The organism is Jeotgalicoccus sp. S0W5 (assembly GCF_011634875.1).
GTDB classification, from domain to species: Bacteria; Bacillota; Bacilli; order Staphylococcales; family Salinicoccaceae; genus Jeotgalicoccus; species Jeotgalicoccus marinus.
Genome location: NZ_SIRQ01000003.1, coordinates 1 through 57,671, shown reverse-complemented (window position 1 = coordinate 57,671; position 57,671 = coordinate 1). Strand labels below are relative to the sequence as shown.

The window sequence follows — 57,671 nt, the reverse complement described above, 5'->3', positions numbered from 1 at the left end:
TTTAGCTGTTGAATCTCGTGTGATAATGTTTCTATTTCCTTATCTTTTTCATCATTAGAGCGACTCATCATGTTAATTGAAGTTTCAATATCAGCCATTTTAGACGTTAAGTTTTCAATTTGCTGATCGAGGTTTTCTTCGTTAGTACTTGCTGATAAACCATCGACTTCCTTTTGAATCTCTTTAACATTTTCATTTTTTGACTGAAGCGCATATTCAAGTTTAGCAATTTCTCTTCCTGCTTCATCGTACACTTCTGCGAGCTGTAGGCCACTGTTTTCTTGTGTTTTTAATTCTGCAGTCGCTTGTAAGATTTGCTCTCTATAGCGATTGACCTTATTTTCAAGCTCCGCTGTCTGTGATTTATAAGCATTTATTTTTTCAGTGATATCAGCGATTTCTTTTTTAGTTTCCATGATGGATCCCTTACGGTTTTTAGAACCACCACTCATTGCCCCACCAGGCATGATAATGTCGCCGTCTAAGGTAATAATTCTAACTCTTTGATTACTCGCTCGAGATATACGAGAAGCATCTTCTAAGTTTTTCACGACAATCGTCGTATTTAATAAATGTAGAATCACTTTCCTATAGGCACGGTCAATATCTGTCACTTCTGATAATATTTGATATTCCACACCTGAAGACTGTAGTGCATTTTCTATATCCACCGATAGGTGGCGCTCCTTAATGGTATCAAGTGGTAAGAAAGTTGCGAAACCGAGTTTCTTTTGTTTTAAAAATTGAATCGCAGTTCTTGCATTATACTCTACATCCATAACAATATTCTGGCTCGCTTGACCAAGTGCAGTATCTAAAGCAGTCATATACTCTGGATTAGCACTAATCAATTCACCCACTGGACCGACAACACCAGGAATACTCTTTTTATTTTTCAAGATTGCCCGAACACCAGGGTAATACCCCTGGTAATTCTCTTCCATATTTCTAAGCATATCCAGCTTTGATTGCTGGTTTTGGATGAAGTTTTCGGCTCGGTTATAATCACTTTTTGCCTGGTCGTAATTTTCATTTAAGGAATCAAGCTTTGATTTAGTATCCTTATATGCTTGTCTCGCTTTATTTAGATTCTGCCCTGTCGTTTCAGCTCCTGCTTTTAAATCTTTAAGTTTCGACTCAGCTTCACTCACTTCATTTAAAAGCGTTTCTAAACGTTCGGATTTATAGCGGATATTATTTTCGATTTTAGACTGCTCATCATGATTGCGTCGTTTATCATTTTCTAAGGTTGTCTTTTCTACCATGAGCTGGTAATACTGATCTTTTAACTCTTCTATATCAGTATCATTACCTTCTCTTATGACACTGATTTCTCTTTCCTTATTTTTAATCTTTGTAGCAAGTTCAGTGCAAGCATTTGCTAATTCATCTTTTTTAGTTGTTTCTTTTTGCAACTGCTCTTTTAGTGTAGTAATTTCAGACTTATTTTTTTCAAGACGACTGTTTAAATCTTCTCTTAAGGTTTCCTTATTTGTCTCTCTTTCAGCATACAAGGCGATGCGGCCCTCAATTTGCTCAAGGGTACGTGCATCTTCTAATAATTGGTTGTTTAATGACTTTGATTTTGCCTCTAATTCATCACGTTCATTATTTAACTCTGTTTGTTCATTTAAAACTGACTCTAATTTTTCACGAGAAGTCTTTAACGTCGTTTCTTCTTTGTTTATAGCTGTCTTTAAGTCTTTGAGTTCACTAGCGAGTAATTTCGCATCATAGACTGTTACTTCAATATCGCTTTCAGTCATTTCTTCTTTTAATGCCAAGTACTCTTCAGCGACAGCACTTTCTCTTTCTAAACGTTCGACACGTGAAGAAATTTCTTCGATAATATCATGAACGCGAAGTAAGTTTTGCTTGGTCTCTTCGAGACGTTTCTCAGACTCGATTTTACGACTTTTATACTTCATGACACCTGCAGCTTCTTCGATAATCTTACGACGTTCTAATGGTTTTGCATTAAGTATTTCATCGACCTGACCCTGGCTGATAATATTATAAGCATTTTTGCCAAGTCCTGAATCCATAAAGAGTTCGGTAATATTTTTTAACTTAACCTTTTCCTTATTAATGAAGTACTCACTGTCACCATTTCTATATAATTTCCTAGATATAACGACTTCCGCTTCATCACCAAGTACTTTTTTATTGTTGTCTAATATTAAACTAACAGAAGCACTATTCATAGGGTTACGGTTTTCAGTTCCATCAAAGATGACATCTTCCATCTTGGCACCGCGCATGACACGTGCAGACTGCTCTCCAAGCACCCAGCGTATAGCATCAGTGATGTTACTTTTACCACTACCGTTAGGCCCGACAACTGCTGTGACTCCACTATCGAATTTAATATTTACTTTATCTGCAAAAGATTTAAAACCTTGAGCTTCGATTCGCTTTAAAAATACCATTCATTTACACCTCTTGGCCAAGTGCCAGCAATGCACTTTTAGCTGCTTGTTGTTCTGATTCTTTTTTAGTTAGACCTTGACCATGGCCGAGGACTTTATTACCTAGGTTTGCAGTGGTCTCAAATTGTCTATGGTGGCTCGGTCCAGATGCACTAACCAGTGTATAAGTTACACTATCTTTATAAGCACTATGTGCATATTCTTGTAACTTTGTCTTGTAATCCACCACTGCATTATAATCACTCGTCTGTATTTCTGGAAAGACAACCTGGCTTAAAAATTGAAAGACACCCTTGGTCCCCTGATCTAAGTATAAGGCGCCTAAGAAGGCTTCAAAGGCATCACTAACAATAGACGGTCTATGTCTACCCCCTGTTTTCTCCTCACCTCTACCCAGTAAGATGAGTTGTTCCATGTTAATTTTTGAGGCAAATACTACAAGTGAAGGTTCACATACGATATTGGCACGAAGTTTTGTTAATCTGCCCTCAGGTAAAGCTTCGTATTTATTAAAAATATGATCTGAAACCATCAATTCTAGTACCGCATCTCCTAGAAATTCTAAACGCTCATTATTATAGCGTTTATCTAAGCCTAAATCATTGATATATGAACTATGCATAAAGGCTTGTTGGTAGAGCATTAAATTTTCTACTGTTATATTCAACTGACTTGTAAATGCTTTAAATAGTTGGTTAAAGTCTCTTAGCTTTTCCCTAGCACTGTCTTCAGTATTCACCTTGTTTAAGACAACGTTAAAGTTCATTTAATCACCTCTTATATTTTACTTTCTTAGTTTTTAATTACAAAGAAAAATCCACTCTCCGGAGTGGATTTTTCGAAGCTTATTATTGCTCTTTTTCGATTTTATCAATGAAATCTAATGCGTCGCCTACTGTGTTAATCTTTTCAGCTTCCTCATCAGGAATTTCCATATCAAACTCGTCTTCAAGTTCCATTACTAATTCAGCAATGTCAAGTGAGTCAGCACCTAGATCATCTTTAAAAGAAGCTTCTCTAGTTACTTTTTCTTCATCGATTCCAAGTTTGTCAACGATGATATCTTTAATTTTGTCAATGTTAGCCATTATTCAATTCACCTCCCTTAAATAATATCATAAGCTCTACCCCATGTACATACCGCCGTTGACGTGTAATACTTGGCCTGTAATGTACGATGCACGGTCACTTGCTAAGAAACTCACTGCATCTGCGATATCTTTCGTGTCACCGAAATGTTTTAAAGGAATTTGTTGTAACATACCATCTTTGATGTCATCACTTAAAACATCTGTCATATCACTTTTAATAAATCCAGGTGCCACAGCATTCACTGTAATGTTTTTAGCTGCAAGTTCTCTCGCAGTTGACTTCGTCATGCCATCGATCGCTGCCTTCGTTGCAACATAGTTTGTTTGCCCTGCATTCCCAAGTGATCCAACGATACTTGAAATATTAATAATACGCCCTGATTTTTGGCGGATCATCGGTCTTGATACACTCTTAATGACATTGAATGCACCTTTTAAGTTAACATCCACAACTGCGTCAAACTCTTCCTCTTTCATGCGCATCAATAGATTATCTTTCGTAATACCTGCGTTGTTTACAACAACATCGATAGAACTATAAGTATCCGTGATATATTTAACCATTTCTTTCACTTCATCAGCATTTTGGACTTGGCACTGATAGGCTGTCGCTTTCCCACCCTTGTCTTCAATCTCTTTAACAACTTCTTCTGCTTTGTCTTTTGAACCAGAGTAATTGACGACTACAGTGTGCCCTTCTTCAGCTAATGTCAATGCAATCGTACGACCAATTCCTCGAGATGCGCCAGTGACTAATGCAACTTTACTCATTTAAAAACACCTCCACGTGTTCGATCGTATCAATATTTGATGTTGAGATTTCCTTAGTGATCTTACGTACTAAGCCAGACTGAACTTTCTTCGGTCCAACCTCTACAGATTCTGTTACACCATGTGCCGCTGCAGTTTCCACACATTCTACAAAACGGACTGGATGCGTGATTTGTTCAACAAAATTTGCCTTAATTGTTTCACTATCCGTTTCAGCTTTAGCAGACACATTTTGAATGACAGGTGTTTTTGCATCGTTGAAAGTAATATCTTTAACAAAAGCTTTGAACTGATCTTTCGCAGGTGCCATTAAGTGCGAGTGAAAAGCGCCTGATACCTTTAATGGTATGATGCGTCTCGCACCAGCATCCTTCGCGAGTGCTCTAAAACATTCCACAGCAGCCTTGTCACCTGAAACGACAACTTGGTCTGGCGCATTAATATTTGCAGGTGCAACGCTTTCCTCATCCGTTGAGGCTGCCTCACAAGTTTCTTTAAGCGCATCATAGTCCATACCAATGATGGCAGCCATTGCGCCATCTTCAGTTTGACTCATTAGTTCCCCACGTTTTTCTACAAGACGAACACCATCTGCCAATGAAACAACACCAGCATGTACCAATGCTGGAAGCTCACCTAGTGAGTGCCCAAGTAAGTAATCGCCTGTTATACCTGTTGCTTCAACGACTGCTAGACTATGAGCAAAAAGAGCTGGCTGTGTATACTTAGTGTCGTTCAATCTGTCATCATCTTCACTAAACATAATTTCTTTTAAGTCGTAGTTTGATAAGTCGAAAATTTTATCGAGAATGGCTTTTGCCTTGTCGTTATTTTCGTATAGATCCTTAGCCATACCGCCGTACTGTGCGCCTTGGCCAGGAAAGATTAGTAATCTACTCATTTGATTCACCTATCAATTCTTGAATTTTTTCAATCGTACCAGAATCCGCCATAATTTTTGCTTGTTTTATAGCATTAACGATCGCTGTCGAGTCAGAAGAGCCATGTGCCTTAAGCACGTTTCCACGTAAGCCCATTAATGGCGCACCACCAAACTGTCGGTAGTCCAACATATCTTTAAGGTCGCCTAAATCGTTTTTCAAGACTAGGGCTGCACCTTTATTTAACGTGCTTTTATACATAATTTTCTTTAGCTCACTCATGAGCGCACTGGCAGTACCCTCAATGGTTTTTAAGACGATATTACCTGTAAAACCATCTGTTACTGCAATATCAACTTTCCCAGATAAAATATCTCTCGTCTCAAAAAAACCTGCAAAGTTTAAGCCGCTATTTTTGAGCAGCTGATAGGTTTCTTTAGTCAGCTCAGTACCTTTAATTTCTTCTGAACCGTTGTTAATGAGCCCGATTGAAGGATTCTCTCTGCCCTCTATATTTTCCATATAGACACTTGCCATCTGTGCAAATTGCAGTAAATGGTTCGGCTTATTCTCAGAATTCGCACCCATATCAAGTAACATCATACCTTCACCTGAAGTGGTCGGAATCATCGAAGTAATCGCCGGACGTTCGATACCCTTTATGCGCTTGACTCCAAAGAGTCCTGCACTCATCAAGGCACCTGTATTTCCTGCAGATACAATCGCATCCGCCTCACCATCACTGACCGCTTTAATTGCACGAACCAGTGAACTATCTTTTTTCTTTCTGACCGCTTTGACTGGATCATCATCTGATTCAATCACTTCTGTTACTTCAATAAACGTCACTTTTGGATGGGACTGTGTGTAGCTACCTTTTGTTCCAAATGCTAGGATTTCTACATCTGGGTATGTCTCTACCGCTTCGAGTACACCTTCTTCTATCGCTCTAGGGGCATTGTCTCCACCCATTAAATCAATCGCAATTTTAGCCATGTTCTACTCAGCTCCATCTTCATCTTTATAATACATTTCAAATTTTCCAGTAAAAATCACTTTACCATTCACTTTTGATTCCACTTCAATTTGTGCCCTATTCTTATCCATCGAGATCACCTTTGCTTTGGCGATAACCTTATCATTTAACATAACAGGTCGTTTAAAATCTACTTCTGCTTTTGAAGTTAATGCTAGTGGCTCATCGATTAAAGCGACACAAAGAGAATTTGCTTGTGCAAACAAAAAATGCCCTCGGGCAATTTCGTTTTTTTCAAAGACATGCCCGCTTTCAATGATAAACAGAGAAATTGCATTGTCATTGAGTTCGATATCGATTATTTCCCCGACTACATCTTGAACAGATAACGCACGAATCTTATCTGCCCCTTCACGAGCAACGTGTTGAACTCTCGTTCTTAATTCAGGTATATTCAATTCGAGACGGTCCAAACGAATCGTTTGGATAGACACGTCAAAAATCTTTGCTAACTGGTCATCAGTTAAAAATGGATCTTCTTCTAGATGTGCTTCTAGATTTGATTGTCGTTCCACTTTCTTTAATTTCCCCATGTCGATTCCTCTAATCTTCTATACTTTAGTAGTTGGTATTAATATCTAAACATAACACTAAACTTAGTATATTAAACCCTTACCATTTTTTCAATTAGTTTCAATGATAAAAAAGTGCATTTATTACGGGTGACGACGGCACGTAAATCAAAATACTCGCCTTCGTTATAAGGTCGACGGCACATAAAAACACTTCCTCCATGGGAGGAAGTGCGCTATTATTGAACTATTTCAGCTTTAACGATTAACCGCTTCTCAAAGAGTAACGTGTCTGGATTGTAATCCTCACATGTAATCAATGTCAGTTCTTGTGGCTCGCCCTCTTTTTGGTCGAGGACATTGACTTCTGTAGGTTCAACTTCAAACATTTCAGTAATCTTATACACTTTCGTATCATCATGGGTAATGATTTTGACTTCATCCCCAACTTCTGCACGGTCGATGTAGTTAAATCTGATGCCTGCACCTTCAACTCTATGACCAGCAATCGGGATATTCTGCATCTCTAGATTATCCGTTTCTTCAAGTAAACTGACACCATTACGAAGTTTCTCTTCAGTCAGCGCGCCTTTATATAATGGTTCAAAGATTTCAGCACTTTCAATTTCCAGCACACCAGCCATATTATCTGAAATATTAAGTGATGTATCTTCAGTTGCTTCAACACCAGAAACAAAGGACTCTAAAGGATTTATCTTTACATCATCATCACAGTCTTGGTAGGCAGTAATGACTTTATCATTGACTTGATCTGTAAAGTATTCTCTAATATCCTGCCAGAAAAATAAGACTAGTGCGGCAACAATCATCAACACCCCGAGTGTTCTCAATAAAATTCTCATGGTTTCCTCCGATTAAAACTGATCATGAAGATAGGCTTTTGCTGCTTCCTCTCTCGCTACTTCTAGTATACGATAATCTTCTGTAATGTCAGCAACTTTAAATTGTGGTAAACCACTTTGTCTGACACCAAAGTAATCACCTGGTCCACGCATTTCTAAATCGCGTTCACTCAAAATAAAGCCATCTGTCGTAGAGGTCATGATTTCCATTCGTAATTTGGCATTATCTGTCGCCGCATCACTGACTAAAATACATGCACTTTGTTTATTATTCCGACCGACTCTTCCTCTAAGCTGATGTAAAGTAGATAACCCGAATCGTTCTGCATTAAAGATCACTATGGATGTCGCATTAGGCACATTAATACCTACTTCAATCACTGTTGTCGATACTAAAAGTTTTTTATTCAGAGATTCAAAAGCCTTCATTGCATCATTTTTCTCTTCAGGCTTCATTCGCCCGTGTACAAGTACGACGTCTTCATGTCCAAAGTAATCTTCAAAAATACTATAAATCTCGTAGACATTTTTTAAGTCTAAGGTTTCCGACTCTTCAATTAACGGTGCGACAATATAGGCACTATGGCCTTTATCTATTTCATTTTTTACTGAGCTTAACACTTGATCTAACTCATTAAAGCGTCGCCATTCTGTTGTAATTGGCAAACGTCCTGCTGGCATTTCTCTTATTAGAGAGACATCCATATCACCATAAGCAGTAATCGATAAAGTTCTTGGAATCGGAGTCGCTGTCATGTACAACACATTTTTTCTATAAGCCTTATCGTTTAAGCGTTGCCTTTGTCTTACACCAAAGCGGTGTTGCTCATCTATAATTGTAAAACTTAAACGGTCAAAAACCACGTCGTCTTCAAAGATCGCATGCGTTCCTACTAAGAGATCAATTTCACCACTACTCAGTCGATCCAAAATTTCTCTTTTTTCTCTAGGTTTGGTCGTCCCTGTGAGTTTTTCAATAACTAGCTTATCACCAAAAGTATCTTTAAAACTCTGATAATGCTGGTTAGCAAGAACTTCTGTTGGGACCATTACTGCACTTTGTTCACCGATGGTCTTCACGGCGTAAACAGCAATTCCAGCAACAATCGTCTTCCCACTACCCACATCACCTTGTAGTAGCCTGTGCATGGAAATATTCTGCTTAAAATCACGGCAAATATCATTGACGCTACGCTTTTGATCTCCTGTTAATTCAAAGGGTAAGGTTTCTATAAACTGCTTTAATTCATCTATATTATAATCGACTATAAAACGCTCGCTTCTCACGCGTTCTTTTTGTCGTTTATCCATTATCTTAAGTTGGAAATTATACAACTCAAAGAATTTAATTGTACGTCTCGCTTGATCTGTCATAACCTGACTCGTTGGAAAATGAAGTTCGAACAAGGCGTCACGTATAGCCATCAACTTATATTTTGCTTTTAAGTGTTGTGGTAAATCTAAGTTAAAAATAGCAGTGTCAAAGGCACTTCTCACTATTTTTTGAAAGGTTTTCGACTGTATCACGCCACCGAGTGGATATTTTACCGACATGCCTCCACTAGCTTCAAAGATTAATTTACTACCGTTAATCTCAAGCTTATTACGGTTAAATTTCCCGAAGAGCCTAACAAATTCACCATTAATAATTTTACTTTTAAGATAGGGTTGATTAAAGAAAGTTACCTTAACATAAATACCATCTGCATCCATAAAAAAAGTAAGACGGCTCTTACCTTTTCTAAAGAAAGCTAATTGAGGTTCAGTTTTCACTGTACCTTCTACGGTAATATTTGCGCCGTCTATAGCTTCATTTAAATTAACCACACTTTGATCTGTATAGGATGAAGGAAGGTGAAATAATACATCATTCACACCTTCTATTCCAATACTAAAAAGTTTTTCTTTGACCTTATCCCCGACACCTTTTAAACCCGTTATACTTTGATCTGGTGTCTGTACCTGATGAATGCGCGTCATTATTTTGCACCGAATAGTTCTGCTTTAAGACGTTCTCCTGTTGGTGTAGCCGCTAAACCACCACGACCAGTTTCACGGAGCGCTGATGGCATTGTTAACCCTATCTTGTACATCGCTTCAATGACCTCATCTGCTGGAATTCTTGATTCAATTCCTGCTAATGCCATATCTGCTGCTGTTAAAGCATTAGATGCACCTGCTGCATTACGTTTGACACATGGTACCTCTACTAAACCAGCAACTGGGTCACATACAAGCCCGAGCATATTTTTCATAGCGATGGCGAAGGCGTTCGCACTCATTTCTGGTGTACCACCTGCTAATTCTACAAGTGCGGCTGCAGCCATCGCACTGGCACTACCCACTTCTGCTTGGCAGCCGCCTGCTGCACCTGAGATACTCGCATTATTCGCAACGACAAAACCAAAGGCACCTGAAGTGAACAAGAAGCGAATCTTTTGTTCCTCAGTAATCGTCGGATCTTTTTTTACCATAGCAAATAAAACACCAGGGACAACACCTGCAGAACCAGCTGTCGGTGTCGCACAAATTTTACCCATAGCCGCATTAACTTCATTTGTTGAAATTGCATTGGCAATTGCAAGGAGATTAAGTTCACCGCTCAGTCCCTTACCTGAATCTATATATTTCTGCATCTTCACAGCGTCCATACCGGTTAATCCTGTTGTAGAATTCACACCAGCAATACCTTCTTGAACCGCATTTTCCATCGTTTCATAATTAATTTTCATCAAATTATAAACATCTAAATACGATTGACCTGTCTGTTCCATCTCTTGTTGAATCATCACTTCTGAAAGAGAAATACCTTCAGATAAGGCACGTTCTACTAATTGATTTATACTATTAAACATTTCTTATCCTCCAATCATTTCTATGACTCTGTCGACACCTTTTACAGCACGAATTTCATCTATTGCGGTTTGTGAAATTGTGTCATCAAGTTCAACAGTCATTAGGGCTACTTGGCCTTTTTCCTTACGTGAAACGCTCATCTGAGAAATATTGAGTTTTTCTTCACCCAGCTTAGTTGTCACACGTGCAATCGTACCGAACTCATCCTTGTGAAAGACAAGTAAAGCATGATAGTTACCTGATATATTAATGTTGTAACCATTTATGCTAACGAGTTCAATCTTACCGCCACCGATGGAGACGCCCTCGATCACAAGCTCTTCCTCACCTTTAAATAAGTGTAAGACTGCAGTATTCGGGTGTGAACGTTCTTCGTTCATTTCTATAAAATTATAAGTCATATTGTGTGATTCTGCGTCTTTTTTTGCATTGATAATACGTTCATCATCCGTGTCGTAACCAAGGAGACCACCAAGTAAAGCAACATCTGTCGCATGGCCTTGATATGTATCCCTAAAGGAACCATATAAATAAATGTCTGCCTTATCTGGCTGTCCGCCGAAGAGACTTCTTGCAAGTAAGCCAATTCTCGCCGCACCTGCTGTATGTGATGATGATGGGCCGACCATGACCGGGCCGATTATGTCAAAGACACTTTTAAATTTCATACAATCCCTCCTTGTTCAAAAAGCCGCATCGGGTTAACCGATGCGGCCAGTCTTCTTTATTCAACAGAAATTAAGTAGCTGTATACGGGCTGTGCACCGTTATGAACTTCAAATTCTACATCTTCATTTTCTGCTTCTATTGATTCAATCACTGATTCAACTTCTTCTTCAGTACCTTCTTCACCGATAAGTACAGTGATGATTTCAGTATCCTCATCAATCATATTGTTAATTAGATCTTTTAGCGTCGTATGTTTTGAGTCACTAGCAGTAATGATTTTACCATTTGCGATACCCATATGCTGGTCTTTTTTAATCTCTATGCCATCTATTTTAGTATCTCTGACTGAATATGTCACTTGTCCTGTTTGGACAAATTCAAATGCTTTAGTCATCTGCGCTTTATTCTCTGATAATTCTGCTTCTGGGTTAAAGCTAAGCATTGCAGCTAAACCTTCAGGGATTGATGTTGTCGAAACCACTGCTGAAGGAATATCGAGCATGTACGTGGCTTGTTCTGCTGCCATCACAATATTCTTATTATTAGGTAGTATCAAGACTTCTTTTACATCTTCATCTTTAATGACATTGACAATGTCCTCAGTAGAAGGATTCATTGTTTGGCCACCGTTGATGACATGAGTCACTCCGATACTCTTAAACAACTCGTTTATGCCTTCTCCACTTGATACTGTGATTATGGCAGTATCGTATGATTGTTTCTCAGCTACTTTATCATTTTTATTGCCGTGAACTGTTCTGAACTGCTCACGCATGTTTTCAACTTTAAGTTTAATTAATTCACCGTATGTTTGACCATATGTGAACGCCTCACCAGGTGTTTCAGTGTGGACGTGAACTTTTACAATTTCATCATCAGAAATGACGAGTAAAGAATCACCAAAGTCACTCATCTCTTGACGGAATTCATCTTCATCAAAGGCACGTTTACCATCTTCGAAACGCACCATGAATTCAGTACAATAACCAAACTCGATATCATCGACACTCATAAAGTCATCGAAATCATTGTCGTGGTCATGAGAATCCACTAATAACTCATTGTTTAATTGATCTTCGTCCTCTTCGATTTCTTGACCTGTTAAAGCACTTAAGAAACCTTCATAAACATAGACTAAACCTTGTCCACCAGAATCGACCACACCAACCTCTTTTAAGACTGGTAACAATTCAGGCGTACGCTTCAATGAAGCTTTTGCCTCTTCTAAAGTCGCTTGCATCACTTCGATAATTGACTTATCTTGGCCTTCAAATTCAGCAGCTTTTTTAGATGCGTCCTTTGCGACAGTTAATATTGTACCTTCAACTGGTTTCATCACTGCTTTATATGCAGTTTTAACACCCTGTTTAAACGCTGCAATAAACTGATCTGTATCGACCGTATCCTTATCTTCAATCGCCTTAGAGAAGCCTCTAAATAATTGAGATAGTATGACACCTGAGTTTCCACGTGCGCCCATAAGTAAGCCTTTTGAAAAGTGCTTACCTACTGTACCAATATGCTTATCGTCTACCGGTTCGACTTCACTCGCACCTGAAGACATCGAAAGATTCATGTTCGTACCTGTGTCGCCGTCTGGGACCGGAAATACGTTTAATGAATCAACATAATCTGCATTCTTTTTTAGGTTTTGTGCTCCGTTTTTAATCATTTGTCGGAACATTACGCCATCTATTTTGTTCATTATCTTGTAAATCCTCCCTGGTTACTCATCTGTTGAGATAATACGCACGCCTTGAACGTGTATATTCACAGCTTCTATATTTAAGCCCAATGTTTTTTCTAATTTATATTTTACTGAAGTTTGTACATTTGAAGCAACTTCTGATATTTTCACACCGTAACCGGCAATTATATATAACTCGATTGTCAACTTACCTTCATTATTTTCAACGATTACTCCACGTGAATAGTTTTCTTTACCTAGGAGTTCAGCAAAACCATCGCGGACTTGGTTCTTAGATGCCATCCCAACAACACCGTAAGATTCTACGACAGTACCACCAGCGATATTCGCAATTACATCCGTTGAAATTTCAATTTTACCTAAATCATTTACAATTTCTAGCGCCATTTAATTCGCCTCCAATACATCATATAATTATAAGCAAAACCACTAGTCAAATACAAGTGTTATTACAGTTTTTCTAAACATTTTCTAAAAATTTCTATTGTCTTATCATTTGTCTTAGTGTACCATATTAGAGTATGCATAAAGTATAAAAGAACATGATTATGTAATTTTAAGTAGAGGAGTGGGACACATGGTCAAAGAATGTTATGTAACTGGACGTAGATCTAGAAGTGGTAACAACCGTTCTCACGCGCTAAACGCTAATAAGAGAACTTTTGGAGCTAACCTACAAAAAGTAAGAATTTTAGTTGACGGTAAGCCTAAAAAAGTTTGGGTTTCAGCTCGTGCACTAAAATCTGGTAAAGTAGAACGCGTTTAATATTAAAAAAGCCGTCAGATCAATTGATCTGACGGCTTTTTTATTTAGAAGAATGAAATCATCCAAACTAAAATCATACCAATAAAGATTGCTGGAATCATATTCCCTACTCGCATTGTGGTCACATTTAACATATTTAAACCGATAGCAAGTAGAATTACCCCTCCAGTTGCACTCACTTGATCTATCATCAAATTGAGTGTCCCTTCAGGTATAAAAGCAGCAATTAGACGTGCACTAATAATGATCAGTGCTGTATAAATAAATGTAGGAATACCTGAAAAAATAACGCCACGACCGTAGGCCGCTGTCATAACTAAGGCAATGAAGAAGTCCATCGCTGATTTTGTATACAGGACATCATTGTTCCCGCGTAGACCTGCATCCAAACCACCGACAATGCCCATCGCACCGACTATAAAGATTAACATCCCTGAAATTAAACCTTGAGAGATATTACCCCCATGCTTGTCACCAAGTTTATACTCTAGTAGGTGACCCATGCGGTTTAATTGTTTTTCCAATTGAATCACTTCACCAACAACTACACCAATAATGAGTGATATAAGCGTTGTCAAAATGTCGGTCGCACCGACAACCATTTGTATACCCATGGCAATAATAAAAACACCCTGTATTTTCATTATTGCATCTTTAATGTGCTCAGGTATAAAGGTTAATACCATACCGAGTAACCCACCAACGATGATCGCTAATGCGTTGACAATTGCACCTGCAAATATCATTCATCCACCTCTAATCTGAAGAATTTATCATTAATAAATCATGACTCGTTTCAACAAAGGCTTCATCGTTTTGAAACTCATTTGAGACGGTCAATGTTTCACCAATACTAATATATTTATCCGTTAAGTTATATTTAAAACCTGACAAGGTTAAACAAGTCTCATCGTAAAACGGAACAAATGAGACATATGTCAACGACGTCTTTGACAGATTGTGCCTACCTGATGGTAACAGACTTATGATGTTTTTGTCATCGATAAGTCTAATATTTAATTCTCTAAGTTGCGGGTTTTTTAACAGTTGAATGTTAATTAACTCATGATCGATTCGTCCACCGAGTGCACCGTAAACATCAATACTCGTATAACCCGCTTCAGCAAGTGCCTTTAAAGCAATTTCAGAATCTGTAAAATCTTTTTCCGCTGGTGAAATTTCAAAGTCTAGCTTTTCTTGTAACTTTTCAAGTTCAAGCTCTGAAACACTATCAAAGTCACCATAGAGATGCATGATGTCAAAATTATTATTATGTAGACCCAAAACACCAGCATCGACTCCAGACCATGGGCCTTCTAATAAGGGTTTAACCTTTATATCCCGTAAGAGCACATTGATGTGAGGCATATGATCATTCCTTTAGGTTCCTAATCGTTTGTTGTTTGTCTTCTGCTTTAAATAAATATGACCCACTCACTAGTAGGTTTGCACCGTGCGCTTTACAAAGTGCGCCAGTCTTATCATTAATACCACCGTCTACTTCAATATCAAAGTCTAAGTTAGAATTATGCTTTATGGTTGTAAGTTCGTCCAACTTATCTAAGCACATGTCAATAAAGGCCTGTCCACCAAAGCCTGGATTCACTGTCATGATTAAAACGAAATCAAGATCCTTTAGTAAATGTTTTACAGCTTCAACTGGTGTTTGTGGATTTAGTGCAATCCCTGCCTTCATTCCTGAAGACTTAATCAACTGTATTGCTCTATGCGCATGTGGTGTCGCCTCTATATGAAACGACAACATGTCTACACCCATGTTTTTAAATTCTTCTACAAACTGAGTGGGATCATAGGTCATCAAATGGACATCCAATGGTATACTAGCATGCTGTGCGATTGCTTGGCACACAGGAATACCATAAGAAATATTAGGAACAAACTGACCATCCATTATATCTAAATGAAAAATATCAGCGCCTGCATCTTCCATTTCTTTTATCTCTGTAGCTAACTTTGAAAAATCACTTGCTAAAAGTGACGGTAATACCTTTGCCATATTTAGTACCTCTCTTTTCTATTGTCAATTTCATTATAAATTTTGACATAACTGTCGTAGCGACTCTGTTTAAGTTCACCATCTTCAACCGCTTGTTTGACACCACATTTAGGTTCATTAATGTGGAGACATTCTCGGAATTTACAGCTATATTGATTAAAATCTATAAAGCAAAATTTGATATTATATTTGTCGATGTTCATAAATTCAATCGTTGAGAATCCCGGTGTATCCGCAATATATCCACCATCATGATCAATTAGTTCTACATGACGGGTCGTATGCTTACCACGGTTTAAAGCATTGGAAATCTCATCTGTCTTGAGTTCAAGTTCAGGGAGTAGTGTGTTAAGTAAGGTTGATTTTCCCGCACCAGATTGCCCAGCGAGCACACTTGTTTTCCCTGAGAAAAGGTCCTGTAAATCATCTCTGATATGTGTTTTATCCGTAAAGTGAACTTCATAAATATGACCGTAAGTTTCCTCAATTTCATGAATCAATTCCTTGTCATCGTTAAGGTCGTTCTTTGTCACAATGATGACAGGATCAATGTCATTCGCTTCACTATAGGCAATGAAACGATCGAGTAAATAGTAGCTAAAATCCGGAGACTTCAAGCTTGCCGTCACCAAGAGCTGATCGATGTTTGCAACCGGTGGACGAACTAAAGCATTTCTACGAGGCAAAATTTCGGTAATATAGCCTTCATCTTCATTTTCGATTTGAAATTTAACTTCATCGCCCACTAAGGGACTTTCATCATTCTTTCTAAAGAGACCACGTGCTCTAGTCGAATATATCTTGTCATCTGATAATACATAATAAAAACCACTTAAAGCTTTTACAATTTTCCCTTTTTGCATACAACACCTCAGTTTATTATAAGTACTAGTCTATTATATCAATTTATTATGTATGATAAAATGATTGGTATATGTAAATGGATAATGATTATGGAGGTTTAAAATGGATATTAATATTAATGAAATTAATACAGTACTCGGTAAAGATGGGAAAGTTGTCATTGATGTCAGAGAAACTGAAGAATTAAAAGAAACAGGATTTCTTCCTGGAGCAGTACACTACCCATTAAGTACCTTTAATCTAGATGAACTCACGTTGGATAAGAGTAAAGAATATTACTTAGTATGTAAATCAGGTGGCCGATCAAAACGTGTTCAGGACCACATGCTTCTACATGGTTACAATGCTAACAATATAGAAGGCGGTATGAGTAAATACCATGGTGTGAGAAGTTATTTTTAGATACAGAAGGGGTGATGTGCAATCTTCATCATCATCCGAAGCACACAACCAATCAAAAACTATATAATCATAAAAAAAGTGGCAAGCTCCCAAAGGGGCTTGCCACTTTTTCTATAATTATTATGTTCTGTCTACAACTTCGCGAACATTTTTGATTACAAAGCCACTCTTAACGTATCCTGGGATACTGTTTAAGTCCACTTCTAAATCTTGTTCTGGAACATCATAAGTTATTTTTTCTGCAAAGTATTTCATTGTTTCTTCCATGATGATTACTGTGATCCATTCACCTGCACAACGGTGATTTGTCCAGTAATCTCCACCACCTTGTGGAATAAGGTCAAATGGTGATCCGTCCCAAGTTTCGAATCTTTCTGGGCGGAATTCATTTGGATCGTCCCAAAGTGATTCATCATGCGTTGTACCATAAACATCTAATGCAAGACCTACACCTGCAGGAATTGTAACGCCTTGGAAGTCGATGTCTACTTTCGCTTTACCTGGAAGGAATGGAACGAATGGATAGTAACGACGAACTTCTTGAGCGAATTTATATGCATAGTCAGGTTCTGATTTAATTTTTTCACGTGTGATTGGGTTTTCGTTCATCGCGTGTAAACCGAATGAAACGAATCTGTTGATTGCGATTAATGGGCGGAATGTGTTCATTAAGTCAATCGCACAAGTTCTTGAGTCCATTGGGTTACCTAAGTAGTCTTCCCAATGTGCAAATTCGTAAAGTGCTGTACCTTCTGGTGGATGAATATTCCCTTTACGAGTCTCAATAATTTGTTCTTCTAACCAATCTTCAACACGACGACGTGCTTCTTTTGATGCCTTGTAACCTTTAAAGACACCACCAAGTGCTCTAAATGAATCGATCATGATGTCCATGTCTGTTGCGATTCTTTCGATATCTTCAGGTGGTGCTTGAACGCCTGCCCAACGTGTTCCTACTTTTGTAAGTAGTACGATAGATTCACGGTAAATATTTACCTCATCCATACTTTCCATACGTTGTGTGTTCGCATGCCATAATGTACGCGTTAATTCTCGTACATAATTCAAGTTACCTTCAGTCATCAAGCTCATGAACAATGCTTTTCTGTCTACGTGTTTTTTACCATCTACCGTATGGATTGCACCTTTACCAAAAAGCGTATTAACGATACGTTTAGGTAACATGCCTTCACGTTGAACAACATCATTGTTGTAGAACATTTCAGCGCCTTCCTTACCAGTCACAACTACGAATGGTTTACCACCGAGTGCTTTAGTTTGGAAAACTGATGTGTTTAGACGATTTCTCTGATTTGTTGTGTAAAGATAACCTTGCTTTAATACTTTCAAAGTATTATCTAGGCCCTTATCCCTCTTAAGTGTTGCCATAATTTCATTCCTCCAATTCGAATGTACTCCACCATTATATATAAACAGTAAAGCCAATGCCAATATTTACTTAATTTTCAACTGTTTCATTTATAACTTCTTCACCATCAACTTCTACTTTGTATGATCCATCCTGTCCTTCTTCAAGGACTAGAGAAATTGTGTGATTCGTATCTTCGGTAATTTCTATCGTCTCTGCTACTTCACCTATATCATTATCCTTATCGTCAATATAAATTTTTGCATCCACAGGTTCAGATTCCTCTTCTTCAGAGTCACTCTCTGATTCTGATTTTGAATCTGAACTTTCAGAACCAGATATTGATGATTCAGGATATGGTAGATTTAGTGAAATTTGATAGGTCGTTTCTTCTGGCGGTGCTTCTCCTAATGACACGATAACATTAATTTGTGATCCAGGTAAAAAATCTCCATAAGAAGGGTCTTGAGAAACTATCGCACCTTCTGCTACTGAATCACTGTAAACTTCTGTTGTCACATTTACGATGAAACCTTGAGCTTCTAATTCTGACTTAGCAGTGTCAAAGTCCGTACCTGTATAGTTAGTGATTGGTATTGGTTCATGTCCTTCTGAAACTGTCAAAGTCATCGTCTCTTCTTCTGGATAAACTTCTTCATCTTGTTCGATAGATTGACTAAGCACTGTACCCACTTCTTGATCAGAATATTCATACTCAGCGACCACATTTGAAAAACCAGCTTCTTCTAAAGCTGCTTTGGTTTCTTCAAAGTTCGCACCTGTATAATCTTCAACTGTAAATGGTTGTTTTCCTAAACTTACTAGAAAATCGATTTCACTTTCTCTTTCAACTTCGGATCCAGAAACTGGCGTCGTTTCTATAATTGTACCCTCTTCAAAGTTATCGTCATAGGTCTCCTCTATCTCACCTAAGACCAGAGACTCCGATTCAAGGTAAGATTCAGCTTCTTCGACTGTCATATTTTGTAGGTTCTCAATCTCTACAGTCGGCGGTATTCTATCCCATAAGAAGAAGGCTGCACTTGCTGAACTTGCTAACAACAAGAAGATAAGTAAAGCAATCCAAGGCCACTTACGCCTTTTCTTTTTTAGTTTTTCTTCTTTTGGTTCATTCACAACTTGAGAGTTTGCCATTTGTTGTTTAGGCGCTGTTTTCTCTTCTTTCTTAACTGGGACAACCGGCGGAGTTACGACCGTCTTGTCTTGGGTGATTTTTTTAACCGGCTGATATGGTTCTGTCATATCTTTATAATGTACGAGTGCAGAAAGTACGTCATTTGCGTGACGATAACGATCTCTTGGATCTTTCTCTGTACACTTCATAACAATATTTTTTAAACCGATTGGAATTTCTCTGTAATCATTGATGTCCGGAAAAGGATCTGAGATGTGTTTTAAAGCAACGGAAACAGCTGTCTCAGCTTCATATGGTAAACGTCCTGTTAACAATTCAAATAGCATAATGCCAAAAGAATATATATCCGTACGTTCATCAGTATTTTGCCCTTTCGCTTGTTCAGGTGAAATATATTGTACCGACCCTATGACTTGATTGGTTTCAGTCATGCGCGTCTCACTCAGTGCTTTAGCAATACCAAAATCAGTAATTTTGATTCTGCCTTTTTCATCTAAAAGTAAATTTTGAGGTTTGATATCTCGGTGAATAATCCCTCTATCATGAGCATGTTCTATACCCTTTAAAGTCATCATTGCAATACTGACTATTTCATCGATATCTAAAGGATTGTTTTTCATAATGTACGCTTTTAAGTTTGGCCCGTGGACGACTTCAGTCACAAGAATATGATATTCTTCAGTGTCATCCACATCGATTACGCTCACAATATTCGGATGAGAAAGCTGGATTGTACTCTCCACTTCTCTTTGAAATCTTCTTACTGACTTCTCTTTGTCTAACGGATCAGATTTAATCATTTTAACAACGACGTCTCTATCTAAAATTATATCTTTAGCCTGATAGACTGAACTCATGCCGCCGCCGAGATATTTTTCTATTTTATAACGCTCTGACACTACTTTTCCGATCAATTCCCGTCACCTCGTCTCAAGTCAGCAACGACAATACTAATATTATCTCGAGATTGATTGTCCTCTGCTGATTGAACTAGGTGTTCTGCCTTTTCTTCTAAGTTGAGCTTAGCACTGTACATCAACTTATGAATTTCGTCCGGTCGTAAAATATCCGTTAATCCATCTGTCGCAAGTAAGGCATAGTCATACTGACGTGCTCTTAATCGGAAGACATCGGCTTGAATCATCGGTTCAGTACCCATAGCACGCGTAATCAAATTACGTCTCGGGTGCGATAAAGCTTCTTCTTTAGTAATCTCACCACTGGCAACAAGTACATTAACGAAAGTATGATCTTCTGTAATCTGATCAATCTTACGATTGTTCATAACATAAGCCCTCGAATCACCAACATTCAAGACGAGCATACTCGTATCTATAACAGCAACTAATACCAAGGTCGTGCCCATACCTTTATACTTAGTGTTTTCTTCCTGATAGTCATACAGTTCACGGTTGGTCTTTACGACGAGGTCTCTTAAAAATGCTTCAGCCTCATCTATATTAAATAAATTCTTCTCTTCCCAAGCGTGCTTAATTTTATCATGTACGAATTGACTCGCCACTTCACCATATTGGTGCCCGCCCATACCATCAGCTATTAACAGCAGTTGTTGGCCGGTTTGGTTGGTAAAAAAACCTGTCATATCTTCATTTATTTCTCTGAATTGTCCACATATACTTTTCGAAGTTACTTCCAAGGTAAACCCTCACTTCCGTTGATCAACTTTGTGACTTCTTAAATCTTGCTATAAAAAAGCCATCTGTATCATGTTCATAGGGTAAGATTTGTCGGTACGGTCCGGTAAAATCAAAAGCTGGAATGGAGAAATCATCAAACTCTATGTCGTCGTGTTTCTTTTTGAAGGTAAAAGCAACATTTTCATTCTCCAACTGATGAATGGTACACGTTGAATAGATTAAAATCCCACCAGGTTTTAAGTGTTTTTTTACATTATCCAGTATTTCTAATTGTAATTCAACGAGTTCTTCTATACTGTCAGAAGATCGTTCATATTTAATTTCAGGTTTTCGCTTAATTACACCGAGTCCTGAACACGGTGCATCAACAATAATGCGGTCAAACTGTCTACCGTAATCAAAACTTTTCGCATCTGCTGATAACGCTTGATAATTGGTATGTTTTAGACGTGTTGCTTCATTGTTAATCAATGTAATTTTGTGGTCATGTAAGTCAGCGAAAACGACTTCTCCACCATGCATCGACTCTAAAGCATGCATGCCTTTACCGCCTGGTGCACTACATGCATCTAATATTACATCATTATCTTCTGGTTTTAGCGCCATAGCTACAAACATCGAAGAAACATCTTGTATTGCAAACAGTCCATCTTTATAACTTTGGGATAAAGTAATATTTTGTCCATTGAAACGAATCGCATCGGGATGCAAGTCTGATGGTGCCACCATGTATCCTTCAGCGGTTAATGTTTTGATTAAATCATCTCTATCAATTAATTTCTTATTCGTTCTTAAATACATTTGTGGACGCTCATTCAATGCATCTAAAATCTTTTCAGTTTCATCATAACTATAATGTTTAAACCAATGTCTAATAATCCATTTAGGCATGCTATACATTAATGATAACCTGTGTGCATCGTCTTTAATATTTGTAAAACCAGGACGTTCACTTCTTAAGTAAGCTCTTAATATCCCGTTAATTTGTTTAGCTGAGCCCGGACCACCTTCATCTTTAGCGATTTCCACCGCTTCATTGATAACCGCATAATCCGGTACTCTATCTAGATATTCTAATTGATAGACACTTATAAGGAGTAAGTGTCTTTGCCAACGTTTTAACTTAGTCCTAACAAATGGCTTAATAAAGTGCTCTAAAGTCAACTTTCTTTGTAAGGTACCATATAGTATTTCAGTCAAAAGTCCCTTATCTTCAGTTGATAGGTCTTCATATCTTAAGGCTTCATTTAAGGCGATATTACTATAGGCCTTATCCGTTATTACAGCCTCGAATAAGTCGAGTGCAATTGCTCTAACTGTCATGATCCACCCCTAGTCTTTCCCCTATTAGGTTCTTTTGATTATTTATAAAATCTAAGGCTTTTACACGCTTTTTACCAGCGAGTTGTACTTCTGTTAAATTGATGAGTAAACCATCTCCTGTCGCTACTAAAAAGCCATCGTCAGACAGTTTGACAATTGTTCCAGCAGGCTTGTTTGTTGTTTCATTTGTTAAGGACGCACTAAATATTTTTAAGCGTTTATCATCTAAGGTCGTATGTCCAACAGGCCATGGATTTAAGCCTCTAATTGTATTAAAGACATCTCTTGCGTCTTTAGTAAAGTCAATGATTTCATCCTTTTTAGAAATGTTAGCACTGAAAGTTGCTGCGTCATGATCTTGTTCTGTTCTCTCATTTTCTCCACTTAAAACTGAAGGTAAAGTTTTCATCAATAAAGATGCACCGACATAACTTAATTTATTAAATAAGGTACCCGTATCATCTTCATCTTTGATTTCAATACGCTCGCTACTAATAATATCCCCTGCATCTAGTTTTTTCGCCATATACATAATCGTCACACCAGTATGTGAGTCACCGCTCATGATCGCACGGTGAATGGGTGCACCCCCTCTATGTTTAGGTAGGAGTGAAGCATGCACATTTAAGGCACCGTATCTTGGTACTTCTAGAACGCTTTCAGGTAATAATTGCCCAAATGCAGCGGTGATAATTAGGTCTGGCTCAATGTCACTTACCTTTTGAAGGGCTTCATCAGTCTGCATTGTTTCTGGTTGATACACCTCTATACCGAGCAATTTAGCTGCAACTGCAACGGGTGGATCTGTCAGCACTTTTTTTCTGCCGACTGGTCTAGCAGGTTGAGAGATAACTAAATCAACACCGTATTCTTTTTGAAGTTCTTTTAAAATTGGCACCGAAAAATCAGGTGTACCCATAAATATTATTTTTGTCATAATTAAACTCCTACATTATGAATTGTGGATCGACATCAATTTTTAATGATATACCACTTTTCTTATATAACTCAGTATATTTTAAATCAAGCTGATTTAATACATCCATCAGGGCAGGCTCTCTCTTATATTTTAACAGGATTTGAAAGCGATGCTTGTTCTTAATCCTTTCAATTGGGCTTGGTGACGGTCCGATAATATAAGCAGAAGTGGATACACTATCAACAAGCGTTTGATGAATATCTGTCGTTGCATTTAAACAATCCTTAATCTGCTCACTAGATATGGTGAATAGGACATGAAAATAATACGGTGAATAACGCGCAAACTTTCTAAAGTCCATCTCTTTGCTATAAAAATCAATATAGTTATTGTCCTTAGCCATAGTGATTGTATAATGCGTTGGATTGTACGTCTGATAAATGACCTCTCCAGGTAGACTGTGGCGCCCTGCACGCCCTGCAACCTGAGTGAGCAATTGAAAGGTGCGTTCATTCGCCCTAAAGTCTGGCAAATTTAACATCGTATCTGCGTTTAGGACGCCGACTAAGGTCACATTGGGATAGTCTAAACCTTTAGCAATCATCTGAGTCCCAAGGAGAATGGGAACTTTTTGTTCTTCAAAAGTTTTCAGTAATTGTTCATGTGCTCCTTTATTTTGGGTAGTATCAACATCCATTCTGACGATATCGACACCAAAAGTATCTCTTAAAATTTCTTCAACTTTTTGTGTCCCAGTCCCTCTAAAGGTTACATCACTCGCGCCACAGTCTTGACACTGCTTCTTGACCGCTTCCTCATAACCACAATAGTGACACATCAAACTCTGATTCGTCTTATGATAAGTTAGGGAAATATCACAGTTAGGACACTGTGGTACGTGACCACAATTTTGGCAGATTTGAAAGTTTGCAAAACCGCGTCGGTTTAACAAGAGCACGGTCTGTTCACCTTTGTCTATTCTCGAATGAATCGCTTCTTTTAAACGTGCCGATAAAATTCCAGCATTACCTTCTTTATGTTCCTCAGCCATATCGACAATTTCTGCGGTCGGCAATGGATTCATATTTGGACGTTCGCTTAAAGTAAATAAATCATACACACCTTTTTGTGCACGAGCAAAACTTTCTAATGACGGTGTCGCTGAGCCTAAGACGACTGGACAACTATGGAATTCCGCTCTTAATTTTGCCACTTCAGCAGCATGATACATCGGTCTTTCAGATTGCTTATAGGTCGTTTCGTGCTCTTCATCGATGATAATTAACCCTATATTTTTAAAAGGTGCAAATATGGAAGAACGTGCACCTACTGAAACACGCGCACGTCCATCACTAATCTTTCTCCACTCATCGTATTTTTCACCATGGCTTAAGGCGGAATGCAGTACAGCAACATCATCACCAAAACGCGCCTTAAAACGGTTAACCATCTGCGGTGTTAAAGCAATTTCAGGTACGAGCATTAACGCTTCTTTTCCTTCTTTTAGTGTTGTTTCAATGAGTTGTAAATATACCTCAGTCTTCCCACTACCGGTCACACCGTGTAAGAGATAGGTGTTAATTTGGCCCTCTATAACTGCTTGGTTAATCGACTTAAATGCTTCATCTTGTTCTTTGGTTAAGGTTTTCTTCTGGTCTGCTTCAAAAACCTTCCCATCAAACGGGTCTCTTTCAACGACAACGTCTAACTTTCTAACAAAACCTTTTTTCTCTAATTCTCTAACAATTGCTTCAGAATATCCTTGGTCCTTAAGATCGCTTAATAATACAGGTTCCTCAGCTTGTTCAACAGCATAGAGCGCTTCAAGTTGCTTGGGTGCACGTTCCAATGTTGATTTATTTAGGTAGAGTGACTCCACCGCTTTTTGGGTTTTCTTTCTCGTATGTTGACTCAGTTGAATATCCTCATAAACCTCACCCTGATTTATATAGGGTAAAAGTGATGCAAGTTCTTTCGTTGATAAACTTTTCGTCTCTATAAGTTGACCATTGTTTAAGGATTCATACATGAACCGAGCTTCTGCTGTCGCATTATCATTTAAATGTAAGACTTTTTTTGCTTTGGTCTTCAAGGCTGCTGGTAATATCGTTTCAATCACTGATATATAGGGTTCTATATAATAGTTCGCAAGCTTTTTTGATAAGGCGACTAATTCTGTTGTTAGAACCGGCTCGACATCCATGACTTTAACAATTTCTTTGACTTTATTTTCAGGAACATCACTATATTCATTTAACGCCATGACATATGCTTGAATATGTCTCGGGCCAAAGGGGACAAAGACCCTGTGCCCGACTTTTATTACATCTTTTAAATGATCAGGTACTTTATAGTCAAACAAACGATTAACATCTTTTGAAGTCACACTCACGATGACAGATGCATACATTAATCCTTCACCCGTTCTTTTAAAGCTTCTATTATTTGATCGGCTAATTGACGTTTACTCATCTTTTGTAATGGGTGTTTTGTACCATCTTTAAATAGCATTGTTACTTCATTGTCATCCGAATTCATGCCAATTTCAGGATTCGACACATCATTCATAATAATTGCGTCAGCCTTTTTATTTTCAAGCTTACCAAGCGCATATGATTCAACGTCATGTGTCTCTGCTGCAAAACCGACAACATACATATTCTTTGAATTGTGACCCACATATTTTAATATATCTTGTGTTTCGATAAGTTCAATTGAAGGTAACTTGCCATCGACCTTCTTCATCTTATTACTACTTACATCTTTTACTGTATAGTCAGAAACTGCCGCAGTGAAAACACCTATATCGTTATTCATGTGTGCTTTTACAGCCTCAAACATCTCTTCTGTTGATTCCACATCAATTCTTCTGACTCCAGTAGGTGTCGGTAGATTGACCGGTCCACTAATTAAAGTGACATCTGCTCCCTGTGCTTGAAAGGCTTCAGCGATACTATAACCCATCTTGCCACTTGAAAAATTAGATAAGAAACGTATTGGGTCGAGTTTTTCACGCGTTGGGCCCGCCGTAATTAACACTTTCTTACCTAGAAAATCTTGTTTTGCTGTCACCATTTCTTCAAGCTTCTCCACGATCTTAAATACGTCTGCCAAACGTCCTTTAGCATTATAGCCACATGCTAAAAAGCCTGATTCTGAGTCAATGAACGTTACGCCTTGTGCACGCAGTTTATCGATATTGTTTTGTACTGAAGGCTGATGTAGCATGTGTACATTCATTGCTGGCGCCATTAATACCGGCTTAGTATTCGCTGCGAGTACATTGAGTAACATGTTGTCATAGATACCATTCGCAAATTTCCCTATAGTATTTGCAGTCACTGGAACAACTGCTATTACATCAGCCCATTCACCAATTTTAATATGTGCAATGGAGGCTGGGGCCTCTTCTAAAAAAGTATTGGTATAGACATGGTTACGACTGATAGCTTGAAAAGCGAGTGGTGTAACGAATTCTTGTGTGTTATCTGTTAAAACGACTCGAACAGCATGGCCTCTTTGAACGAGTTTGCTCGTTAAATCAATCGCCTTGTAACTGGCAATGCCGCCTGTAACACCGATTACGATATTTGCCAAATTTCCCACCTCTTTAAAAAAAGCTGACAATGAATTGTCAGCGTTATTTTTTGAACTATTTATCTACTGTCACTTTGCCGGCTGCAATTTCTTCTAAAGCAAAGCCAACATTTTTCTTAGAACGATATGAATCTAAAAGCTTACGATCAGGATGCTCCTGTAAATCTCTAGCGCGTTTCGCTGCCATAGATACTACTAGATATTTTGAATCAACATGTTTTTTTAATTCGTGACCTGCTGGGTATAACATTAATTGTCAGCCTCCAATAATAATTTTCTTAACTTATTCTCTACACGTGAACGCTCCAAATGACTCGCTTCAACAATGCATTGTACACTCTCTCTTGCTTTTGTAACATCATCATTAATAACGACATAATCGTAAAGATTCATCATGTTCAACTCACGTTTCGCTTCTCTTATGCGGTGGTCGATGACTTCTTGTGAATCTGTTCCACGGCCGATGAGTCGTTGTTCTAATTGACTAAGTGTTGGTGGTGCTAAGAAGATAAACAAGGCCTCAGGGAACTTTTCTCTGACTTGTTTGGCACCTTCCACTTCAATTTCTAAAAAGACATCATGACCATTGGCAGTCGTTTCTTTTACATAATCCACTGGAGTACCGTAATAATTACCGACGTATTCTGCGTACTCGATAAACTTATCTTGAGAAATTAATGTTTCAAATTCTTCCCTAGTTTTAAAGAAGTAATCGACACCATCAACTTCGCCTTCTCTTTTGTTTCTTGTTGTCATTGAAATTGAATATTTAAAGTTAGTCTCAGGATGATCGAAAATAGCTTTACGAACTGTGCCTTTTCCGACACCAGACGGTCCTGAGAGTACGATGAGCAATCCTTTATCAGATACCATGGAATGTAACCTTTCTAATTTTGATTACTTCTTAATGTATCATAGATCATCTGAAATTTCATCAATATTGCCGACATTGACCCGACATTCATGATAAAATAATATGTAATCATTTTGAGGAGGAATACACATGGCTTTAGACGGAAATTTTACACATGCACTTGTAGACGAATTACAATTTCTAGTGAGTGGTAAAATTAATAAAATACATCAAATGGACCAGACTACCCTTCTCTTTAAAATGCGCGCGGCTGGTAAAAATCATCAATTATTAATCAGTAGTCATCCGATGTTCTCAAGATTTCATATTACAGGGGAAAAATATGAATTTCCATTTGAACCCCCAATGTTTACTCGAGTATTAAGAAAACACATCGAGGGTGGCATCATCACTTCAGTAGAACAACAAGGTAACGATAGAATTGTTCATATTCATATACGTGCTATAAATGATATTGGTGATGATATCGAACGAATTTTAATTTTAGAAATCATGGGACGTCATTCCAATATCATTTTAACTGATCAAACATATAAAATTATTGAAAGCATCAAACACCTCACACCAAACAACAATGCCCGAACCATCATGCCGGGCTTTAGTTATGAAAAACCGCCGACAGGTAAGAAATTAAATCCGAGAACTTCTGAAATCAATGAGCTACCGAAGTTTATTGATTGGAATAAGGGTAAGGTCAACAAGCAAATTTTAAATCATATTGAGGGCTTCAGCCCACTCTTTGTAAAAGAAGTTGAGTCTAAGGTGACCTACTTTAATAAGGATAACATCGTCGACGCGATTAAAGATGCCTTAGATGACAGTCAAAAAGTGGAACCAGTATTTTACGATCAAGACAAACCTGTATTTTACTTTACTAGGCTCCACCATCTTGGAAATCCAACTAAAACTTACGATAGTTTAAGTGAACTTATGGATGACTTTTACCATCAGAGAGCTCAAAAAAGTATGATTAAACAAAAAGCATCTGACTACTATCAAGTTATTGAACGTGAGCACGATAAGACACTTAGGAAGATTGATAAGCTTAAAGATGATTTAATAGAAGCAAAAGAAAAAGACAAATATCAAAAGTATGGTGAATTGATAACGGCCTATATGCACACGATTAAACCATTTCAAGATAGTGTTAAGGTACTCGACTATTACACAAATGAAGAAATTGATATTCCTTTAGATCAACAACGGTCACCGTCTGAAAATGCACAGTACTTTTACAACCGATATAATAAGTTGAAAAATAGGGAAAAGATTGCTGAAGAACAGCTAAGAATTGCCCATATGGATGTTGAATACTTTAATAACCTACTGCATCAGATGGAGAATATTACGACAGAAGATGAAGTAGAGGAAGTTAGACAAGAGCTTGTAGAAGAGCGAATTATAAAAGCACAAAAATCTAAGAAGAAAAAGAAGCAGAAAAAGATTCAGCTACATGAATTTGTGACTTCAAACGGCCTACCTGTCTTTGTCGGTAAAAATAATAAACAAAATGACTACCTAACTAACCGTCAAGCTCAGAACAACCATCTGTGGTTCCACACTAAAGATATTCCAGGTTCACACGTCGTTATTGCACATAATGCAAATGATATAGAAGAAGCAGATATATTAGAGGCAGCAATGTTAGCTGCATATTACTCTAAGGCAGGTCAATCTGCTGGAGTACCGGTTGACTATACAGAAATCAAACATGTTAAAAACATACCTGGCACGAAACCAGGCTTTGTTAGCTATTCAGAACAGACGACAGTCAATGTGACTCCAGATAGCGACAAAGTTAAAGCAATGGAAAAATAAATATAGATTTTATTTTAGGCCGGCTCACTGTGTGTTTTACAGTGAGCCGATTTTTGTTTTGCGGCCCGCTGTCAGGTTCACATTGAGCCGGTATTCTTCTACCGGACCGCTGTCGGCCTCACATTGAGCCGATACCTTACAAACCATCTCTAAATTCTAAAATCTGAACATGCTCATTTGAATTTATGACGCCACAATCAACCGCTTCACTTAAAATCGTATCTAAATTAGTCAGCACCTCTAATTTACAATCTGCTCTGGAGAATTTTTCTTCTACACCTGCAATACCGTAAGAAAATATAGCAAGTACGCCGACAACATTGGCACCATCTTCTTTTAAAGCTTCAACTGCGTTTAGACTAGAGCCGCCGGTCGAAATCAAATCTTCAATTAATAGTACATTTTTACCATCGACCGGCGACCCTTCTATTTGACGTCCTGTACCATGTGATTTTTTACTGCTTCTCACATATGCGGAGGGTAAATCTAATCGATCTGCTAGCAAGGTTGCATGTGGTATGCCCGCTGTTGCTGTTCCGGCTACTACATCAATAGCGCCGTATCTTCCGGCCAAACTTTTAAAATTCTCAATAACTGCTCTATGCGACTTAACATCTCCTAAAATCTGTCTGTTATCACAATAGATTGGAGACTTTATCCCGCTTGCCCAGGTAAAGGGTTCAAGTGTCGATAGCTTAACCGCACCGAGTTTTAGTAATATGTTGGCAATTTTTTTAGACAATTTACTTACCCTCCCATAGTTGTTTAATATGATGATATGCACTTCTTGGATTATCACTTTCAGTAATTGGTCGACCGACGACAATATAATCTGAAGTTAACAGTCGCGCACGTTCTGGCGTGACAACACGTACTTGATCGTCCGATCTATTGTCAGTCAAGCGTATGCCTGGTGTGACTGTTAAAAAATCTTCAGCAATCTCATTATGAATCAAGCGACTTTCTAATGGTGATGACACCACCCCATCCAAACCAGCTTTATAGGCAAGCTTGGCATAATGTAAGACGCTGTCTGTCATAGAAAGTGATGTTTGCTGTTCTTTTTGCATCGTTTTTTCATCAAAAGATGTCAATTGCGTCACTGCAATAATCTTGCCATTTTGATTAGCAGCTTTAAAAGCTATACTTGCCCTGTACATCATGTCGAAGCCACCTTGGGCATGCACATTGATCATATCAACATCTAAATGACCTAAGACAGCCATCGTTCTCTCTACAGTTGTCGGAATATCATGTAGTTTTAAATCTAAAAACACTTGATGGCCCGCATCCTTTAAGTAAGAAATAACATTCGCACCTTCTTGCATGTATAATTCCATGCCGACTTTGACATAGAGTGGCTCATCAAAATGTTTTAAAAATTTTTTTGCTTCTTTTAAGTTTGGATAATCCAAAGCGATAATTAGTGAATTCGTCATTATATTTCTCCTCTTAGACAAATGCGCGTCCTTTAATATCGTGTATGTGGTTTAAATTCATATCACTCACTTTTTTTGATAAAAGCTCGATTAGCTCTTTACAAATAAAGGGATTTGTAAAATTCATTGTCCCTATTGCAACGGCATCTGCGCCTACACTGATGAAATCAATGATATCATCAACGTTACTAATCCCACCCATAGCAATAATCGGTATATCAGGTAATGCTTGACGGACTTGATAGACCATATTGATTGCAACAGGTTTTATAGCTGGCCCACTGAGCCCGCCAGTCTTATTATTGAGCAATGGTTTTCCATTACTATCGAGCTTCATACCCACTAAGGTATTGATCATCGTTAGGCCATCAGCATACTCACTCACACTTTTCGCCATGTCAACAATACTCGTTACATTAGGTGAAAGCTTAACATAAACTGGTTTTTCACTAACTTCTTTAACAGCCCGTGTTAATTCTTTTGCCGTCTTTGGATCAGTTCCAAATTGGATGCCACCTTCTTTAACATTTGGACAAGATATATTTAATTCCAAAGCCTTTACTGTAGGTGAAGCTGAAATTTTTCTTGCGACCTCAACATAATCTTCAATTGTAGTGCCGGCAACATTAGCAATGACAGGTACATCGTATGTATTTAGAAACTTTAATTCATTTTCGATAATATGATCGACACCGGGGTTTTGTAGACCAATTGCATTCAACATACCACTTGATGTTTCTGCTACACGAGGCGTTAAATTACCCTCTCGTTCTTCTTCTGTCGCTGCCTTAATCATAATTGCACCAAGCTCAGATAAGTTGTATAGTTTACTGAATTCCTGTCCAAAACTAAAGCAACCAGAAGCAGGCATGACAGGATTTTTTAAGTCTAGACCAGGTAAAGAGACGTTTAATTTGTGATTCATAGAATAATCGCTCCCTTTTCAAATACTGGTCCATCTGTACATATTTTAAGCTGCCCTTGTTTCCTACTTTGACAAACACAGGCATAACAAACACCGATGCCACAACCCATTCGTTCTTCTAGGGAAATATAGCCATCGATATCTAAGGTTTCATCTAGGACTTTTAACATTACCTTTGGACCACAAGCATAAAACTTATCAAAAGCGTCACCAATTTCTTCAATGACATCTGTGACGAATCCAGGATTGCCATAAGAGCCATCAGCAGTGGCAATATAAGTTTCCCCAAGCGCTTTAAACTTATCTTCGTAAAACACATCTTTTTCACTGTTAAAGCCGAGAATATGTGTCGTCCTTACCCCTCTATCATTCAATCTTTTAGCCAATTCGTAGAGTGGCGGTACACCAATGCCTCCACCGATAATGAGGACACTATCTCCTTGGTTGACATCATCTAACTTATAGCCATTTCCTAGAGGTAGCAATAGGTCAAGATGCTCACCGACAGCAGTTAGTGCTATTTTATTAGTACCGCTCGATTGGTCACCAGCTCTAAAAACAAGTGTGATTGTATGATTGATTGTATCGACAGAAGAAATTGAAATCGGTCGTCTTAAGACGTGTTCTGTCGATTCCGAGACCCGTACATGGACAAACTGACCAGGTCTAATTTCTATATTTTTGAGGTCGACTGCAATAACAAACTCAAACACATCTCTTGCTATGTAACTTTTAGCAACCACTTTACCTTCTCTAAGCATGAGGCACCCCTGTTTCACATATTTTCGTAGACGATACGACCTTGAGATATAGTTAAGACAATATCACTGTTTAGTTCCACACCATCAAAAGGTGTGTTCTGTGATTTCGATAAAAAATCTTTTTTATTTAACGTATAGGTCTTTTCTAAATCAATTAAAGTTAAGTCTGCACGTTGACCAACCTCTAACTTCCCGCGATCTAAGTTGAAAACTTCGGCAGGTTTTACTGTCAACCAATCAAGCAGTTGTTCGAGTGTAAATACGTCTGTTTGTACTAGTCTCGTGTATAGTAACTGGAAGGCATTTTCACTTCCAGTAATGCCAAATGGTGCTTTTAATATGCCTACATTCTTCTCATCTTCATGATGGGGTGCATGGTCAGTGGCAATAAAATCAATCGTCCCGTCTAAGAGCCCTTCAATTAAAGCTTGTTTGTCTGTTGATGATCTAAGTGGTGGGTTCATCTTAAAGTTAGGGTCTCGCGTTGTAATATCATTTTCGTCTAATACTAAGTGGTGCGGTGTGACCTCTGCAGTCACTTTAATTCCTGCACGTTTCGCATCTCTAATCACTCGCACACTTTCCTTCGTTGAAACGTGACAGACATGATAATGACAATCTGCCGCTTCAGCTAAGAGCACGTCCCTCGCAATTTGGACTGTTTCTGTAATCGATGGGATACCAGGAATATCTAATTTTTCACTTGTCTCACCCTGATGAATGACACCACCGTATATAAGAGAATTCTCTTCTGTATGCGCTACAATCGGCATATCAATTTCACCAGCCTTTTGCATGGCACGGTACATCATATCCGCACTTTGGACACCGACACCATCGTCGGTAAATGCAAATGCGCCAGCTTTCTTTAAGGCAGGGAAATCAACAAGCTTATCTCCTTTTAACCTTTTTGTAATCGAAACATAAGGCAATACCTCAATCACTGCATCTCTTTCTATAATTGCATTAAGCTTATTAAGTTCTTCGATAGAATCAATGATTGGGGATGTGTTTGGCATTGGACAGATGGTTGTAAAGCCACCCCGAGCAGCTGCTTTTGATCCTGTTGCAACCGTTTCTTTATGTTCAAAACCTGGTTCTCTTAGATGAACATGGACATCGACAAATCCTGCAGATAATAGTTTCCCTGAACAATCAATCTCTTTGTCACCGCCAGTTAATGATTCACCAATTTCAGTGACAATACCCTCTTCTATACGAACATCTCTCGTAATTTCAGACCCTTTATATAAGAGCGTAGCGTGCTTTAGTAGCATTGACATATGATTTTTCTCCTTCCAGTACACGTTCTAAAATACTCATACGCATGAAAACACCGTTTGACATCTGCTCAAAGATAACACTTTTTTCGCATTCAACCAGACTATCTGTTATTTCAACACCTCTGTTCATTGGTGCAGGGTGCATAATAATAGCATGACTTTTCATTTCTTTTAAGCGTTCCTCATTCATGCCGTAAAGGCGGTTGTACTCTGACTTATCCATTTCTTCAAAAGATTCATGTCGTTCATGCTGTACTCTTAATAACATAACAACATCACATGTTTTAACTGCTTCGTCTAAATCGATATAAGGCACATTGAGTGTCGCTTCTTGTAGGACTTCTGGCCCTGAGAAATAGACATCTGCACCCATTTTAGATAGCGCCTGTGCATTAGATTTAGCAACTCTTGAGTGCTTGATATCACCGACAATCGCAATTTTTAATCCTGCAATTCTACCTAAGTTTTCATAGATAGTCATCATATCTAATAGTGACTGTGTTGGGTGTGAACCACTGCCGTCACCGCCGTTGATAATGGGAATATTGATATTATCTAATTCTTGATAGTACTTATTATCAGGATGTCTAATGATCAGTGCATCCGCTCCAATTGCTTCTAGTGTTTTACAGGTATCGTAGAGCGATTCACCCTTAGACACTGAACTCGTTGCAATATCAAAAGGTAGCTGAGTTAGGTTTAAGTTTTTCTCTGCCATTTCAAAGCTCACTTTTGTACGCGTAGAGTTTTCATAGAACAAGTTGACGACTGTTTTATCGTTTAACTTCATCACTGGCTTGCCGTATTTAATCTCTAATGCCCTTGTAATTAAAGCTTCAATTTCATTTACGTTAACTTCTTCCATTGATAATAAGTTTTTCATTTAGTCCATCTCCTTGTTAGGTAAAATTAGATTTAATAATATGCCTGCAAGTGCTGCGAGTGCCATACCTTCTAAGTTAAAAGGAATGTTTCCTATAGTGAAATCTAGATGCGCCTTACCGATGCCGATGACCAATATGACCGACGCGATGACGAGATTCCTCTTGTTATCAAGATCAGTTCTCGCATCGATGAGCATGCGTAAACCACTGGCTGCGATGATACCGAATAGCAGGATGGATACCCCACCCATGACTGGTGAAGGGATACTTTGAACTACGGCTGTAAATTTACCAACAAAGCCGAGGATAATTGCAAGTACAGCCGCCCCGCCGATAACCCAGATCGAAAAAATTCTCGTAATGGCCAAGACCCCGATGTTTTCACCATAAGTTGTTGTCGGGGGGCCACCAATCGTGCTCGAAAACATGGTCGCAAGGCCATCACCTAAGAGCGAACGGTGAAGACCAGGCTTTTTAAAGAAGTTCCTGCCGACAATCTTATTGATGACTACCTGATGTCCAATGTGCTCTGAAATCGTTACGAATACGATTGGTAGCATGACGATGAAGAGTCCGATATTCATCGCTGGTGTGTAGTCTACAAACGGTACGTACAAGTCAGGTAAAACAAACCAACCCGTGTCTCTGATAATACCCAAGTCGACGATGCCGAAGATTAAGGCTGTAATGTACCCTCCGACGATACCGATCAGTATCGGTATCAAACCGAGTACACCTTTTAAGAATATAGAAGCTAATATTGTAATCACCAAGGTAATTAAAGCGACTGTAATATAAGTTATACTGTAACCTTCTTGATTCCCTGAGTCCGTGTACATGGCCATATCCACTGCAACTGGTGCTAGGCCAAGTCCAATTACCATAATGACCGGTCCAACAACTATCGGTGGTAACATTTTCATGATCCAATCAGTACCAGCGAGCTTAATTATGAAGCCAATTAATACATAGAGCACACCACTAAAGAATAGTGCGGTCAATACTTCACCAAGGCTATTCGCTCCAAGTGCAATCGTAATCGGAAGTATAAAAGCAAAACTTGAACCGAGGTAAGCTGGTATCTGTCCCTTGGTGACCAGAATATAAATCAGTGTCCCGAATCCACTTGCAATCAGTGCCGCGCTGACTGGTAACCCAGTTAAGAAGGGTACTAGTACTGTGGCACCGAACATAGCGAAGAGGTGCTGTGAACTGAGCAATAGCCCTTGTAGTAGTTTCGGCCTTTCATGAACATCTAACTTTGGTTCCACCGTTCTTTCAAATAAGGCATCTTCGGACGTTTTACCTGACATGTGTACATCTCCTTTTACTATTGGATTGTGACGCTCGTTTCCCCGTCGACTTCGTCAACCTTTACAATGACCTTCTCACTTTTAGATGTCGGTATATTTTTACCGATATAGTCAGGACGAATAGGTAGTTCTCTATGTCCTCTATCAACTAATATGGAAAGTGAAATGGTCTTTGGTCGAGCTAAATTTAAAATCGCATCGATAGCTGCTCTAATGGTACGTCCTGTTTCTAATACATCATCGACAATCACTACATTTTTATCTGTGTAATCTGCTTCAGTGATCACTGCATCACTTGACTTTGCATCCTCTGGTCGATCATCTCGATAACCGCTAATGTCGATTGTTCCTGTTGGGATTTTTACGCCTTCTATAGACTCTATTTTTTCCATGATGCGTTTCGCTAAGTGCTCGCCTCGTGTTTTTACACCAAGGATGACGATGTTCTCAGGCCCTTTATGTTTTTCTAAAATTTCATGTGACATGCGTGTAACTGCCCGATTAATTTGTGCTTCATCCATTATTATCTTGACTGACATTTAATTCCCTCCAAATTTATAAAAAAAATACTCATGTCCGAAGACATGAGTATATAGATATGCTCTATTATCACATGGAAAAGACACACCTATCCTAGGTGGTTTTCCATGTGCGCGTCACGTCTTCTTAGCCTCACAGGACTAAAATTTAAAGACCTCGTATTCATTTGATTGAAACTATCATAACAATCGACTTATATTAAGTCAACAAAACTTTTAACTTTCTGTTCGTTTTAATTCATCTAGTTCACGTGTGAAGTACTCAGGTAATGGCTGTTTAAACTCTAAATACTCACCTGTTTTAGGATGATTAAAACCGATCACACCTGCATGAAGTAACTGACCATCAGTGTCTATTGTTTTTCTCGGTCCGTACTTAGGATCTCCAGCTAAAGGATAACCAATATACTTCATGTGTACCCTAATCTGGTGTGTACGACCTGTTTCTAGGATACATTCAACAAGGGTAAAATCTTTAAAGCGGTCAATAACATTGAAGTGCGTAACAGCATCCTTACCGTCATCGACAACGGCCATATCCTGTCGTTCCTTAGGATTGCGCCCAATTGGCGCTTCAACTGTACCTAAATTATGCGGTATCACACCGTGAACAAGGGCTGTATACTTTCTCGTCACTGTCTTATCCATAAGTTGTTCAACCAAGGCTCTATGTGCCACATCATTTTTAGCAACCATCAATAAGCCAGACGTATCCTTATCAATACGATGGACAATACCAGGACGGAGTTCTCCGTTAATACCAGAAAGATTATCCAATTGATACATCAGTCCATTGACGAGTGTTCCAGTTGCATGACCAGCAGCAGGGTGAACAACCATACCGCGAGGTTTATCCACAACGGCTACATCTTCATCTTCATAGATTATATTCAAATTTAAATTCTCAGGCGTGATATCAGACACTATCGTTTCTCTCTCTAGAAACTCAATTTCATCGCCTGTTTTCACCTTATAATTTGATTTTACAGTTTGACCATTGACTGTAATATGGCCAGATTTTATTCTATTCTGAATATCTGTTCGAGACGTATCGGGTTTGGTATTAGAGAGCAACGTATCTAGACGATCGCCTTGATTGGAACTTTCAATAATTAATGTCATTTTGTTTCCTTACCTTTCCCCGTTATAAATACTTCGATTAATAGAATAATGACACCGACTGTTAAAGCACTATCCGCTACATTAAATATCGGAAAATCATAATTGATGATCATGACATCGACAAAGTCGACCACTTCTTGAAACAGTAATCGGTCTATAAAGTTACCTATAGCACCTGCTAATAGCATAGCAATACCGATTTGCATCATCAGATTGTTGCTTGCCTCTGTTTTATATAGGTAAATTAAGAATCCAATCACAATAACTGTGATGATGTAAAAGAATAACATACGATCTTCAAACATGCCCCAGGCAGCGCCACTATTTCTATGTGAAGTAATCTGTAGCGTTTCTCCAATAACCGGTATAGATTCTCCGAGCGACATCTGTGTCGTGACTAAGAATTTAGTGACCTGGTCAAAGATGAGAATGCCAATGGCTAAGATTAACATTGGACCAATTCTATACTTTTCCATAACTTAAAGTGCATCCACAACTTCACGGCAACGTGGGCAAATATCATCCTCACCGCTCACAATTGAATCTGCCGTTGAATAGTTCCAGCAGCGGTTACAACGTTCACCTTCTGCATGCTCAACTTTAACGTTAACGTTGTCATAAGCTGTACCGTCAGTCAGTTCATCAACCACTTCAACCTGTGACACGATGAAGAACTGTGCAAGACTACCACGAATATCGTCTAAGTCTAAGTTTTCTGGTTGACTGATCGTCACTTTCGCATCTAATGATTTACCGATGACTTTTTCGTTTCTTGCAACTTCTAAAGCTTTATATACGTCATCTCTAACTGCCATGAATTTCTGCCATTTTTCAACGAGTGCTTGATCAATGTCTTCACGCTCTGGATAGTGTTCTAGGTGCACACTCTCTTTTTCTGTATACGGTGTATGCTCATAAATTTCCTCAGCTGTATGAACAAGAACTGGAGTTAATAATAAGTTCAATTCTTTAAGAATCTTATACAATACTGTCTGTAAACTACGTCTGATTGGTGCATCAGCTTTTTCAATGTAAAGAATATCTTTACCATAATCTAAGTAGAAGTTAGAAAGATCTACATTGATAAAGTTCTGTACGGTTTGATACATCGTTACATAGTCATACTTATCATATGAATCCAGCATGAATGTTTTTAATTTATTAAAGCGATTGTATATATACTTATCTACTTCAAATAAATCTTCATAAGCTACTGCATCAACATTTGGATTAAAGTCATTGACGTTACCGAGTAAGAATCTAAATGTATTACGGATTTTACGGTAAACTTCTGATACTTGTTTAAGAATATCGTCAGACACTCTAACATCTTCTTGGAAGTCAGATGACATAACCCATAAACGGATAATATCCGCACCCATTTGCTGCATTACTTTAGTTGGTAGGATAACATTGCCTAGAGATTTAGACATTTTCTTACCTTGGCCATCCATGACGAAACCGTGAGATAGTAATTCTTTGTATGGTGATTGACCTTTTGTTGCCACACTTGTTATCAGTGATGAGTTAAACCAACCACGATATTGGTCAGAACCTTCAAAGTAAAGATCAGCAGGATAAGTTAGATAATCTCTGTAATCTAAAACCCCGCGGTGTGTTGAGCCAGAGTCAAACCAAACATCCATGATGTCAGTTTCCTTAGTAAATTCACCATTCGGTGAGCCTTCATGACTATAGCCTTCTGGGAGTAAATCTTTTGCATCCCATTCAAACCAAATATTTGAACCGTGCACCTCAAATAGTGAAGCAATGTGCTCAATAACATCTGCATCAATGATTTCTCGACCATCTTCAGCATAGAAGAATGGTAGAGGCACACCCCAGACACGCTGACGAGAAATGACCCAGTCTCCTCTATTTTTGATCATATTGTACATTCGTTTACGGTTCCATTCCACTTGGAATTTAGTATCCATTAAAGCATCTAAGATATCTTGACGCACACCATCGATTGATGCAAACCACTGCGGTGTAGCACGGAAAATAACCGGTTTTTTCGTACGCCAATCATGTGGATATGAGTGTGTATAGAATGACAGTTTTAAGAGTGCGCCAGCAGCTTCTAGATCTTCAGTGATCACCTTATTAGCTTCATCATAGAAGAGTCCTTCATATTTACCAGCCTCACTCGTAAATACACCTTTGTCATCTACAGGACTCAAGACGTCTAAACCATACTGTTGCCCTACTTTAAAGTCATCATCACCGTGGCCAGGTGCTGTATGAACTACCCCAGTACCTGCTTCAGTAGTTACATGATCACCAAGAACCACTAAGCTGTCACGGTCAATTAATGGGTGACGCGCAACCAGACGGTCAAGTGACTTACCTTTAAACTCTTTTGAACGCGTTACTTGTTCCTTATCGAAATCTACTTCTTCACAAAAGAAATCTAATAGGTCTTCAGCAACAATGTATTCTTCACCTTGATAGTTAAACTGAACATAGTTTAAGTTCTTATGAACAGCAAGTGCTAGGTTAGATGGAATTGTCCATGGTGTGGTTGTCCAGATGACAAATTTAACGCCGTTATCGACAATACCTTTACCATCAGTGACTTCAAAGGCAACATAAATAGATGGTGATTTTTTATCCTTGTATTCTAATTCAGCTTCTGCAAGAGATGACTCACTTGTTGGAGACCAGTAGATTGGCTTTTTCCCTTTATAAATAAGACCTTTTTCAACCATATCTTTTAAGACACGGACTTGAGATGCTTCAAATTCAGGTTTGTAAGTTAAATAAGGGTTGTCCCATTCACCATCAACACCCATACGTTTAAATCCTTCACGTTGGATGTCAATTTGAGAGTTTGCAAATTCAATACATTTATTTCTAAATTCTTCAATCGACATCGATTTTCTGTCGACACCTTTGTTTGTTAAGGCTTGTTCGATTGGTAGACCGTGTGTATCCCAACCAGGTACGTAAGGTGAATAATAACCTTGCATTTGCTTATTGCGGATGATGAAGTCCTTGATAATCTTATTCAAGGCATGTCCCATATGAAGATTACCGTTCGCATACGGTGGACCATCATGTAATACAAATGGTGTATTACCTTCATTCAATTTAAGCTTTTTGTTATAGAGGTCAATATCACGCCAATGATCTTGCATTTTAGGTTCTTTATTGACTAAACCGCCACGCATTTTAAAGGCTGTTTTTGGCATTAACAGAGTATCTTTATAATCCATGTAAATTCTCCTTTTATAAATTAAAAGGACCCTAAGCAAAACAAGGGACGAATAACCGCGGTACCACCCTTTTTGACTGCTTAGAGTCCTCTTTATATATATTCATTATAAATCATTAGTGATAGACTGCGTTCATGTTTGTCGAGGCTCTCACCTTCCCTCGCTCGCTGAACATCTTATGAACACTTTCTGTGTCTAATAATACATACTAATTATGCTAAATTTCTCTTAATTCGTCAATGTAAATTTACTGTTTGTCAAGGTTCTCATCATCAAGTTTCAACATTTGCTCCCAATCATCCGTTTCGATCAAATCTAGTTGTGCTTGAATCAGCATTTTATATCGCGCTCTGAATACTTTTGCTTCTCTTCTTAAGTTATCAGTATAAGACCTTACTTCAGTTGCTTCACGTTCAGCTCTTTCCTTAATCTGAGCCGCTTCATTATGCGCTTTTTCTACGATACTATCCCCAAGATTTTGTGCTCTTAGTTTAATATCATCTCCTGCCTTAGTTGCGCTCAGAATCGCTTCATTTATTGAAGATTCAACGCTCTTAAAGCTATTTAAATTTTCCTGTCTATCATTTAACATCTCTTCGAGTTGTCTGATACGTTCATCTTTACTTTCTATTAAATTTTGTATTTCTGATAAATGTTGTCTGACAGCTTGTTCATCAAGTCCACGGTAGACCGTGGTGAATTTTTTATTAACAATTTCTTCTTTGTTCATTTTTACACCTCAATTATCAGTGACAATCTTAACATCAACTTTATACTTTCCTTTTTTTGTTTCAGCGAGTTGCTCAGAAACTATAAAACGTCCGAAACCTCTAACTGATATGATGTCACCAGATTCTATTATAAAGGATGGTTCATCGACAATCGAATGATTCACTTTCACCTTTTCCTTTTGTACTCTTTCTTTAGACTTTGCTCTTCCCTCTTTTAAAACATGTGAAACGATAGCATCAAGTCGATATGAACTAGACATTATAGATACATGTTTAACAGACAACTTGTTGTCTTGAAACGACTGATGCGGAATATCTTTTAAAGATATTGGTGTATTTTTTATTTTTGTTAACTCGTTAACAAATAAGTCCTTATATGGTGATGACACTGCAAATTGTATTTTTTCACCAACTATGATGTCACCAATAATCCCTCTATCCAATCCTAAATTCATCACTGCACCCAGTATATTTCTATGACTTAAGGTTACAAATTTTTCTGGATAGGATATTTCAAACACCGTAATTTCAAAGTCGTCTAAAGTGATTTCTATAAACTCTGGTGATAACAATGCGCGCATTCTTTCACGTTCCTCATTATTACCCCCTCCGTAATAATCTACTTTTATATCAGGAAATGAGCCACTCAAACTCTCGACCATCTTTCTTTCTCTCGGATTTAAAAAATCCGTGACAAGAGCATAATAATTACGGTCAGCTGTCTCAAATTTACTTTTTAAAAGTGAGAGCATTTCATGCTCGTCCTTTCTAAAATGTTGCATTATGCCTTTCAATCAGATCACACCTTAAATATAATGACCCGCGCTTAGATTTATAAACAAGCGCGGGTACAAGTCCTACATTCTATTACACTCTTAAGCAAGCCAAGAAAAGATGACTTGGAATATTTCATTCATGCCTCGTCCGAATAAATTCAAAATGATAATTAAAATTATTGGAGATAGGTCAATCATGCCAGCAAGTGGTGGAATAAGTTTTCTAAATGGTTCTAAGAGTGGCTCATAGACCTTACCTAGAAATTCTCCAAATGCAGACTCTCGTAAAGCTGGAAACCATGAGGATAATATATAAATAATAAGTCCCCAAGTGAATATCGGCCAAACAAAATTAAAAAACTGGACGATATAAATAAGTATTTGTATTAGTAATGAATTATCCAAATATATTCTCCTTACATTTCATCGAAAAGTGCTTCTTTGTCGGAGATTTCTCCCTCAACACCAAAGCTGTCTGGTGTACATAAAAAGATATCAGTGCCGACTCTTTGAATATCACCTTCCAAAGCATATACCGTACCACTTAGAAAGTCCACAATTCGCTTCTTAGCCACACTATCAATCTTCGTTAAATTCACAAGTGCTGCTCGGTTACTTTTTAATTCGTCTGCAATATCTTGTGTTTCTGCAAACACTCTTGGTTCAAATAAGCAGACTTTTGTACTTTGATTATTTGCTGACATTGCACGATTCTCCCCGCGGTTCGATTGTGACCTATCTTCAAATTTTCCTTGATGACTTTGCTTTCTTTTCGATTGAATCATTTTTTCTTTCTTATCGCTGTCTTTGACATCAATCAACTTAGATTTGGTTTCAGGTTTTCTCTTCTCTGCCGCCGCTTTGTGACGACTATTGTTCTGTTTATCAGTCTTAAGATTAGTAACTTTCGATACTGAAGATTGTTCTTTTTGAACTGGTACCTCTTCTTCAACATCGACGACAAATAAGTCCTTTATAAACTTTGTAATAGCCATATAATCACCTAGTTCCCCATTATTTTACTCCCAATGCGTATAAAAGTCGCACCAAAACTTACAGCGCTAGGATAGTCGTTACTCATACCCATACTCAACTCAGTGACAGTTGGATATTTAACTTGAACTTGATCTCTTAAGTCTCTTAAACCTTTAAATGTATCATCAATTACAGCTTGGTCTTCTGTTGCTGGCGCCATCGTCATCAATCCGATGACATTGACATACTCATAGGCTTGTAGGGTCTCTAAAAAATCCTCAAGAGCTTCAGGTGCGATCCCGTGCTTAGAAGATTCATCGGACACATTTACCTGTATAAAACAGTTTACAACATGATGTGCTGCCTGTTCAATTTTTTTTGCAACACTTTCTCTCTCAAGTGAATGGAGATAGTTTAAATTTTCAATCACATCTTTAACTTTTCTGGATTGCATCGTACCGATGAAATGAACTTCAGCGTCTTCAGGTAAGGCTTTTCTTTTCTCTATAAAGCCCTCTACCCTATTTTCACCAAAATGACGCACCCCACTATTATAAGCTTCAAGTGTTTCCTCTACACTATGATATTTCGTCACGGCAATGATATTCACACCATCGCCAACTTCATTTCTAATCTGTTCGTAATTTTCCTTAATCATCTTTACGCTTCCTTCCAATAAAAGCAAGTGCACGACCAGTTTTCCCTTTTTCTAACCGATAGGAGAAAAAGTCCGCTTCTTCTGTGCCAAAATCAGTCACGTGAATATGGTTTGAATCAATTCCTGCATGCTGAGCTTGTTCACTATTCACATTTTTTAAATCTAATAAATAACCTGTAGATGTCTGGCTATATGACTCGGTTGATAAGGGGCTAAGTGCATCGATAACTTTGTTGTCCACTTCGTAATGGTCCTTGTTAATACCTGGACCAATTACAACTCTGAGGTTCTCTATATTACCTTTATAAGCTTCGATTAGCTTTTTAGTAATATGGGCTTGTGTCCCACGCCAACCTGCGTGAGCTAAACCAATAAAGTCATCCAATTCACTCCATACATAGACTGGAATACAGTCCGCATAGTTCATCGTTAACAGAACATCTCTATCATAAGTATAGACACCGTCTACATCATAAAATGACTCACTGAGTGATCTAATATTGGTTCCTCGGTCAACTAACTTAACTTCTCTAATGTTACCGCCGTGACGTTGAATAGGTAAGACCCAATTTTCTACAGGGAAATCAATTTTCTCACCTAATATATCCTGATGGCGGTGGACATTATTCTCTTCATCATCGATGTAAAGTGCCATATTAAAACTTTTTTCAGGATATTCACTGAAACCATCCACACGTTTTGTATAACCCAGTGTGAGTTCGTCAGTTACATAGCCAACAAAATTATCGAAATGTCTAAAAGAAAAATTATCAATCACAGTAAACCCCACCTATAAAGAAAGGAGACATTGGGCTGCCAATATCTCCTTTAAAATCTATCAAAATTCGCTTATCTTCTGCGTCTTTCTCTTCTAGAACTATTACCTTTTAAGAAAGTTGGAACATCTGGCTCATCTTTGCCTCTATCATCAAATCGATCGTTAGATTGTGAAAGTGTATCTTCTTCTACGATGTCTCTTTGATTGTATGAAGTACCCTGACTGAAGTTTGAACCTCCACCACGTGTTTGAGTATTGTTTTCAGATACTTCAGGACGTTCACTTGAACGCTGAATTGATTTTTCATTAAATCCTGTTGCAATTACAGTAATGACCACTTCATCTTCAAGTTCTGGGTTAATCACTGTACCAAAAATCATATTTACATCTTCGTCAGCAGCATCTTGAACGATGTCTGCAGCTTCTTGTGCTTCAAAGAGTGATAGTGATTCTCCACCAGTGATATTCATTAGGACACCTTGTGCACCAACGATTGAAGTTTCAAGTAATGGACTTGAAATTGCTTTTTTAGCAGCTTCTACCGCACGGTTTTCTCCTGATGAAATACCGATACCCATCAATGCAGAACCTTGGTTTTGCATGATTGTCTTAACGTCAGCAAAGTCTAAGTTGACTTCCCCGCTTACAGCGATAAGGTCTGAAATACCTTGTACACCTTGACGAAGAACGTTATCTGCTTCTTTAAATGCTTCCATCATTGGAGTAGATTTATCAACGATATCTAATAGACGGTCATTTGGGATGACAATTAACGTATCGACTGCAGCTTTCATTTGTTCAACACCAGCAGCAGCTTGCGTTTGTCTCTTGCGTCCTTCGAATGAGAATGGGCGAGTTACAACACCCACTGTTAAGGCACCCATTTCTTTAGCGATTTTTGCAACTACTGGTGCAGCACCAGTACCTGTTCCACCGCCCATACCTGCCGTTACGAAGACCATATCCGCACCTTGGATTGCGTCTTCAATTTGTTCACGTGATTCTTCAGCAGCTTTCTTACCTATATCAGGGTTTGCACCGGCACCAAGTCCGCGTGTTAATTTATCCCCAATTTGGATTTTTGATTCAGCTTTAGATAAATTCAATGCTTGTCCGTCAGTATTGATTGCAATGAATTCAACATTGGACATACCATCATCGATCATACGGTTAACAGCGTTATTACCGCCGCCGCCAACACCGATAACTTTTAACGTTGCCATGTGGTTGAAACCTTGTTCAAATTCTAACATTAATCTTTCCTCCCAAATGTACTTCTACTCAAATAAGTTTTTCAGTATTTTTTTCATTTTACCGCCAATATTGCCTTCTTCTTTGGCTTCTTTTGACTCTGAAGATCGCCTTGATTCCTCTTGGTCATCTTCGTAATCTTCATAATCATCATCAGCGATGTAATCATCTTCCCTATCGTAAGAATTTTCTTCTTCAGGGTAGTCATAGTCATCTTCGTCTCTTTGACGCTCTACTTCAACTGCTGCTTCTTCATCACGATTGACTTGCAGTTCATTCTCTTCTTTACGCTTATTGAAAAGGCTAGTAAAGAAGTTCGTTGACTGCTCCTCCTGTACTTCATTTTCTTCATTATCCGATGATGCTTCAGGATAGTCATCATAATTATCAATTGTAACATAATCCAGCAACTCATCAAACATAATTCCGCTCGATAAAGTGGATATCGCACTAGAAAATTCGGGTTTTCTAGCACCCATTTGATTTGGTATATGAATTCTTACTTTTTCAGCAACCAAATCTTGAGCAAGCTCTTTAACCCCTCTGATGTTTGCCGTACCACCAGTGATTACAAATCCACCTTGAACTTTGTTAATGCCATTAGCTGCAATGTTCTCAAAGACGCTCATAAAGGCATCTTCAATCACTAGCTCAATTACATCAGCTAAGTCTTTAGATGTCACTTGAAGTGGTTGATCTGAGTCAGACTGACTGAGTGTAACTTTCTCATCATCACTCGCGTGATCAAAGAATGCGTGACCATATTGTTCTTTTGCTTGGTCCGCTTCATCATATGAAGTGTTAAACTCATCGACAATATCTAAGGTAATATCTCTACCGCCGAGCGCTACACTATTTGCATATTTAAGTGCGCCTCGTTCATAGTAAGCAAATTGTGTGAGATCCATTCCAATATCAATAACAACTGCGCCGAGCTCAATTTCTGCATCAGTTAATATGTGTTGATAGTTTAGAGCGTCTGAATAAACATCTAAAATCGTCAGTCCAGCTGCTTCTACACATTTCACAAGATTGATTAATAATGAACGATTTGCTGTAACCACCCCTGCTTTTACAGCTAGGCTTTCCTCTACAACCATATCTTTTGGATCGCTTACTTCATGTAAACTATCTACGATAAATGAAACAGGGTAAACACTGACAACCTCTTCATTACTCTCAAAACCACTTTGACGTACATTTTCAAGTAACTCTTCAATATGTTCACCGGTTATTTCAGTCGCCTGTCCACCAAATCGAATGACATCTTCAGTAAATCTGATACGTGTATCAGCAACTGGAACTTTTACAAATACTTCATCGATATCTATACCAGAAGCAATTTTAGCTTTTTTAATTGTATCAATAATTGCATTTTTAGCCTGATCAAAATCATTGATCATCCCTTTAGAAACTCCATCAGTGAAGGTTTGGCCGGTACCGATTACATTCACACCATTGTGAAATTTTTCTCCGACAACTACTTTGACACTGGATGAGCCGATATCAAGGGCAACATAATAATGTTCCTTCACCTTATTGCCTCCTACACAGCCATTTTCATAATACTAATACTAGTTTACATTATACTCTGATTAATGTGAACTATTTCAAAAAATTTGTTTACTTTTATCCATTATTCTGCTGATCCTTCACCTTCAGAAGATTCTGTTTCAGCTTCTTCAGCAGTTTCTGATTCTTCTTCTTGGTCCATTCCAGAAAGTGTATCACGTACGCCATTAAGTGATTCATTGATGTCTTCAATGTAAGTTGCACTTGTCGGTTCATTATAAATATTTTCTTTTATTTCTCTAGCATCCGCACTATCGTAAGGTAAGAAGCTAGTACCGACCTCCATATCAATAATGCCTTCAGCATCTTCACCAATTTCTTGACGAATTCCAATATAGTAGTTCATCTTTTCACTAAAGGTCTCATAATCAGCAACAATTTCCTGGCCGTCATTCATAAAGACATGAATCCGTCTTCTTGAATTATCTGTCGGTCTAAAGTAAATTTCTGAAATATTTTCTAGAATATCGCCTTCTATATTATTCAATGCCTCTACTAAAGCATCAAATTCTTCACCTTCAAAGTTGTAAATGATGGGCGCATTTCTTGGTGCACTTGGATATCCTCTTTGAATTCTACTGTTTTCAAGTACTGGGAAATAAAGATCTTCACTATTTATATAGGCTACTGCTTTATATTCTTCGATATCAATGGTAACGCCGTTCGGCCAATCGCGACTCGTATTGACTTCTTTAATAACAGGCAATAGTTCGATGTTCTCACTTGCCTTACCTAATGAGATACTGAACATCTTATCACCTTCTTGAAAACCAATTCTTTCCTCAAGCTCACTTTCAGAAACAATACTATTACCAGTGAAGGTAATTTCTTTTACATCACTTGCACTTGAAAAGACATACCATAACAAAGTCCCTAAGAGAATCACCAAGACCACAATACCAATGATATAAGCATGCACTCTTTTAAACTGAAACTTCTCTCTCGGAGGTTTATCTTTCTTGTCAGACTTAATCTTGTTCGTTTTCTCTTTTTTCTTAGTTTTTTTCTCTTGATCTTTAGCATTACTTTTTTCTTTTGTATCCGGTGATTTTGCATTCTCATCATTGTCAAAATCTTTATAGTGTTCGACTTTCAAGTCATCAGACGGTGTTGATTTTATGTCTTTCTCTGACTGATTCGCTTTAGCCTCTTTTTTTAACCCACTATCTTTTGGGACTTTAACTTCAACATCTTTGTTTTCTTCACCAGACTTATCCTTATTTCTTAATGACCTCGGGGTATAGCCGGTGTACTCGGTGTTTTGACGTTTTTTCTTCAGTTTTTCTTTTATATCATCAACATTGTTGTCTTTCTCTGACATCGGCTATCCCCCTATCATTTTAATTGGCTAAAGCCTTCTTTGAAGTGATCGCCTCTTCTTTCATAATCCTTATATTGATCCCAACTTGCACAAGCTGGTGAGAAGAGTACAGTATCTCCAGCTACAGCATGTGCTTGTGCTAAGGCGATTGCTGAATTTGGATTAATTGTTGTTTCTACCTGAATACCTAGTTCATTGGCAAGTTCAACAAATTTTCTTTGAGTCTCACCGAAGGTGATAATTTCTTTAACATGAGCCGTAAAAGGCTTTAAATCCTCCAGTGATTGTCCACGGTCTAATCCACCTGCAATCCATATCACTGGTGTTGTAAAGCTTTGGAGTCCAAAGGAAGTCGCTAAGTTATTGGTCGCTTTTGAATCATTATAATACGTGACATCGTTGACCGTTCCTAAACGCTCAAGACGATGAGGTATACCACCAAAAGATTGCAAGGTTTTTATAATTGCCTCATCACTCACTCCATGTGCTTTTGCAACCAGCAAGGTAGCGAGTATATTTTCAATATTGTGATTCCCTTTTAACACCAATTCGTCTATAGGCATGATTTTCTCATCGTGTACAATTAAATACTCACCATCTGAGTATGCATCTGCCTTGTTTTTAATATCAAAGTATTGAACCTGACAGGAAATATCTTGGCCTTCGAGTAATTCTTTTTGGTTGTTGTTAAAGATTAATAGATCATCTGCTGTCATGTTTTCAAATATTCTAAGTTTAGCTTTTTTATATTCTTCTTTTGAACCATGATAATCTAAATGGGCCTCATAAATATTTGTAATCACTGCGATATTAGGTCGGAACGTTTCTGTCCCGAGGAGCTGAAATGATGATAGTTCCATTACTAAAGTATCATCTGGTGTTGCTTCCATGGCAGCATCTGTTGCTGGATAGCCTATGTTACCACACAGAATTGGGTGAGATCCGCCGTTTTCAAGCATCTCACCCAAAAGATGAGTACAAGTTGTCTTACCATTCGTACCTGTTAAGGCGTAGATTGGTGCTTCACTTAACAGATGCGCAATTTCAACTTCTGTAACAATCGGTATATTTCTCTCTGTCGCTTCTACTAAAAATGGAATTGAGTAGGGTATACCTGGGTTTTTAACGATGAAATCAGCATCATTTAATAGATGTATGGGGTGGTGCCCATCTACAATTTCTACACCCCATCCATTCATTTTTTGTTCGCTCTCTTCATCAGAAAAAACTTCATTTGTAGTCAGTGTTACATTGGCACCTAAAGTAACCAGAGCATTAACCGCGCTCTTACCACTTTTACCGTAACCTAGGACGATGACACTTTTATTTTCAAAACCTTTATAATCTTTCACCTTACATCACTCCTAAAATAACACCGATAACACCACAAATTAGCCCAAATGACCAAAACACAATAACAATCTTCCATTCGTTCCATCCCGATAATTCAAAATGATGATGGATCGGTGTCATTTTGAAGATTCTCTTACCAGTCAGTTTATAGGATGTCACTTGCATCATGACACTCAGTGTTTCAATGACAAACACTAGGCCAATTAAAAGTAACAAGAGACTGTTATTCAACATGATTGATACGATAGCTATAATGCCACCGAGTGCTAATGACCCTGTGTCACCCATGAACAATTTGGCAGGGTACTTATTGTAGATTAGGAAGCCAATTAATCCACCGATTAATATAAATAGGAACAGGGCAATTTCCATTTCACCTAAAATTAAACTAATGACCAAGAATGAACCAAAGGCGATAATGGATGTACCTGTCGATAAACCATCCAAACCATCAGTTAAATTAACAGCATTTGAGAAACCAACTAGCCAGAAGACAATCCACACAACGAAAAATACTCCGAGTGGGATTAAGAAATCTGTTCCTGGAATTCTTATGCCAGCATCAATATCAGGAATCCAGTTAATCATTATAATGTAAATTATTATCGCAACAAGAATTTGGAAAATAAATTTTTGCTTAGAGGATAGGCCTGCATTGTTCTTCTTAACTACAATGATATAGTCATCAACAAAACCAATTAAACCAAATCCCAAAGTAACAATAATCAAGACAAGTAATTTGTAGACATCATCTACAAAGAAAAGCCCAATAATTGAAAGTACTACAGTCACTGAAATAAATGATAGACCACCCATTGTCGGTGTGCCCGTTTTAACCAGGTGACTCTCTGGTCCTTCTTCACGTATCGTTTGCCCAAACTTCATTCTTTTTAATAAGGGAATTAACAATGGGATGAGTATAGCAGTCAATACAAAAGCTGCTATAAGAAATATATAATTCATAGGTCCTCCTTAATCATTCGGGTCATTTGACGATAGAGTTACTTCTATTGCAGTATCCTCAGTTATGACTGTTCCTGGTTCTACAGACTGTTCATTGGAATATCCTTCTCCACTTACCGAGACATCGATTCCCATAAAGTCACCAAGTAGTAATACTTCTCTCTTAGACATACCGGACATATCCGGAACAGTAGCTTCACCGTCTGTTTTAATAAATAAAGTGTCATATGGTAATAGTGTGTCATCCTTAGGATACTGGTCAGTAATCTCAGTGCCTTCACCGACTATTTTTACTTCAATTGTATCATTTAATTCTTCTTCTAGAGTATCGATTTCACTACCTGTATAATCACCGATTTCAATGACACTGTGCTCTTCCGATACATCAGCATTTGATACTTCTAAATATTTTAAAGTTCTTTCCATAAGTGGATTAAATCCTCTTGCAACACCGTTGTCCCAAGTTTCGCTTTTATTTTCACTCGCTAGCTTAATACCATAATAGATGATCACCTCAGGGTCATCCTTTGGCGCGTAACCAAGGAAGGAGGTGAAAAATTCATAATCTCCGTCTAAGTAGCCACCAGTTTCTGGATCATATACCTGAGCCGTACCTGATTTACCTGTCACTTCGTAATCATCTAATTTGTACTGTGAGTTATGATCTAAGGACCCATCGATTAAAGTATTCATTTCTTCAACTGTTTTATTCGCAGCTTCTTTGGAAATCACTTGTCTCACATTTTCTTCCTTGCCATCATAAACCACTTCGCCATCTTCATCAGTTATCTCGTCAACAACATAAGGTTTCTTCATCTGACCTTCATTTAATAAAGCAGTCATACCTTGAATCATTTGTATTGGAGTCACCGTTGAAGTTTGTCCGAAAGATGTGGTCTTTTGTTGAAGTTCATTATCCCATGCAAGTTGACCAGGAGATTCTGTTGGTAACTCAGAACCTGTCGTTTGACCAAAGCCAAATTTTTGATAATATTCCAACATTTTATCGGCGCCAACTTTATTTTGTAAAATCATCATTAATACGTTTGATGAGTACTGCATTCCCTCGTTGTATGTAATGTCTCCCCATCCACTTGTTTCCCAGTCGTAAATAGTTGAACCCATTACATCCATAGAACCGGATGTATAAACTTCATTGGGATCATAGACGCCCTCTTCAATAGCGGCAGCCAAACCAAATACTTTAAATGTTGAACCAGGTTCGAATGAATATTCATAGAGCATGTTCAACCAAGAGTTACCAAAGCCTTCTCTCGTTTCAGGGTTAAATGACGGTCTTTGACCACTTGCTAAAATTTCACCAGTGTCTGCGTCAGCGACAACTGCCATTAATTCTTCAGGTTTAAAGTGTTCTTCCATATCATTTAATGAATCTTCTAGGTAAAGTTGAATGTTTGAGTCAATTGTTAATTTAACGTCATTACCATTAACCGGCGGTTGAACATTATCAGAATTTGGCACTATAGAACCCCAAACATCTTGGTTATAGTCAATCGATCCATCTTCTCCAGCTAGTAGGTCATCGTAAATTTTTTCTATACCTAGCTGACCTTGTAGTTCGTTCGTCTCTTCATTTAATTCCGCCATGCCAATTAAATGAGAAGCAAATTGACCATTCGGGTAAAACCTTCTTGTTTCTGGTTCAAAGACAAGACCCGTTGCTTCAGACTCCTCTAGAAACTTCTTATCATTGTAAGAAATATTTCGCCCGGCTTGTCCAAGTTCCATTTGGAATCGTCCTTCTTTTACACTCTTTTCAATTTGCTCTTGTATTTCTTCTTTTTCCGTATCTATGACTTCTGCGACAAGTGATGCTGTCTCTTCTGGGTTAGATACATGGTTTGGATAATTATCATCCGTTATCAACACTAGTCTATAAGCTTCCATGTCTGACGCAAGGACATTACCTGAGCGGTCTGTAATATCCCCTCTCTCTGCTTCAGTGACTGAAGAAACAGCATACTTATCCTCACCGCGTGCGATTAGGTCTTCGTCATCTATTGTTTGAAACACCATCAATCTAATAAATTGACCGATTATCAATAGAAAAAGCACTCCTATACCGATATATATCAGGAGTGCACCAGGTGTGGTCTTTATATTCTTCAGGCTGATTTTTCTTTTATTCTTGACCATACTTTTCTACAACCTTTACATTGCTATTGTTCAGATCTAAGCCCAATTCTTGAGCTTTTTCATATATGCGATCGTAGGAAGCAAGATAAGTGACTTCAGTTTGTAATTCACTAATTTCACCATCTTTTACAGAGATGGATTGTTCTATTGATGATTTTTCATTTTGGTAGTTGTGAGCTTCCATTTTTAAAGATAGCACATACACTGAGGCTGCTGCAATCAGAACAACTAGCGTTATGTATACTGCCATTTCAAATCGTTTTATGCCGACGACTTTAGCCTTTTTTCTTATATGTGTTTGGCTCTCCTGGCGTCTGGTCGTCTTAGGGGATGGATGGACTTCAGTATATCTTTCTACTACCATGTCAACACTTCCTATACTTGTTTCTCAGCAATCCGAAGTTTTGCACTGCGTGCGCGTGGATTATTTTCTAAACCTTCACCTTGTGCAGTAATCGGCTTTCTATTCACTCTTTTTAAGGAAGGCACGTATCCTTCAGGAATAATCGGCATATTCTTTGGAAGTTCTGGGCCTTTTTCATATTCGACAAACATTTGTTTACAAATTCTATCTTCCAATGAGTGGAAGGTTATTACCGAGACACGTCCGCCTTTTTTTAATAAGTCAATCGCCTGTTCAAGAGAACGTTCAAATACTCCAAGTTCATCATTGACAGCAATTCTTAAAGCTTGGAATATTCTTTTTGCTGGGTGCCCGCCTGTTCGTCTAAACTTCGCTGGAATTTGAGATTTTATAATCTCTGATAATTCTGTCGTTGTTTCTATAGGTTGAATCTCTCTAAGGCGTTCTATTTCTCTAGCAATTTTTTTTGAAAACTTTTCTTCACCATAGCGAAAGAATATGCTGACTAATTCTTGGTAAGAATAGTGATTGACAATTTCATAGGCATCGAGGTCTTGTGATTGATCCATCCGCATATCTAAACGTGCTGTTTTTGAATGGCTAAAGCCACGTTCTGTGACATCAAGTTGTGGACTAGATACGCCTAGATCGTACAAAATACCATCGACCGTTGTGACACCATATTCCTTTAGTGCTGAAGTTAGATTTTCAAAGTTTGTGTGTATTAAAGTCACCTTGTTTGACCCTTCAAATTTCTTACTCGCATTTTCAATTGCTGTAATGTCTTGGTCAAAAGCATAAATGTGTCCAGTGTCCAGTTGGGACATAAGATAAGCAGTATGTCCGCCCCCACCAAGTGTGGCATCCACATATATACCGTCCGGTTTAATATTTAAACCGTCGACCGTTTCTTTTAGTAAAACTGAAGTATGATTAAACAAAGTGTCACATCCTAAAGGTCAAAATCGATTAAGTCTTCTGCTATTTCTTCAAAGTTATCTTCAGATTCTGTATAAAAATCTTCCCAAGATTCCGTGTCCCAAATTTCAATGCGACTCGATACGCCAATAACCGTGCAATCCTTCGAAAGACCAGCATAGTCTCTTAGATTCTGCGGTATATTAATACGTCCTTGCTTGTCGATTTCTACGTTTGTGGCACCTGAGAAGAATAATCTCGTAAATTTTCTAGCGTCTTTTTTAGTGAGTGGTAGAGTTTTTAGTTTTTCTTCGATTCGGCTCCATTCATCCATCGTATATGCGAAAAGACAACGGTCCAAACCGCGGGTAATGACGAATTGTTCACTGAGCAAATCTCTGAATTTACTCGGCACAATGATGCGTCCCTTAGTATCCAAATTATGTTTATATTCACCCATGAACATATATCTCACCCCGCTATACATTTAATTTACCACATCTCCCCACAATCCTCCACAATTTATAAAAAAGAATCCAAAAAAATATTGCAAAATTAAAAAGCGATTCCCTTATTAAAGGAAATCGCTTGATATAGAGCCTTTTTATTTTTTTATTATGACTAAATTTTCCGTGTAAGAAAGTGGGGAGTAATCCCATAATTCAGCAGATAATTGCCATGGGTGGTAGATACGTTCTTGAAGCACACCATTTGGGAATAATTTTTCACTCAATTCTTCAAGATTGTGGAGATCTTGCCTTAATGAACGTTTAATTTCAATATTATATCTGTTCTTTAAGTAATCCAGATGTAGTTGATGTTGTTTCTTATTGCTGTCGATTAACTGACTATTGAAATACTCATCCTTCTTTTTGTATAAGACTTCAAAAGCTTCGTCTATCGTTTCTTTAATATGATCTACCTCTTTTAAAAGTGCTTCATCAGTGTGATTATCAATTAAAGTACGTTTTAATTCATTGATGTTCTGAACGAGTGCATCGTCAAAGTTGAGTTCATACTTATTTAGTAACTTTTGAATCCTTTCATCCTGGTAAACAAATTCCATACGTTTTAGAACTATGGGCATCTGTAAATCCATGACCTCAAAGGTTTTGTGGATTTCACCCCAGTACTTAACCTCTGCTCCCCCGCCTAAAAACACAGCAGTATTAAACAATGCTTCTTGCATTAGTGGTCGAGTGACGACATTGTTGGAAAAACTTTCAGGTTTCTCTTCGATTAAAGCGAGTACCTCATCATGGCTATACGTCTCACCACCTAAGTGATAAGACCCGTCTTTATAGAGAAGTAATTCACGCTCAGTATCTGCATTACCAAACAAATGAACTGTCGTTTCTGTATCAATAACCGGCGCCGTTTTCATTGCTTCATTATACTGCTTCTGCCCATCTTTAAATGCTAAATCTATCGCTTGATGATTTTTAAACATCTTTTTAAGAATCGGTTTCTCCAATTCTCTTACTGCTTTTAGATGTGAATTAAAAATGATAAGTCCATGCGATTTAAAGGTTTCATGTACCAGTGAATGAAAAAGTTCAGTCCAGCTTGTACATCGCTCTATTTGATGACTGACCGACTCTTTTAATTCAGTTACATAAGTCGAATCACCTAGGTAAGCCACTAGTTTATTCAAACTTTCCTTCATCGCATTCTTATCATACTCATAGAAACCCACACTCATCGGTACACTTAAGTTTGGTTTATAGGAAACTTTAACCCGTCTTCTGTAGTAACTGTCGTAAACAAAAGTATGATTCACTTCTTCAAAATCATGGTCTTCACCAGCAACCCAAAAAACGGGTACAGCTTCTTTGTTATGCACTGTGTTTAACTCATTAGTTACAATTAAGAGTGAAATAATTTTATGTATGATATATGATGGACTCATAAATAAGCCAGCCTGTTGACCACCGATAACAACTTTTCTACCTTCTCTAAGGCGCTTTAGGTTACCCCTTTGAGCATCGCTTAAACCGTACTGTGCCATATCGGCTTCAATAAGATCAGCTATTGCTTCTGTATGTGCATGGTTGGGTCTATCAAAAATGGTATCTATATCAATTTTATTGTACGATAAACTACTATAAAATTGTTTCTTGTCTTTATTACCAGCTGCTTTTACAGCTTGATCTACAGTCTCAAATCGCATATATATTTCTCCTCAACATATCGTTATTAAAAGTATAAAATTTATTTAAATATAAAACAATTGAACGGCTTAAAAATTATGAATATACTTAAGAGAAAAGGGGCGTTTTAAAAATGGTAAAAGTAAATAATTTAGCAATCAACTACAAAACAGCGGAAGAGTTTAAGAAATTTAGAGAATATGGTTCTCAGGAATTACATATGATGAATGAGCTTGAAGCTAATGTAATCGACGCGAATATCGACTCACCATTCTACGGTATTTACCAGGGTGATGAGCTAGCAGCGCGTATGTGTTTATATCGCCGTGAAGATACTGATCATCCAATAGATGAAGATACGAGTGACTACCTGGTAATTTGGAAATTAGAGGTTCTTGAAAAATACCAGGGTCGTGGTTTTGGAAGTGCTATGATTGACTACGCTAAGTCTTTTAATTTACCAATTAAAGCAATTAGTCGTTTTGAAAACTCTAGAAAGTTCTTCGAAAAACATAACTTTCAAGGGCACGATTACGATATTGAACGTGATCTAGCAGACGAATCTCTAATGTGGTACCCACAGTAAGTATCCACCCGTATAACGGGTGGCTTTTTTTCAGCCCTATAAGGGCTCATTCCGC

56 protein-coding genes and 1 pseudogene (1 of these 57 running past the window's edge) are annotated in these 57,671 nt (G+C 38.0%); 4 read left to right on the top strand and 53 right to left on the bottom strand.

Features of this window, described 5'->3' with window-relative positions:
• The 13 genes from smc to EYB29_RS02625 all read right to left on the bottom strand — a co-directional run.
• Window positions 1–2,429: the 5' portion of a chromosome segregation protein SMC gene (smc, locus tag EYB29_RS02685; RefSeq protein ID WP_166626502.1), read on the bottom strand. It extends 1,129 nt beyond the left edge of the window; only the first 2,429 of its 3,558 coding nucleotides appear in the window; it begins with the start codon at window positions 2,427–2,429; its stop codon lies beyond the left edge, outside the window.
• A gap of 4 nt (window positions 2,430–2,433) precedes the next feature.
• Window positions 2,434–3,195, bottom strand: coding sequence for a ribonuclease III (rnc, locus tag EYB29_RS02680; protein WP_166626501.1), 762 nt, complete (start codon window positions 3,193–3,195; stop codon window positions 2,434–2,436).
• Between the two features lie 82 nt (window positions 3,196–3,277).
• Entirely contained in the window at window positions 3,278–3,517 is a 240-nt protein-coding gene (locus EYB29_RS02675; RefSeq protein WP_026867576.1) for an acyl carrier protein, read from the bottom strand.
• 36 nt (window positions 3,518–3,553) lie between these two features.
• The gene (gene fabG / locus EYB29_RS02670; protein WP_166626500.1) at window positions 3,554–4,291 is read right to left on the bottom strand and encodes a 3-oxoacyl-[acyl-carrier-protein] reductase; all 738 of its coding nucleotides are present in this window, start codon (window positions 4,289–4,291) and stop codon (window positions 3,554–3,556) included.
• On the bottom strand, window positions 4,284–5,192 hold the full coding sequence (fabD, locus tag EYB29_RS02665; protein ID WP_026867574.1) for an ACP S-malonyltransferase: 909 nt from the start codon (window positions 5,190–5,192) through the stop codon (window positions 4,284–4,286). Before fabD ends, fabG begins: the two co-directional genes overlap by 8 nt.
• The gene (gene plsX, locus EYB29_RS02660) at window positions 5,185–6,168 is read right to left on the bottom strand and encodes a phosphate acyltransferase PlsX (protein ID WP_166626499.1); all 984 of its coding nucleotides are present in this window, start codon (window positions 6,166–6,168) and stop codon (window positions 5,185–5,187) included. Before plsX ends, fabD begins: the two co-directional genes overlap by 8 nt.
• A gap of 3 nt (window positions 6,169–6,171) precedes the next feature.
• The gene (fapR, locus tag EYB29_RS02655) at window positions 6,172–6,741 is read right to left on the bottom strand and encodes a transcription factor FapR (RefSeq protein WP_026867572.1); all 570 of its coding nucleotides are present in this window, start codon (window positions 6,739–6,741) and stop codon (window positions 6,172–6,174) included.
• Between the two features lie 218 nt (window positions 6,742–6,959).
• Entirely contained in the window at window positions 6,960–7,583 is a 624-nt protein-coding gene (locus EYB29_RS02650) for a class D sortase (RefSeq protein WP_166626498.1), read from the bottom strand.
• A 12-nt stretch (window positions 7,584–7,595) separates the two neighbouring features.
• Complete coding sequence (gene recG, locus EYB29_RS02645) at window positions 7,596–9,563, bottom strand: ATP-dependent DNA helicase RecG (protein WP_166626497.1); 1,968 nt, start codon at window positions 9,561–9,563, stop codon at window positions 7,596–7,598.
• Complete coding sequence (gene sdaAA / locus EYB29_RS02640) at window positions 9,563–10,438, bottom strand: L-serine ammonia-lyase, iron-sulfur-dependent, subunit alpha (protein WP_026867570.1); 876 nt, start codon at window positions 10,436–10,438, stop codon at window positions 9,563–9,565. The genes recG and sdaAA overlap by 1 nt, the downstream gene beginning before the upstream one ends.
• A 3-nt stretch (window positions 10,439–10,441) precedes the next feature.
• A complete protein-coding gene (sdaAB, locus tag EYB29_RS02635; protein WP_026867569.1) occupies window positions 10,442–11,107 on the bottom strand; it encodes an L-serine ammonia-lyase, iron-sulfur-dependent subunit beta in 666 nt (221 codons plus the stop codon).
• 56 nt (window positions 11,108–11,163) lie between these two features.
• Window positions 11,164–12,816 (bottom strand): DAK2 domain-containing protein, encoded by a 1,653-nt coding sequence (locus tag EYB29_RS02630; protein ID WP_026867568.1) that lies wholly within the window; start codon window positions 12,814–12,816, stop codon window positions 11,164–11,166.
• Window positions 12,817–12,834: 18 nt separating this feature from the next.
• On the bottom strand, window positions 12,835–13,203 hold the full coding sequence (locus EYB29_RS02625) for an Asp23/Gls24 family envelope stress response protein (RefSeq protein WP_026867567.1): 369 nt from the start codon (window positions 13,201–13,203) through the stop codon (window positions 12,835–12,837).
• Window positions 13,204–13,393: 190 nt separating this feature from the next.
• Here EYB29_RS02625 and rpmB point away from each other — a divergent pair, with 190 nt between their 5' ends.
• On the top strand, window positions 13,394–13,582 hold the full coding sequence (gene rpmB, locus EYB29_RS02620) for a 50S ribosomal protein L28 (protein WP_026867566.1): 189 nt from the start codon (window positions 13,394–13,396) through the stop codon (window positions 13,580–13,582).
• A 44-nt stretch (window positions 13,583–13,626) separates the two neighbouring features.
• Here rpmB and EYB29_RS02615 read toward each other — a convergent pair whose 3' ends face one another.
• Genes EYB29_RS02615 through rsgA form a run of 4 tightly spaced genes read right to left on the bottom strand, consistent with a single transcriptional unit; the run spans window position 13,627 to window position 16,462 of the window.
• A complete protein-coding gene (locus EYB29_RS02615; protein WP_026867565.1) occupies window positions 13,627–14,328 on the bottom strand; it encodes a DUF554 domain-containing protein in 702 nt (233 codons plus the stop codon).
• A 10-nt stretch (window positions 14,329–14,338) separates the two neighbouring features.
• Window positions 14,339–14,950, bottom strand: a complete 612-nt coding sequence (locus tag EYB29_RS02610; protein WP_051220572.1) for a thiamine diphosphokinase — start codon at window positions 14,948–14,950, stop codon at window positions 14,339–14,341.
• Between the two features lie 4 nt (window positions 14,951–14,954).
• Window positions 14,955–15,599, bottom strand: a complete 645-nt coding sequence (rpe, locus tag EYB29_RS02605; protein ID WP_026867563.1) for a ribulose-phosphate 3-epimerase — start codon at window positions 15,597–15,599, stop codon at window positions 14,955–14,957.
• A gap of 2 nt (window positions 15,600–15,601) precedes the next feature.
• Window positions 15,602–16,462: a ribosome small subunit-dependent GTPase A gene (rsgA, locus tag EYB29_RS02600; RefSeq protein WP_026867562.1), complete on the bottom strand. Its 861-nt coding sequence runs from the start codon at window positions 16,460–16,462 to the stop codon at window positions 15,602–15,604.
• A gap of 103 nt (window positions 16,463–16,565) precedes the next feature.
• On the opposite strand from rsgA, the gene EYB29_RS02595 reads away from it, so the two are divergent.
• Entirely contained in the window at window positions 16,566–16,865 is a 300-nt protein-coding gene (locus EYB29_RS02595) for a rhodanese-like domain-containing protein (protein ID WP_035857263.1), read from the top strand.
• Window positions 16,866–16,985: 120 nt separating this feature from the next.
• Here EYB29_RS02595 and EYB29_RS02590 read toward each other — a convergent pair whose 3' ends face one another.
• From EYB29_RS02590 to gmk, 9 genes are all read right to left on the bottom strand, one after another.
• Complete coding sequence (locus EYB29_RS02590) at window positions 16,986–18,254, bottom strand: cytochrome P450 (protein ID WP_026867560.1); 1,269 nt, start codon at window positions 18,252–18,254, stop codon at window positions 16,986–16,988.
• A 70-nt stretch (window positions 18,255–18,324) separates the two neighbouring features.
• A complete protein-coding gene (pknB, locus tag EYB29_RS02585; protein ID WP_026867559.1) occupies window positions 18,325–20,304 on the bottom strand; it encodes a Stk1 family PASTA domain-containing Ser/Thr kinase in 1,980 nt (659 codons plus the stop codon).
• Window positions 20,301–21,047: a Stp1/IreP family PP2C-type Ser/Thr phosphatase gene (locus EYB29_RS02580; protein ID WP_156889186.1), complete on the bottom strand. Its 747-nt coding sequence runs from the start codon at window positions 21,045–21,047 to the stop codon at window positions 20,301–20,303. Before EYB29_RS02580 ends, pknB begins: the two co-directional genes overlap by 4 nt.
• Before the next feature lie 22 nt (window positions 21,048–21,069).
• A complete protein-coding gene (gene rsmB, locus EYB29_RS02575) occupies window positions 21,070–22,371 on the bottom strand; it encodes a 16S rRNA (cytosine(967)-C(5))-methyltransferase RsmB (RefSeq protein WP_026867557.1) in 1,302 nt (433 codons plus the stop codon).
• Window positions 22,361–23,308, bottom strand: a complete 948-nt coding sequence (fmt, locus tag EYB29_RS02570) for a methionyl-tRNA formyltransferase (protein ID WP_026867556.1) — start codon at window positions 23,306–23,308, stop codon at window positions 22,361–22,363. Before fmt ends, rsmB begins: the two co-directional genes overlap by 11 nt.
• 10 nt (window positions 23,309–23,318) lie before the next feature.
• On the bottom strand, window positions 23,319–25,700 hold the full coding sequence (priA, locus tag EYB29_RS02565) for a primosomal protein N' (RefSeq protein WP_026867555.1): 2,382 nt from the start codon (window positions 25,698–25,700) through the stop codon (window positions 23,319–23,321).
• Complete coding sequence (coaBC, locus tag EYB29_RS02560; RefSeq protein WP_166626496.1) at window positions 25,700–26,887, bottom strand: bifunctional phosphopantothenoylcysteine decarboxylase/phosphopantothenate--cysteine ligase CoaBC; 1,188 nt, start codon at window positions 26,885–26,887, stop codon at window positions 25,700–25,702. Before coaBC ends, priA begins: the two co-directional genes overlap by 1 nt.
• A 55-nt stretch (window positions 26,888–26,942) precedes the next feature.
• Window positions 26,943–27,137: a DNA-directed RNA polymerase subunit omega gene (rpoZ, locus tag EYB29_RS02555; protein WP_026867553.1), complete on the bottom strand. Its 195-nt coding sequence runs from the start codon at window positions 27,135–27,137 to the stop codon at window positions 26,943–26,945.
• Window positions 27,137–27,760, bottom strand: coding sequence for a guanylate kinase (gene gmk, locus EYB29_RS02550; RefSeq protein WP_166626495.1), 624 nt, complete (start codon window positions 27,758–27,760; stop codon window positions 27,137–27,139). The genes rpoZ and gmk overlap by 1 nt, the downstream gene beginning before the upstream one ends.
• A 130-nt stretch (window positions 27,761–27,890) precedes the next feature.
• Between gmk and EYB29_RS02545 the strand changes: the two genes are divergently transcribed.
• Window positions 27,891–29,579 (top strand): Rqc2 family fibronectin-binding protein, encoded by a 1,689-nt coding sequence (locus EYB29_RS02545; RefSeq protein ID WP_166626494.1) that lies wholly within the window; start codon window positions 27,891–27,893, stop codon window positions 29,577–29,579.
• A 136-nt stretch (window positions 29,580–29,715) separates the two neighbouring features.
• Here the strand turns inward: EYB29_RS02545 and pyrE are convergent, their stop codons facing one another.
• The 27 genes and pseudogenes from pyrE to bshC all read right to left on the bottom strand — a co-directional run bounded on the left by pyrE (window position 29,716) and on the right by bshC (window position 57,050).
• Window positions 29,716–30,321 (bottom strand): orotate phosphoribosyltransferase, encoded by a 606-nt coding sequence (gene pyrE / locus EYB29_RS02540; protein ID WP_166626493.1) that lies wholly within the window; start codon window positions 30,319–30,321, stop codon window positions 29,716–29,718.
• A 1-nt stretch (window position 30,322) separates the two neighbouring features.
• Complete coding sequence (gene pyrF, locus EYB29_RS02535) at window positions 30,323–31,018, bottom strand: orotidine-5'-phosphate decarboxylase (protein ID WP_166626492.1); 696 nt, start codon at window positions 31,016–31,018, stop codon at window positions 30,323–30,325.
• 13 nt (window positions 31,019–31,031) lie between these two features.
• Window positions 31,032–31,943, bottom strand: coding sequence for a dihydroorotate dehydrogenase (locus EYB29_RS02530; RefSeq protein ID WP_026867548.1), 912 nt, complete (start codon window positions 31,941–31,943; stop codon window positions 31,032–31,034).
• Window positions 31,940–32,704 carry a dihydroorotate dehydrogenase electron transfer subunit gene (locus tag EYB29_RS02525; protein ID WP_166626491.1) on the bottom strand — a complete coding sequence of 255 codons (765 nt, stop codon included), beginning with the start codon at window positions 32,702–32,704 and terminating at the stop codon, window positions 31,940–31,942. The genes EYB29_RS02530 and EYB29_RS02525 overlap by 4 nt, the downstream gene beginning before the upstream one ends.
• 14 nt (window positions 32,705–32,718) lie before the next feature.
• Window positions 32,719–33,987: a dihydroorotase gene (locus EYB29_RS02520; RefSeq protein WP_026867546.1), complete on the bottom strand. Its 1,269-nt coding sequence runs from the start codon at window positions 33,985–33,987 to the stop codon at window positions 32,719–32,721.
• On the bottom strand, window positions 33,950–34,870 hold the full coding sequence (locus tag EYB29_RS02515) for an aspartate carbamoyltransferase catalytic subunit (RefSeq protein WP_166626490.1): 921 nt from the start codon (window positions 34,868–34,870) through the stop codon (window positions 33,950–33,952). Before EYB29_RS02515 ends, EYB29_RS02520 begins: the two co-directional genes overlap by 38 nt.
• A complete protein-coding gene (locus tag EYB29_RS02510; protein ID WP_166626489.1) occupies window positions 34,871–36,184 on the bottom strand; it encodes a solute carrier family 23 protein in 1,314 nt (437 codons plus the stop codon).
• Window positions 36,185–36,201: 17 nt separating this feature from the next.
• Complete coding sequence (gene pyrR, locus EYB29_RS02505) at window positions 36,202–36,723, bottom strand: bifunctional pyr operon transcriptional regulator/uracil phosphoribosyltransferase PyrR (RefSeq protein ID WP_166626488.1); 522 nt, start codon at window positions 36,721–36,723, stop codon at window positions 36,202–36,204.
• A gap of 216 nt (window positions 36,724–36,939) precedes the next feature.
• Window positions 36,940–37,845 (bottom strand): RluA family pseudouridine synthase, encoded by a 906-nt coding sequence (locus EYB29_RS02500; RefSeq protein ID WP_166626487.1) that lies wholly within the window; start codon window positions 37,843–37,845, stop codon window positions 36,940–36,942.
• Window positions 37,842–38,321: a signal peptidase II gene (gene lspA / locus EYB29_RS02495; protein WP_166626486.1), complete on the bottom strand. Its 480-nt coding sequence runs from the start codon at window positions 38,319–38,321 to the stop codon at window positions 37,842–37,844. Before lspA ends, EYB29_RS02500 begins: the two co-directional genes overlap by 4 nt.
• A 3-nt stretch (window positions 38,322–38,324) precedes the next feature.
• Entirely contained in the window at window positions 38,325–41,063 is a 2,739-nt protein-coding gene (gene ileS, locus EYB29_RS02490) for an isoleucine--tRNA ligase (protein WP_166626485.1), read from the bottom strand.
• 247 nt (window positions 41,064–41,310) lie between these two features.
• Window positions 41,311–41,793 carry a DivIVA domain-containing protein gene (locus EYB29_RS02485; RefSeq protein WP_166626484.1) on the bottom strand — a complete coding sequence of 161 codons (483 nt, stop codon included), beginning with the start codon at window positions 41,791–41,793 and terminating at the stop codon, window positions 41,311–41,313.
• Window positions 41,794–41,802: 9 nt separating this feature from the next.
• A complete protein-coding gene (locus EYB29_RS02480; RefSeq protein ID WP_166626483.1) occupies window positions 41,803–42,588 on the bottom strand; it encodes a YlmH family RNA-binding protein in 786 nt (261 codons plus the stop codon).
• An 81-nt stretch (window positions 42,589–42,669) separates the two neighbouring features.
• Window positions 42,670–42,975 (bottom strand): YggT family protein, encoded by a 306-nt coding sequence (locus tag EYB29_RS02475; RefSeq protein ID WP_026867539.1) that lies wholly within the window; start codon window positions 42,973–42,975, stop codon window positions 42,670–42,672.
• A gap of 11 nt (window positions 42,976–42,986) precedes the next feature.
• Complete coding sequence (locus EYB29_RS02470) at window positions 42,987–43,565, bottom strand: cell division protein SepF (RefSeq protein WP_026867538.1); 579 nt, start codon at window positions 43,563–43,565, stop codon at window positions 42,987–42,989.
• An 8-nt stretch (window positions 43,566–43,573) separates the two neighbouring features.
• Window positions 43,574–44,203, bottom strand: a complete 630-nt coding sequence (locus EYB29_RS02465) for a YggS family pyridoxal phosphate-dependent enzyme (protein WP_166626482.1) — start codon at window positions 44,201–44,203, stop codon at window positions 43,574–43,576.
• Window positions 44,196–44,981, bottom strand: coding sequence for a purine nucleoside phosphorylase YfiH/LACC1 family protein (locus EYB29_RS02460; RefSeq protein WP_166626481.1), 786 nt, complete (start codon window positions 44,979–44,981; stop codon window positions 44,196–44,198). Before EYB29_RS02460 ends, EYB29_RS02465 begins: the two co-directional genes overlap by 8 nt.
• A gap of 298 nt (window positions 44,982–45,279) precedes the next feature.
• A pseudogene (gene ftsZ, locus EYB29_RS02455) lies at window positions 45,280–46,234 on the bottom strand (cell division protein FtsZ); the annotation flags it as partial.
• A gap of 24 nt (window positions 46,235–46,258) precedes the next feature.
• Window positions 46,259–47,767 (bottom strand): cell division protein FtsA, encoded by a 1,509-nt coding sequence (gene ftsA, locus EYB29_RS02450; RefSeq protein WP_166626480.1) that lies wholly within the window; start codon window positions 47,765–47,767, stop codon window positions 46,259–46,261.
• Window positions 47,768–47,868: 101 nt separating this feature from the next.
• Window positions 47,869–49,125, bottom strand: coding sequence for a cell division protein FtsQ/DivIB (locus EYB29_RS02445; protein ID WP_166626479.1), 1,257 nt, complete (start codon window positions 49,123–49,125; stop codon window positions 47,869–47,871).
• 14 nt (window positions 49,126–49,139) lie between these two features.
• Window positions 49,140–50,477: a UDP-N-acetylmuramoyl-L-alanine--D-glutamate ligase gene (gene murD / locus EYB29_RS02440; RefSeq protein WP_166626478.1), complete on the bottom strand. Its 1,338-nt coding sequence runs from the start codon at window positions 50,475–50,477 to the stop codon at window positions 49,140–49,142.
• A gap of 1 nt (window position 50,478) precedes the next feature.
• Window positions 50,479–51,441 carry a phospho-N-acetylmuramoyl-pentapeptide-transferase gene (gene mraY, locus EYB29_RS02435; RefSeq protein ID WP_026867532.1) on the bottom strand — a complete coding sequence of 321 codons (963 nt, stop codon included), beginning with the start codon at window positions 51,439–51,441 and terminating at the stop codon, window positions 50,479–50,481.
• A 9-nt stretch (window positions 51,442–51,450) separates the two neighbouring features.
• Window positions 51,451–53,598: a penicillin-binding transpeptidase domain-containing protein gene (locus EYB29_RS02430; RefSeq protein WP_026867531.1), complete on the bottom strand. Its 2,148-nt coding sequence runs from the start codon at window positions 53,596–53,598 to the stop codon at window positions 51,451–51,453.
• Complete coding sequence (ftsL, locus tag EYB29_RS02425) at window positions 53,585–53,962, bottom strand: cell division protein FtsL (protein ID WP_026867530.1); 378 nt, start codon at window positions 53,960–53,962, stop codon at window positions 53,585–53,587. Before ftsL ends, EYB29_RS02430 begins: the two co-directional genes overlap by 14 nt.
• A gap of 11 nt (window positions 53,963–53,973) precedes the next feature.
• Window positions 53,974–54,903 carry a 16S rRNA (cytosine(1402)-N(4))-methyltransferase RsmH gene (gene rsmH, locus EYB29_RS02420; protein WP_026867529.1) on the bottom strand — a complete coding sequence of 310 codons (930 nt, stop codon included), beginning with the start codon at window positions 54,901–54,903 and terminating at the stop codon, window positions 53,974–53,976.
• Between the two features lie 11 nt (window positions 54,904–54,914).
• Window positions 54,915–55,346: a division/cell wall cluster transcriptional repressor MraZ gene (mraZ, locus tag EYB29_RS02415; RefSeq protein WP_026867528.1), complete on the bottom strand. Its 432-nt coding sequence runs from the start codon at window positions 55,344–55,346 to the stop codon at window positions 54,915–54,917.
• A gap of 138 nt (window positions 55,347–55,484) precedes the next feature.
• Window positions 55,485–57,050, bottom strand: coding sequence for a bacillithiol biosynthesis cysteine-adding enzyme BshC (bshC, locus tag EYB29_RS02410; protein ID WP_166626477.1), 1,566 nt, complete (start codon window positions 57,048–57,050; stop codon window positions 55,485–55,487).
• A 113-nt stretch (window positions 57,051–57,163) separates the two neighbouring features.
• Between bshC and EYB29_RS02405 the strand changes: the two genes are divergently transcribed.
• Window positions 57,164–57,616: an N-acetyltransferase gene (locus tag EYB29_RS02405; RefSeq protein ID WP_166626476.1), complete on the top strand. Its 453-nt coding sequence runs from the start codon at window positions 57,164–57,166 to the stop codon at window positions 57,614–57,616.
• Window positions 57,617–57,671 lie beyond the last annotated feature (55 nt).

What these genes read in the sequence shown, in the direction of transcription:
- rnc (WP_166626501.1), bottom strand. Translation starts at nt 3,195, where the DNA reads ATGAACTTTAACGTTGTCTTAAACAAGGTGAATACTGAAGACAGTGCT.
- EYB29_RS02675 (WP_026867576.1), bottom strand. Translation starts at nt 3,517, where the DNA reads ATGGCTAACATTGACAAAATTAAAGATATCATCGTTGACAAACTTGGA.
- fabG (WP_166626500.1), bottom strand. Translation starts at nt 4,291, where the DNA reads ATGAGTAAAGTTGCATTAGTCACTGGCGCATCTCGAGGAATTGGTCGT.
- fabD (WP_026867574.1), bottom strand. Translation starts at nt 5,192, where the DNA reads ATGAGTAGATTACTAATCTTTCCTGGCCAAGGCGCACAGTACGGCGGT.
- plsX (WP_166626499.1), bottom strand. Translation starts at nt 6,168, where the DNA reads ATGGCTAAAATTGCGATTGATTTAATGGGTGGAGACAATGCCCCTAGA.
- fapR (WP_026867572.1), bottom strand. Translation starts at nt 6,741, where the DNA reads ATGGGGAAATTAAAGAAAGTGGAACGACAATCAAATCTAGAAGCACAT.
- EYB29_RS02650 (WP_166626498.1), bottom strand. Translation starts at nt 7,583, where the DNA reads ATGAGAATTTTATTGAGAACACTCGGGGTGTTGATGATTGTTGCCGCA.
- recG (WP_166626497.1), bottom strand. Translation starts at nt 9,563, where the DNA reads ATGACGCGCATTCATCAGGTACAGACACCAGATCAAAGTATAACGGGT.
- sdaAA (WP_026867570.1), bottom strand. Translation starts at nt 10,438, where the DNA reads ATGTTTAATAGTATAAATCAATTAGTAGAACGTGCCTTATCTGAAGGT.
- sdaAB (WP_026867569.1), bottom strand. Translation starts at nt 11,107, where the DNA reads ATGAAATTTAAAAGTGTCTTTGACATAATCGGCCCGGTCATGGTCGGC.
- EYB29_RS02625 (WP_026867567.1), bottom strand. Translation starts at nt 13,203, where the DNA reads ATGGCGCTAGAAATTGTAAATGATTTAGGTAAAATTGAAATTTCAACG.
- rpmB (WP_026867566.1), top strand. Translation starts at nt 13,394, where the DNA reads ATGGTCAAAGAATGTTATGTAACTGGACGTAGATCTAGAAGTGGTAAC.
- EYB29_RS02615 (WP_026867565.1), bottom strand. Translation starts at nt 14,328, where the DNA reads ATGATATTTGCAGGTGCAATTGTCAACGCATTAGCGATCATCGTTGGT.
- EYB29_RS02610 (WP_051220572.1), bottom strand. Translation starts at nt 14,950, where the DNA reads ATGCCTCACATCAATGTGCTCTTACGGGATATAAAGGTTAAACCCTTA.
- rpe (WP_026867563.1), bottom strand. Translation starts at nt 15,599, where the DNA reads ATGGCAAAGGTATTACCGTCACTTTTAGCAAGTGATTTTTCAAAGTTA.
- rsgA (WP_026867562.1), bottom strand. Translation starts at nt 16,462, where the DNA reads ATGCAAAAAGGGAAAATTGTAAAAGCTTTAAGTGGTTTTTATTATGTA.
- EYB29_RS02595 (WP_035857263.1), top strand. Translation starts at nt 16,566, where the DNA reads ATGGATATTAATATTAATGAAATTAATACAGTACTCGGTAAAGATGGG.
- EYB29_RS02590 (WP_026867560.1), bottom strand. Translation starts at nt 18,254, where the DNA reads ATGGCAACACTTAAGAGGGATAAGGGCCTAGATAATACTTTGAAAGTA.
- rsmB (WP_026867557.1), bottom strand. Translation starts at nt 22,371, where the DNA reads ATGACAGTTAGAGCAATTGCACTCGACTTATTCGAGGCTGTAATAACG.
- fmt (WP_026867556.1), bottom strand. Translation starts at nt 23,308, where the DNA reads ATGACAAAAATAATATTTATGGGTACACCTGATTTTTCGGTGCCAATT.
- priA (WP_026867555.1), bottom strand. Translation starts at nt 25,700, where the DNA reads ATGTATGCATCTGTCATCGTGAGTGTGACTTCAAAAGATGTTAATCGT.
- rpoZ (WP_026867553.1), bottom strand. Translation starts at nt 27,137, where the DNA reads ATGTTATACCCAGCAGGTCACGAATTAAAAAAACATGTTGATTCAAAA.
- gmk (WP_166626495.1), bottom strand. Translation starts at nt 27,760, where the DNA reads ATGGTATCTGATAAAGGATTGCTCATCGTACTCTCAGGACCGTCTGGT.
- EYB29_RS02545 (WP_166626494.1), top strand. Translation starts at nt 27,891, where the DNA reads ATGGCTTTAGACGGAAATTTTACACATGCACTTGTAGACGAATTACAA.
- pyrF (WP_166626492.1), bottom strand. Translation starts at nt 31,018, where the DNA reads ATGACGAATTCACTAATTATCGCTTTGGATTATCCAAACTTAAAAGAA.
- EYB29_RS02530 (WP_026867548.1), bottom strand. Translation starts at nt 31,943, where the DNA reads ATGAATCACAAATTAAACGTCTCTTTACCTGGTCTAGACTTAAAAAAT.
- EYB29_RS02525 (WP_166626491.1), bottom strand. Translation starts at nt 32,704, where the DNA reads ATGCTTAGAGAAGGTAAAGTGGTTGCTAAAAGTTACATAGCAAGAGAT.
- EYB29_RS02520 (WP_026867546.1), bottom strand. Translation starts at nt 33,987, where the DNA reads ATGTCAATGCTACTAAAGCACGCTACGCTCTTATATAAAGGGTCTGAA.
- EYB29_RS02515 (WP_166626490.1), bottom strand. Translation starts at nt 34,870, where the DNA reads ATGAAAAACTTATTATCAATGGAAGAAGTTAACGTAAATGAAATTGAA.
- EYB29_RS02510 (WP_166626489.1), bottom strand. Translation starts at nt 36,184, where the DNA reads ATGTCAGGTAAAACGTCCGAAGATGCCTTATTTGAAAGAACGGTGGAA.
- pyrR (WP_166626488.1), bottom strand. Translation starts at nt 36,723, where the DNA reads ATGTCAGTCAAGATAATAATGGATGAAGCACAAATTAATCGGGCAGTT.
- EYB29_RS02500 (WP_166626487.1), bottom strand. Translation starts at nt 37,845, where the DNA reads ATGACATTAATTATTGAAAGTTCCAATCAAGGCGATCGTCTAGATACG.
- lspA (WP_166626486.1), bottom strand. Translation starts at nt 38,321, where the DNA reads ATGGAAAAGTATAGAATTGGTCCAATGTTAATCTTAGCCATTGGCATT.
- ileS (WP_166626485.1), bottom strand. Translation starts at nt 41,063, where the DNA reads ATGGATTATAAAGATACTCTGTTAATGCCAAAAACAGCCTTTAAAATG.
- EYB29_RS02485 (WP_166626484.1), bottom strand. Translation starts at nt 41,793, where the DNA reads ATGAACAAAGAAGAAATTGTTAATAAAAAATTCACCACGGTCTACCGT.
- EYB29_RS02470 (WP_026867538.1), bottom strand. Translation starts at nt 43,565, where the DNA reads ATGGCTATTACAAAGTTTATAAAGGACTTATTTGTCGTCGATGTTGAA.
- EYB29_RS02465 (WP_166626482.1), bottom strand. Translation starts at nt 44,203, where the DNA reads ATGATTAAGGAAAATTACGAACAGATTAGAAATGAAGTTGGCGATGGT.
- EYB29_RS02445 (WP_166626479.1), bottom strand. Translation starts at nt 49,125, where the DNA reads ATGTCAGAGAAAGACAACAATGTTGATGATATAAAAGAAAAACTGAAG.
- mraY (WP_026867532.1), bottom strand. Translation starts at nt 51,441, where the DNA reads ATGAATTATATATTTCTTATAGCAGCTTTTGTATTGACTGCTATACTC.
- EYB29_RS02430 (WP_026867531.1), bottom strand. Translation starts at nt 53,598, where the DNA reads ATGGTCAAGAATAAAAGAAAAATCAGCCTGAAGAATATAAAGACCACA.
- ftsL (WP_026867530.1), bottom strand. Translation starts at nt 53,962, where the DNA reads ATGGTAGTAGAAAGATATACTGAAGTCCATCCATCCCCTAAGACGACC.
- mraZ (WP_026867528.1), bottom strand. Translation starts at nt 55,346, where the DNA reads ATGTTCATGGGTGAATATAAACATAATTTGGATACTAAGGGACGCATC.
- bshC (WP_166626477.1), bottom strand. Translation starts at nt 57,050, where the DNA reads ATGCGATTTGAGACTGTAGATCAAGCTGTAAAAGCAGCTGGTAATAAA.
- EYB29_RS02405 (WP_166626476.1), top strand. Translation starts at nt 57,164, where the DNA reads ATGGTAAAAGTAAATAATTTAGCAATCAACTACAAAACAGCGGAAGAG.